Raw genomic sequence first — 50,736 nt, 5'->3', positions numbered from 1 at the left:
CCGGCGCGGAGCGGCCGGGGGGCCCGGGCGCCGCGCCGCGGGGGGGGGGGGGGGGGGGGGTGGGGGCGGCCGGGTGGGGGGGTTGGGGGGCGCTGCGCCCCCCCCGGCCGGAGGAAGCCGCCTTCCTCGACGTCTTCCAGGAGGTGTTCGCCCTCCTCGCCGCCGGTCTCCCGGCACCTCCCGCGTAAGTCCTCACACCGGCCGCCCGGCCTCCCGACGCGGCCGCCCCGCTGTCCGTCCCGCGCCCACGAGGGCGCGGGCACCCACCGGTGCCCGCCCCGCGCGCGTGACCGTTCGACCATCGTCCGAAAGAGATCCCGTGACCTCACCCCCGGCGCCCGCCGACGCGCCTTCCACCTCCATGACCCAACGGCAGATACTCCAGGCCATGTCGGGCCTGATGGCCGGCATGTTCGTCGCCATCCTGGCCGGCACCGTCGTCTCCAACGCCCTGCCGACGATCATCGCCGACCTGGGCGCCAGCCAGTCCTCCTACACCTGGGTCGTCACCGCCGAACTGCTGGCCATGACGGCGACGGTGCCCCTGTGGGGCAAACTGTCCGACCTGTTCAACAAGAAGCTGCTGCTCCAGCTCTCCCTGCTGATGTTCGTGGTCGGCTCGCTGCTGGCGGGCTTCTCCCACGACACGACGCTGCTGATCTTCAGCCGGGTCGTGCAGGGCATCGGCGCGGGCGGTCTGACCGCGCTCGCGCAGGTCGTCATGGCCGCCGTCATCCCGCCCCGGGAACTGGGCAGGTACTCCGGCATCTTCGGCGCCGTGTTCGCCGTCGGCACCGTGGCCGGACCGCTGATCGGCGGTGTGCTGGTGGACACCGACTGGCTGGGCTGGCGCTGGTGCTTCTTCATCGGCGTGCCGTTCGCGCTGCTGGCCATCCTCCTGCTGCAGCGCACGCTGAAGCTGCCCACCGTCAAGCGCCAGGTGAAGATCGACTGGCTCGGCGCCTTCCTGATCGTCGCCGGCGTCTGCGCGCTGCTCATCTGGGTCTCGCTGGCCGGCAACCAGTTCGACTGGGCGTCGTGGCAGACCGCCGCACTGGTGACCGGCGGCGTGCTGCTGCTGGCCCTGGCGGTCCTCGTCGAGGCCCGTACCGACGAGCCGGTCATCCCGCTCGACATCTTCAGGAACCGCACGGTCACCCTGACCACGGTGGCCAGCCTCCTGGTCGGTGTCGCCATGTTCGGCGGTACCGTCTTCCTCTCGCAGTACTTCCAGGTCTCCCTGGGCAAGTCGCCGACCGTCGCCGGTCTGATGAGCCTGCCGATGATCCTGGGCCTGCTGGTGTCGTCCACCGTCGCCGGACAGCTGATCAGCCGGACCGGCAAGTGGAAGAGCTACCTGGTGGCGGGCGCGGTCATCATGACCGCCGGCCTCGCGCTGCTCTCCCTGATCGACGCGGACACGCACTTCGGACTGCTCAGCCTGTACATGGCCGTCCTCGGCGTCGGCGTCGGCATGCTGATGCAGAACCTGGTGCTCGCCGCGCAGAACGACGTCCCCGCGGCCGAACTGGGCGCCGCGACCTCGGTGCTGTCCTTCTTCCGCAGCATGGGCGGCACGATCGGCACCAGCGTCCTCGGCGCGATCCTCGCCAACCGGGTCGCCGACGAGATGGCCAAGGGGATGGAGAAGGCGGGCGCCGCCACAGGGGCCGAGGGCGGCTCGGGCGGCGGGCACAGCGTCCCGGACATGAGCACGCTGCCCGCCCCGATGCGGGAGATCGTGGAGCACGCCTACGGTGTCGCCACCGCCGACCTGTTCCTCGTCGCCACGCCCTTCGCGCTGCTCGCCCTGGTCGCCGTCGTGTTCCTGAAGGAGAAGCCGCTGAAGACCACCAGCGGCCTGGAACGCCTCGCCGAGGAGTCCGCCACCGCGGACACCACGCCCGACGAGGACCGGACGACGCCCGTCGCCTGAGCCACGACCCGGCCGACGGGACCCGCCGGACCGGAAGGGGCCGCCCGACGACGGGCGGCCCCTTCCGGCGTCCACGGGAGCGCGTCCGGCCGGGTGATCACCCGTCGGGCGCGGGCCTCGGTCCACCTGGGTGATCACCGGTGGCGGGGCTCGACCCCCGCTCATAGCTTCGGCTCATGAACAAACGACATGTCACCCTCCTCGCCTGTAGCGCCGTCGCCGTGGCCGCGGGGCTGGGTGCCGCCCCGGCGGCCCACCAGCCGACCGTGCACCGCGTACAGCCCGGGCAGTCGATCCAGAAGGCCGTGGACGCCGCGAAACCGGGGGACACCGTCCTCCTCTCGCCCGGCACCTACCGGCAGAGCGTCGACGTCAAGGTGGCGGACCTGACCCTGCGCGGCAACGGCGCCGGCCGCACCGTACTGGTGCCCGCCGCGGACGCTGCCGAGAGCGAGAACGCCTGCGCCAAGGCCGGCAACGGCATCTGTGTCACCGGCACCGACAAGAGCCCGCTCCAGGGCGTCACCGTACGGTCGCTGACGGTACGGGGATTCACCGAGAACGGGCTGTGGGCCACCGGCACCGACGGGCTGAGGGTCGAGCAGGTGACGGCGGAGAAGAACGGCCAGTGGGGCATCGCCGAGGAACGCTCCGTGCACAGCGTGCTCAGCCACAACCTCGTCCGGGACAACGGCGACGCCGGGCTGTTCGTGGCCAACACCGTCGACACCGAGGAAGGCGCCCGGGACGCGGAGAGAACCGTGATCCGTTACAACCGGATGGACGGCAACCGGGTCGGCGTCACCGTGCGCCGGCTGCGGAACCTGACCGTCGACCACAACGAGGCCACCGGCAACTGCGCCGCCGTCTTCGTGGTGGGCGACGAGACCGAGCCGCGCGCCGGCGACCTGCGCGTGACGCGCAACTACGTCCACACCAACAACAAGTACTGCCCCAAGACGCCCCGGCTGCCCTTCCTGCAGGGGTCGGGCATCGTCCTCACCGGCACCGAGGAGGCCCTGGTCGCCTACAACCGGGTCGAGGACAACAAGGGCACCTCCCCGCTGTCCGGCGGCATCGTGCTCTTCAAGAGCCTCGTCGGCGTCCCCAGCGAACGCAACGACATCCGCGACAACCTGCTGACCGGCAACAGCCCGGCCGACCTGGCAGACCGGGACACCGCCGAGAACAACACCTTCAGCCGCAACACCTGCACGCTCTCCGAGCCCGCGGGCATGTGCTGACCGGCCCGCCCCACCACCTGCACGACAGCGGAAGCGAGGCAACGCATGACCACCGTTGATCCGGCTCCCCCACCGCCCATGCGGCTGCGGGAGCTCGTTTTCGGGGCGGCGTGCGCCGCCGCCGTACGCGCGGCCGTCCGCCTGGGCGTGGCGGACGCGCTGGACGACACCCCCATGACCGTCGACGACCTGGCGACGGCGGTGAAGACCCAGCCGCACACCCTGCGGAGGCTGCTGCGCGCCCTGTCCTGCCAGGGCGTCTTCGCCGAGAACCCCGACGGCACCTTCGAGCACACCGAGATGTCCCGGCTGCTGCGCGAGGACGACCCGCACAGCCTGCGGTACATCGCCCTGTGGTGCACCGAACCGTGGACCTGGAACGTCTGGCCGCTGCTCGACGAGGCGGTCCGCTCGGGCGGCAACGTCTTCGAGGACGTGTACGGCCAGGAGTTCTTCACCCACCTCAACGAGTCGGCCCCCGAGTCCGCCCACGTGTTCAACCGGGCCATGACGACGTCCAGCGAGCAGTCCGCGCGCGACGTGGCCCGGCTGCTCGACCTGGACGACGCCTCCTCCGTCGCGGACATCGGAGGCGGCCAGGGACACGTCCTGGCCGCCCTCCTGGAGAAGCACCCCCACCTCCACGGCACCCTGCTCGACCTGCCGGGCGTCGTCGAGAACGCCGACCCGCGGCTGCGCGAGGGCGGCTCGCTCGCCGACCGGGCCGAGGTCGTGGCCCGGGACTGCCGCGAGGGCATCCCCGTCCGGGCGGACGTGTACATCATCAAGAACGTCCTGGAGTGGGACGACGACAGCACCCGCCGGGTGCTCGCGGGCGTCCGCGCGGCGGCACGGCCCAAAGCCCGCGTCGTCGTCATCGAGAACCTCGTCGACGACACCCCGTCGATGCGGTTCACCACCGCCATGGACCTGCTGCTGCTCCTCAACGTCGGTGGCGCCAAGCACACCCGGCAGAGCATGGTCGACCGGCTGACCGGCGCGGGACTCGTCATCGACGGCGTCAGCCCGGTCAACGCCTACCTCCACGCCTTCGAGTGCACCGTCCCCGGCTGACCGGGGACACACCGACGACCCCGAGGCCGCCGGCTCCGCGACTGACGCGGGACCGGCGGCCTCGGGATCGTCTGGCCGCCCGCTCAGGAGCCGGCACTCCGCTCCCAGCGGTAGAAGCACCGCGCCATGGCGTCCTTGGGACTGCGCCACGTGGCCGGGTCGTACGGGCTGACGTACGCCTCCAGCCGCTCGCTGATGCCGCGGAACTCGGGGTGTCCGGCGACCTTCGCGATCGCGGGCGCAGGGTCCTGCTCGGACTCGACGAGGTGCAGGTACAGGTCGTCCCCGAACTGGAAGAGGCTGCGCCGGCTGACCCCGATCAGATGGGGGAGTTCACCCCGGTCGGAGGCGGCGAACACGTCGGCGATGTCCGGTGCCGAGCCGGGCTTCATCCGGGCGACGATGAGGGCGTGGTGCATCGGTTTTCCTTTCCTGGACCGGTGCTCAGCGCGAGGACGCGACGGACGCGCCCTCGCTGTCGCGGGCGACCTGCTCGATCCGGTCCCGGATGAGGGCCAGCTGCGTACGGGAGTTGCGGTTGATGTTGTCCGTCATCCAGTCGTCGTCGACCGGGGCGTCGGGCTTCATCGCGAAGTCCTGGATCCAGCGCATCTGCACACCGCTCGGCAGTTCCGCGTACTCCCACACGATGTCCATGTGGGCGAACGGACCCGTCTCGACACGGCGGGCACGGACCGTGCGCTTCTCGCGGTCCGGGGTGCGTTCCGACACCCAGCTCCACACCTTGCCGTTCTCGTCCGGGTGCATGGTGAGCCGGAACCTCGTCGTGGCGCCCTCACGGGCGAGGACCTCCACGGACGCGTACTCGCTGAACAGCCGCGGCCAGTTCTCCAGGTCGTTGGTCATCTCCCACACGAGGTCGAAGGGAGCGTCGATGGTGATGCTGTTCTCGGTGTGTCCGGCCACTTTCAGGCTCCAGCCGTGAGGGTGCTGTTGACGAGGTTCAGGAACTCCCGCGGCGTCCGGCAGCGCTCCGAGTCGGGGGGGAGCGACGCGCCGTACCGGTTCTCCAGCTCGCCGACGATGCCGAGCAGGCCGAGCGAGTCGAGGCCGAAGACGTCGAAGGGGGACTCCGCGGAGTCCTTCAGTTCCTCGGGATCGACGGTGATGCCGGCCGCCTGCTTCATCAGCGCGGCCAGCTCGTCGAAGGTCACTTCGGTGGTGATCATGGGTGACTGCTCCTTCCCCGCCCGTTCCTACCGGGCGGAATCGTCACCGCGGCGCACGACCAGCGCCGCGTTGGAGCCCATCAGTCCCCTGCTGAGGACGAGGGCGGTACGCAGCTCGGCGGGGCGAGCGCGCGACATCACCAGGTCGAGGTCGTGGCAGATGTCGAACACGTTGGGTGTCGGGGGCACCTGGCCGTGTTCCAGGGCGAGCACCGCGGCCACCGTGTCCAGCACGGGCGCCGCGCAGTGGGCGCGGCCGAAGCCCGTCTTGGGCGCCGTGACCGGGACGCGGGTGCCGTGCGCGCCGAGCGCGTCGGCGATCGCCAGCGCCTCGGCGCGGTCCGCCGCGGGAACACCCATGGCGTCGGCGAACACGACGTCGATCTCCTCCGGCGCGCAGCCCGCCTCGTCGAGGGCGCCGCGGATCGCGCGGGCCAGGCCCTCCCGGGACTCCGCCCAGCGGGAGGCCCCGGTGAACGTGGCGGCGTGACCGGCCACGACGGCCCGTACGGGCACCCCGCGGTCACGGGCGCGCTGCTCGTCCTCGACGACGAGCAGCGCGCCGCCCTCGGCGGGTACGAAGCCGCACGCCTTCTCGGTGAACGGGCGGTAGGCGCGGGCGGGGTCGTCGAGGGTGCTGAGCTCGGGGTAGCCGAGCTGGCACACCATCGAGTACGGGGCCAGCGGCGCCTCCGTGGCCCCCACGACCATGACGTCGGTGCCGCGGCCCACGGCCCGGCTCGCGTGCGCGAGGCAGTCCAGACCGCCCGCCTCGTCGCTCGCCACCACCCCGCAGGGCCCCTTGAGGCCGCCGCGGATGGAGATCTGGCCGGTGCTCGCGGCGTAGAACCAGGCGATGGACTGGTAGGGGCCGACGAACTTGGGGCCCTTGCCCCACAGTTTCTGCAGCTCGCGCTGGCCGAACTCGCCGCCGCCCGAGCCGGCGGCGGTGACCACGCCGACCGAGAACGGATCGGCGGGTTCGCCGCCGAGTCCGGCGTCGTCGAGGGCGAGGGCGGCGGCGGCCATCGCGAAGTGGCTGAACCGGTCGGTCTGCACCAGGAACCGGTCCTCGATGATGGCCGAGGGGTCGAAGGCCCGGACCTCGCCCGCCACCCGCAGCGGCAGATGGTCACAGCCCTCGCGGCTGATCAGGTCCAGCACGCTGAGACCTTCGCGGACGGACTTCCAGTAGGCGTCGGTCCGCAGTCCGTTGGGCGCGACCACACCGATGCCGGTGACGGCCGCGCGCCCGGGGCGCCGATTGCTCATCGTGTCCTCCCACCCGTCCCGGACAGCAGCACCGCGGACTGGAAACCGCCGAATCCGCTGCCGACGGAGAGCACGTGGTTCAGCTTCCGCGGGCGGGCGGTGCGCGGCACGTAGTCCAGGTCGCACTCGGGGTCGGGGGTCTCGTAGTTCGCCGTGGGCGGTACCACCTGGTGCTTCAGCGCGAGGACGCAGGCGACCACCTCGATCGCGCCGATCGCGCCCAGCGAGTGCCCCACCATCGACTTGATGGAGCTCATGGGCGTCTTGTAAGCGTGCGCGCCCAGGGACCGCTTCACGGCGGCCGTCTCGTGCCGGTCGTTCTGCCGGGTGCCGGAGCCGTGCGCGTTGACGTAGTCGATCAGTGTGGGGTCGATGCGGGCCTGGTCGAGCGTGGTGTCGATCGCCCGGGCCATCTCCAGCCCCTCACTGGTCAGACCGGTCATGTGGTAGGCGTTGCCGTAGGTGGCGTAGCCGCTGATCTCGCAGAGGATCTCCGCGCCGCGGGCCCGCGCGTGCTCGTACTCCTCCAGGACGAGCACGGCCGCGCCCTCACCCATCACGAAGCCGTCGCGGTGGGCGTCGAAGGGCCGGGAGGCGTGCTCGGGGTCGTCGTTGTTGGGCGACGTCGCCTTGATGGCGTCGAAGCAGGCCATCGTGATCGGTGAGATCGGCGAGTCCGACGCCCCGGCGACGCAGACGTCGGCCCGGCCCTCGGCGATGGTGTGGAAGGCGTAGCCGACCGCGTCGAGCCCGGAGGTGCAGCCGGTGGAGACGGTCTGCACCGGACCCCGGGCGTCGAACCGCTCGGCGACGACCGAGGCGAGGGTGCTCGGCGAGAACGCCAGGTGCAGCTTCGGCTCGGCCTGCCGGTGGTCCACGTCCCAGCGCCGGCCGCCCTCGCTGACGAGCACGTAGTCGTGTTCCAGCCGGGTGGTGCCGCCGACCGCGCTGCCCAGCGAGACCGCGGTGCGCCACGGGTCCATGGTCCCGGTGTCGAGTCCGGAGTCGCGCACGGCCTCGGCGGCGGCGACCACGGCGAACTGGATGTACCGGTCCGCGTGCCGGCACAGGTCCGCGTCCAGGCCGTGCTCGTACGGGTCGAAGTCGCACTCGGCGGCTATGCGCGAGCGCAGGCCCGCCGGATCGAACAGGGAGATGCCGCGGGTCGCGGTGCGGCCGGCTGTCAGAAGATCCCAGAACGCCGTCGCTCCGATGCCGCCGGGAGCGACCACACCTGTACCGGTGACGGCCACCCGGCGGGTCATTTTATGGCCTCGCTCGGCTCGGCCGTCCGGCCGTGCTCGGGACCGCCGACCTTCAACTGGGGCCCGGAGACGGCGTTTTCGGTCTCCTCGGTGTCGACGTGACCGAGGCTCGGATGCGGGGCGAGCGGGCCCAGGTGGAACACCATGCGCGCCTCCTGGTCGCCGACGTTGCGGAAGCGGTGCCGCATGTCGATCGGGATCATCAGTCCCTGCTCGGCGCGGAGCGCGAACGGCTCGCCGTCCAGGTCCACTTCGAGCGCGCCGCTGACCACGTACACGAACTCCTCGGAGTACGGGTGGTAGTGCTCGCCGATGCGCTCGCCGGGCTTGATGATCGCCAGACCCATGAAGCCGCTGGTGGAGCCCACGGTGGCCGGGGTGAGCAGGGTCCTGAGGTCACCTCCGCGCCGTCGGTTGGGTTCCGTCTCGCTCAGGTCCACGATGCGTGGATGCTGTTGGGACATGGTTGTTACCTCCGGGTGTGCCGGTGACGTCCGGGCGGGCACGGCCGCGGACGTCACCGCGGTCGGCCGTCAGGAATCCGCGGAGCTGCGGTCGGTGACGGGCATCATGTCGGCGTGCGCCAGGAGCCGGTTGAGGTTGCGCTCCGAGTCCAGGGAGCCCTCGACGCCGATCGCGGCGCCGTCCAGGAGACGCTCCAGCTCGGCCGCCCCGCCCGGTGCCTTGACGCCGAGGGCGGCGGCGGGGTCGAGATCGAGCTCGCCGGTGACGTCGATCATGCGGACCACGACGTCGTCGCGCTGGAAGACGGTGCTCGCGTACACCGGGCTGTCCGGGTCGCCCGCCGCGGCCTCGTCCTGGCGGGCGAGGAACCGGGCCAGCTCCAGGCCGTGGTCCGCCACGGCCGGGTAGTACAGCATGTGCCGCCGCAGGCCGGCGGGTTCCGGTCGGTCGGTCACCACGTGCTGCATGGCCGGGAGCGCCGCCCGGGTGAAGAACACCCGCGCGGAGTCGGAGTCGGACAGATCCCGGTCCTGCTCCAGATAGGGGTTGATGGCCTCCTCCACCGCCTGGACCTCGGGCTGGCTGGCCACGTGACACAGGGTGGCCAGCAGGTCGCCCTCCACCTCCACCGCCCGCACGACGCGGTTGCCGTGCATGAAGAGGGAGGTGCGGTGCAGCCGCGTGGTGCCGTTGATGCGAGTCTCGGGCGCGTCGTAATTGGCCAGGATGTCCACGACCTTGGACTCGGAGCCCGGCTTCACGGTGAAGGTGAGGGCGTGGCGGGTGATCCCGGCGCCCACGCGTGCCGCCTTCTGCAGGCCCGCCCTCGCGGCTTCCGGAGTGAGCGGCTGCTCCGGGTGGGTCTCGCGCAGGACGCTGTAGCGCATCGACCGGGTGTCCCGGACACAGCTGTGCATCGGCCGGACGATCTGGATGTGCTCCTCGCTGTTCACCCACGCGAGGAACGGCAGGGCGCTCTCCCACTCGCTGGTGATGAGCCACTGCGAGGGGTTCTCGATCGACTGGCACAGCTGGTCACTGATGTGGCCGGGAACGGACGCGACCTTGTTGCGCATGTGCTCGTACGCCTCGAGGAACTGTTCCTGGGCTCCTTCGTACAGGTCCAGGAGCAGGATCACCCGCAACCTCGAGCCGTCGAACGCCGACTGCGAAATGCGTGCCGACATGGTCATCCGGCGCACCTCTCCTCTTCTTCGGAAGGTCGGGCAACGACCGCCGTGTCCGAAGGTCCGGGGTCGCCATGAGTCGATCGTTGACGTGACTTTCCGGTGTGCGCGAGCGACACGGGGCAGGCGGGTGAACCACGTGCCATCCGGGTGCCGCCGGGACGCGGACCGGCCCGCACCGGGCATGAAAGGTGCGTCCTGTTCCACAGCCCGTCGAGGGCGATGCTGGAGGCGTTTCAATGAATCGATCGGATACGGCCGGCCGGGCGGATCACCGCACGCCGGTCCTCATCGTGGGCGGCTCCCTGGTGGGGCTGTCCATGTCCCTGTTCCTGGGGCGTCTCGGCGTGCCGCACACGCTCGTCGAACGCCACGCGGGCACGTCGATCCACCCGCGCGGGCGGGGGAACAACGTACGCACCATGGAGCTGTTCCGGACGGCCGGGCTCGAGCAGCGCATCGGCCGGGCCGCGTCGGTCCTGGCGGAGAACCACGGCATCTGGCAGACCCCGAGCCTGGCGGGCGACGAGGGCGAGTGGCTGCTCCAGGAGATCGACCCCGGCGGCGGGCTCGCCCGCTTCAGCCCCAGCGGATGGTGCCTGTGCAGCCAGAACGACCTGGAACCGGTGCTCCTCGAGGGCGCCCGCGAACTCGGCGGGGACCTGCGCTTCGGGATGGAGATGATGTCCTTCGACCAGGACGCCGAGGGCGTGACGGTACTGGTCAAGAGCCGGGAGACCGGCGAGCACACCAGGATCCGGGCGGACTACCTCGTCGCCGCCGACGGTCCGCGCAGTCCCGTCCGCGAGGCGCTGGGCATCGGACAGAACGGCCCCGGCGACCTGTTCCACAACGTGAGCCTCACGTTCACCTCCCGCGGTCTCGCCGGAGTCGTCGGGGACCGGCGGTTCATCGTCTGCTACCTGACCAACCCGGAGGCCGACGGCGCCCTGCTGCCGGTCGACAACCGGGAGCACTGGGTGTTCCACGCCCCCTGGCACCCCGAGCACGGCGAAACCCTCGAGGAGTTCACCGACGAGCGGTGCGTCGCCCACATCCGCAAGGCCGTCGGCGTGCCGGACCTCGACGTGGAGATCACCGGCCGGGCCGCCTGGCACGCCGCCGAGCGGGTCGCCGAACGGTACGCGGACGGCCGGGTGTTCCTGGCCGGCGACTCGGCCCACGAGATGTCGCCCACCGGGGCGTTCGGCTCCAACACCGGCATCCAGGACGCCCACAACCTCGCCTGGAAGCTGGCCGCCGTGCTCGGCGGCTGGGCCGCGCCCGGCCTGCTGGAGTCCTACGACGCCGAACGCCGGCCCGTCGCGGAGGCGACCAGCGCCCGTGCCTCCTCCCGCTCGAGCGAGCACAGCCACCCCGGGTACACGCCGGCCCCCGGCGCCCCCGCCCCCGGCGGCCCTGGAGCCGGTGGTCCCGGAGCCGGAGCCGGAGCCGGTCGTCCCGGCGGTCCCGGCGGCCCTGGAGTCGGTGGTCCCGGTGGCCCCGGCGGTCCCGGGATGAAGCCGGGCGGCATCCTCAACGTGGCGCTCTGCTACCGCTATCCGCGCGGCGCGGTGCTGGGCGCCGACCCGGCGACGCCGGTCATCCCCGACGGGGTGATGCTGACCGGCGAGCCCGGCAGCCGCGCCCCGCACGTGTGGCTGGACCGCTCCGGCACCCGGATCTCCACGCTCGACCTGTACGAGCGGTCGTGCGTGCTGCTGAGTTCCGCGAACGGCACCTGTGACTGGCACACCGCGGCGGCGAAGGTCGCGCGGGACCTGTCCGTACCGCTCGACGCGTACCGGGTGGGCGAAGGACCCGACGCGGAACTGACTCCCGAGGACGGTGCCGACTGGGCCCGGGCGCACGGGATCACCGCGGACGGCGCGGTACTGGTCCGCCCCGACGGCTTCGTCGCCTGGCGCTCCGAGGGGCCCGTACCGGACCCGGCGGCGGTGTTGCGGGAGGCCGTCACCACCGTTCTGGCACGGAGCTGACGGGAGAGCGGCGGCCGGCGGGCGTCACGCTCCGCCGACGCCGCCCTGCCGTCCCCGTTCCGCCTTGGACTGGTGCTGTTCGAACCGCTGGAGCGCGGGCCCGTCGGCGTTCCACGGCCAGGGCGTGACCGTGCCCTGCAGCGTCTCGAACACGGGGTGCGCGTCGACGGCGCGTCCGGCCGCGCACAACGCGTACGCCAGCACGTTCAGATCGGCCTGCGCCGCCGCGTGCTGGAAGAAGCCCGGCTTCGCCCACAGCGCGGCCGCCTGCTCCAGCGCGGCGGCGATCTGCCCGCCCTCCCACAGCTGGCCGGCCGTCATGGCCCGCACCCCGCCCTGTGCCAGCAACCCCTGGTACTGCCGCACGGCGGCGGTCAACTCGACCGCCGCACACGGCGCGTTGGCCGGGATGCGGGTGCGCACCACGTCGACGAAGTCGAGGACGGCCGCGCTGGACCCCCCTTCCTCCGGCGACAGGTAGGCGAGCATCTGCAGATACGCCTCACGGTGCCAGCGGTCGCGTCCGGTGGCCTCCCGCCAGATGGCGTTGACGTCGTTCTGGCCGTAGCGCTCGATCCGCGACACACCGAGCAGGACCACCCACGGCAGCGGGTCCTCCGGTCTTCGCTCGGCGGCCTGGTGGCACCGGGAGACCAGCTGTCCGGCGTCCTCCAGACGTCCGTCCCGCAGACCGCGCGCCAGCTCGGTCCAGGAGTGGAACAGCAGGGCGTCCGCGCTCTGCGGCTCCTTGCCCAGCCACGCCGCCGCGATCTCCGCGTCGGCCGTCGCCTCGGCCAGTACGGACACCCGGTGACCGCGGCGGTCCCAGTCGTCCCCCGCCTCCTTCAGCAAGGAGGACACGAGGGTCACGTCCGCGGCCTTGCCGCCTCCGTTCCGCTTGCTCAACCGCCCCAGTACGCGCGCCAGCTCGGCGTCGTCGAGGGCGGGCACGATACGGGGGCGTCTGCTGGTGCGACTGCTGAAGAGGGCCATGCCGGAAGACTAGGAACTTCACGGGCCCCGGCAACCCGGACGGGATGATCGTTACCGATCTGCCCCTTACCGCCGGTACCGCGGGCAGACCGGGGCGGGGCCGGGCATCTCGCCGGTCCCGCCCCGCCGCGTCCGTTCCGTTTGCCGGCTTCCCGGGTCAGACCGCCGGGGCCGGGTACGTCGGGTACTCCACACCGGAAACGTACTGGACGACCCGGACGACCTGGCAGGAATAGCCGAACTCGTTGTCGTACCAGAGGTAGAGGATCGCGTTGTCGCCCTCGACCTTCAGCGCGCCGGCGTCGACGATCGAGGCGTGGCGCGAGCCGATGAAGTCGCTGGAGACCGCGTCGGGGGCGCTGGTGAAGTCGATCTGGCGCTTGAGCGGCGAGGTCAGCGACACGTTGCGCAGGTGCTCCAGGACCTCCTGACGGTCGGTCGCGCGGCCCAGCTGGAGGTTGAGGATCGCGATCGAGACGTCCGGCACGGGGACCCGGATCGAGCTGCCGGTGATGGTCGCCTCGAGGTCGGGCAGCGCCTTGGCGACGGCCGAGGCGGCACCCGTCTCGGTGATCACCATGTTCAGCGGCGCGGACCGGCCGCGACGCTCGGACTTGTGGTAATTGTCCAGCAGGTTCTGGTCGTTGGTGAACGAGTGCACCGTCTCCACGTGCCCGCGCAGCACCCCGTACTCGTCCGCCATCGCCTTCAGCGGCGGCACGATCGCGTTGGTGGTGCAGGAAGCGCAGGACAGGATCCGCTCGTCCGGCTTGAGGGTGTCGTGGTTGACGCCGTGCACGATGTTGGGCACGTCGCCCTTGCCGGGCGCGGTGAGCACCACCTTGTCGATGCCGGGGCGCAGGTGCTGCGAAAGCCCTTCGCGGTCGCGCCACTTGCCGGTGTTGTCGATGAGGATGGCGTCCTTGACGCCGTACGCCGTGTAGTCGATCTCCGTCGGGTCGTCGGCGTAGATCACCTTGACGGTGTTGCCGTTGGCGGTGATCGTGCTGTTCGCCTCGTCGACGGTGATGGTGCCCTGGAACTGGCCGTGCACGGAGTCGCGGCGCAGCAGCGAGGCCCGCTTGACGATGTCCTGCTCGCCGCCCCGGCGGACCACGATCGCGCGCAGGCGCAGCCCGTTGCCGGATCCCGCCTTCTCGATGAGCAGCCGGGCCAGGAGGCGGCCGATGCGGCCGAAGCCGTAGAGGACGACGTCGCGCGGCTCACGGCGCTCGATCTTGTCGGCGCCGGTCGCGCCGGCGACGGCCTCGGCGGTGAACTCCTCGACGGACAGGCCCCGGTCGTCGGCGCGGTGGGCCTCGGCGAGCAGGCCGATGTCGATCTGCGAGGGGCCGAGGTCGAGGGTGGTGAGCGCCTGGAGGAAGGGAAGCGTCTCGGTGACCGAGAGCTCCTCCCCGGCGATCTGCCGGGCGAAGCGGTGGGTCTTGAGGATGCTGACCACCGACTTGTTCACCAAGGAGCGGCTGTGCAGCAGGACGGTCACGTCCCGCTCCCGGTGCAGCTTCCCGATGATCGGGATCATCGACTCCGCGATCTCCTCGCGGTGCTTCCAATGGGTGAACGAGTCTTCGTTGACAGTCACAGGTCCATCTTTCGAGCTAGAGGGTGCTCATATGATAGCCATGCGGATCATCGGGGCCGGAGGGGGTGCCGGAAGGAGGTGAGCGGACCGGTGCCCGCAGGGTTGCGCGACATGCGAACGGGTACGCGTGCAGCACCGTGCCGGGGCCGGATCTGTCCCGGGCGGGCCGTACGACCGCCGCTACCAGGGAATCTGTCATGGAAACACCCGCGCACGAGAACAACGCCCCCACGCCCGCGCAGCGGGCCCTGGACGCCCTGTCGGAGAACACCGAGGACACGATGGCACTGGACGCCCTCGCCAACAGCGACGTACTGATCCCGGTGCCGGACGACGCGGGCGAGGAGGAGGCCGCCGACCCCGGCGCGGTCGCCCTTCCGGTGCTGGAACAGCCGGGCGGCACCCAGGTGGTGCCCGTGTTCACGTCCGAACTGGAGATGGCCGGACTGCTGCCGTTCGTCTCCCGCTACCGGCTCGTCCCGCTCGGCGCGCTCGCCGCCCAGTGGCCGGCCGAGGACCTGTCCCTCACCATCGACGGCAGCTCCGAGCACCGTCTGACGCTCACCTCGGAAGGGGTGCGCACGCTGCTGGCCCGCCCGTAGGTCCGGTCCGGGCCCTACGCGCCCAGGGCGCGGGCGAGCGCGGCGCGCTGTACCGGCAGCACCTCGGCGTGCAGCTCACGCCCTTCCGGTGTGAGCTGCACGTACACCCCGCGCCGGTCCTCCAGGCACATGCTGCGCTCCACCAGGCCGTCCTTCTCCAGGCGGGCGATGAGGCGGGACAGCGCGCTCTGGCTGAGGTGGACCCGGCCCACCAGGTTCTGCACCCGGCACTGCTCGCCGTCGGGGGGCGTGGTGGTCGCGAGCAGATCGAGCACCTCGAAGTCGGAGGCGCCCAGACCGTACGGATGCAGCGCGCGGTCGATCTCGCCCAGGGTGCGCGCGTGCACCGCGAGGATGTCGCGCCACCGTTCCTCGAGCTTCGCGTCGGCCGTCTCCGCTGCCATACCCGAACGGTAACACTTGTCCGACATTCAATGAATGCGCAACAAACGTGCGATGGCAGCCCTTTACGGCAGACCGGGCGGGCGCGTCCCGGAACGGACCGGCGAGGCCGCGGTCCGGCCCTCGTGCAGAGGCCGTCGGCGCCCCGCCCCGAGCGGGACCCGGAACCGTGCTTCCGCCGGGCCGGGACCCCGTACGGAACCTACGTCGAGTCCCGCTTCACCAACTCCGTCGGCAGGATCACCGCCGCCGGGTCCTCGCCGCCGATCTGTGCCAGCAGCACCCGCACCATCTCCGTGCTGATGCGGTCCCACGGCTGGCGGATCGTGGTGAGCCGCGGACTCGCGGCGACGGCCGCGGGGGAGTCGTCGAAGCCGCCGACCGCGACGTCCTCGGGCACCCGGCGCCCCGCCCGGTGCAGCGCGGTGAGCACGCCCTGCGCCATCAGGTCGGAGGCGACGAACACCGCGTCCACGTCCGGGGCCCGCGCCAGCAGCCGCTCGGCGCCCGCCTCACCGCTGGCCCGGCTGTAGTCGCCGGAGACGACGAGCCGTTCGTCGGCCTCGACGCCCGCCTCGGCGAGCACCTCCCGGTACCCGGCCAGGCGCTCCACACCACCGGGGGTGTCGAGCGGACCGGTCACCACCCCGATCCGGCGCCGGCCCAGCGCCAGCAGGTGCCGCACCATGTCGCGGGCGCCGTCCCGGTCGTCGGCGGCCACGTAACTCACCTTCGAGCCCAGCCCGATCGGCTTGCCGCACGCGACCAGCGGCACCCCCGCCGCCCGCAGCTCCTCCGCCACCGGGTCGCCGGAGTGGCTGGACACCAGCAGCACCCCGTCGACGTGCCCGGCGGTGATGTACCGGGTGATGCGCCGCCGTTCGTCGTCCGTGCCGGCCAGCATCAGCAGCAACGGGACGTCGTGCGCGGCCAGCGCCTGTGTGCACCCGCGCAGCAGGACGTTGAAGTTGGGGTCCTCGAAGAACCGCTCCTGGGGCTCGGTGAGCAGGAAGCCCACCGAGTCGGAGCGGCCGGTGATCAGCGAGCGGGCGTGCCGGTTGACGACGTAGCCCGTCTTGCGGATGGCGGCGTCGACCGCCTGGGCCGCGGCGGGGCTGACGTAGTGGCCGCCGTTGAGCACCCGCGAGACGGTGCCGCGCGAGACACCGGCCTCGCGCGCCACGTCGTGGATCGTCGGCGGCTTGCGCCTGCCCCCCGTGTTGCTCATGGTCATGACTTTACGGCCCCGGAGAGCAGATCCAGACTCCAGAACCGCTGGACGACCAGGAACAGCGCGACCAGCGGGAACACGGCGAGGAACGCGCCCGTGATCACCAGGGTGTACAGCGCCGGGGTGTTGGCGCCCTGTTCGAGCAGGGTGTGCAGGCCGAGGGTGATCGGGAACTTTTCGTCGTCGCTGAGCATGATGTACGGCAGCAGGAAGTTGTTCCAGACCGCCACGAACTGGAACAGGAAGACCGTCACCAGGCCGGGCAGCATCATCGGCAGCGCGACCCGGGTGAAGATCCGCCACTCGCCCGCGCCGTCCATCCGCCCGGCCTCCACCACATCGGCCGGCACCGCGGCCGCGGCGTAGATCCGCGCGAGGTAGACGCCGTACGGGGAGAGGATCTGCGGCAGCAGCACGGACAGGTAGGAGTCCGTGAGGTCCACCTGCGCCAGTAGTAGGTACTGCGGGACGGCGAGGATCACCGGCGGCATCAGCACGCCCGCGAGCAGCACGTTGAACAGCGTCTCGCGGCCCCGGAAGCGGTAGACCGCCAGCGCGTAGCCGCTGACCGCCGACACGCACGTCGACAGCAGCGCGCCCGCTCCGGCGTACAGGGCGGAGTTGCCCATCCACTGCCAGTAGACGCCGTCGCGGTAGGCACTGAGGTCGGAGAGGTTGTCGGCGAGGCCGGTGCCGGGCCAGAACGTAAAGGTGGAGAAGAGTTCCGAGCCGGACTTGGTGGACGCGATGACCACCCAGGCGACCGGCAGCAGGCAGTACAGCGCGCCGAGCAGCAGCGTCACGGTCGGGACCAGTGCGGCCCGGCGGGGGCGCGCCGGGCCGCGGGCGGTGCCGGCCGCGGGCTCGGCCTCGGGCAGGGCGAGGGAGCTCATCGTGCGGCCTCCTGCTTCTCGCGCCGGTTCGTCGCCCGCAGGAAGCCGAAGGACAGCACCAGGGTGGCGAGCGCGATGAGGGTCGCCTGGGCGGCGGCCGCGTGGATGTCGCCGGTGCCGAAGGCGTCCTGGTACACCTTCATCAGCGGACTCCAGGTGGTGGAGACGGAATTGGTGAGGGGTTTGAGGACGGTCGGTTCGCTGAACACCTGGAGCGTCGCGATGACCGAGAAGAAGAAGGTCAGCACCAGCGAGGGCGCCACCATCGGGATCTTGATCCGCAGCGCGATCTGCAGCGGGGTGGCGCCGTCCAGCTTCGCCGCCTCGTACACCTCGGCGGGGACGGCCCGCAGCGCGGTGTAGATGACGATCATGTTGAAGCCGGTGCCGCCCCAGACCGCGATGTTCGACAGCGCCAGGTACAGCGGCCCGCCGTCCAGCAGGTCCGGCTGCGGCAGACCGAGCCGGTCGAGCACGAAGTAGAACGGGCTCACGTCCGGCAGGTACAGGAAGCCCCACAGCAGGGCCGCCACCACACCGGGGACGGCGTACGGCAGGAAGATCGCGAGCCGGGTGAAGGGGGCGAGCCGCACCTTCTCGGAGTCGAGCATCAGCGCGAACAGCAGCGCCAGGCCCAGCATGACCGGCACCACGATGCAGCCGTAACCGAGCACGCGCAGCGCGCCGTCCAGCAGCTCGCTGTCGGACAGGGCGCCGGTGTAGTTCTCCAGACCGGCCCAGACCTCGTCGCGGGCACCGGCCCCGAGGCCGAGGCCGGACACCTGCACCTTGCGGAAGCTGAGCCAGACGGCGTACCCGATGGGCAGCGCGAAGAACAGGAGGAACAGGAGGGTCGCGGGGATCAGGAAGAAGTAGGGGGCGCTTCGCGCTCGTTTGAGGGCAGTGGTGGGGGACGGGTGGCCGTACGGGGCCCCCTCGGCCCCGTACGGCGTCCGGCGGGCCGGGGACTTCACTCCGCGACTCCGAAGCCCTGCTTCTTCAGGTCGGCGACCGTGTCCTGCTGCATGGTGGCCAGGGCGGCGGTGAAGTCCGACTTGTTCTTCGCGGCGGCGCCGAAGGCGTCCTTGAACGTCGTGTAGGCGACGTTGACGTTCGGTCCCCAGGCGGACGGCGCGGTGGTCTTCGCGATCGCGGCGGCCTTCTCGTAGAAGTCGGGCTGGTTGGCGAAGTACTCCGGCGGGTTGGTGAAGGCGCCGCTGAGCTGGGCCGAGGTGGAGGCCGGGTAGATGCCGCCCTCCTTCGCCAGCGCGTTCAGCGCGTCGCCGTCGGTGTTCAGCCAGGCGGCGAACTTGGCGGCGGCCTCCTTGTGCTCCGAGTCGGTGGTGACACCGGTGGAGGAGCCGCCCCAGCTCCCGGTGCGGTTCTCGCCCTCGCTCCACTGGGGGAGCGGGGCCATGGCCCACTTGCCCTTGGTGTCGGGCGCGGCCGTGGTCAGCGTGCCCGGCGCCCACACCGCGCTCACCCACGCGATCTGCTTGCCGGTGTTGAGCGCCTTGTTCCAGGCCGGGGTGTACATCGGCTGGTTGTCGACGGCGCCCTCCTTCACCAGGCCGCCCCAGAACTCGGCGACCTTCTTCGTCGCCGCGTCGTCGATGCCGACCTTCCACTTGTCGCCGGAGGTGGTCCACCACCGGGCGCCGGCCTGCTGGGCGAGGCCCGCGAACAGGCCGGAGTCGTTGGCGGAGAAGGTGGTCAGGTCCTTGTCGGGGGCCTTCTTCTTCAGCTCGCGCGCGGTCTCGGCGAACTCCTCCCAGGTGGCCGGGACGGAGAGCCCGTACTCCTTGAACAGGTCGGCGCGGTAGTAGAACATCATCGGCCCGATGTCCTGCGGGACCGCGTAGACGGCGTCCGTGCCGAGGGTGGTCTGCTGCCAGACGCCCTCGGCGAACTCGCTCTTCGCGTCGCCCACGGTGTCCGCTATGTCGGCGAGAGCGTCATTGCTGACCAGTGTGGGCAGTGCCTGGTACTCCGCCTGCACCAGGTCGGGCGCCTTGCCGGCCTTGTGCGCGGTGAGGATCTTGGTGACCAGCGTGTCGCCGGACGCCTGCTTCTTCACCGTGACGGTGATCCGCTCCTTCTTGCCGGGCCCCTTGTTCCACAGGTCGACGACCTTGTCCATGCCGGGGGTCCAGGTCCAGTACGTCAGTGAGACCGGGCCCGACTCCGCCCCGCCGTCGTCGGACGACGAGCCGCAGGCGGCGAGTGCGGTGGCGCCGAGCGTGACGGCGACGGCGGAACTCACGAGGCGACGGCGCTTCGTGTACGGCATGGAACTCTCCCCTGACCTGGGCCCTCGCCTGCTGCGAAGACCAGCCGTGCTTCTGTGAGCGTTCACAGTAGAGAAACATCCCGGACACTTGTCAATGCTTGTTGCTGTGCGGTTATGTTGGCTCCGCGCCGCCGAAAATGTGTGTGCACGTTCCCAGTAGATCGACACATCGGGAGAGAATCCATGCCGGAGACCACCCCCAGGGGCCTCACCGGGCTCGCCTTCGGTGGGGACTACAACCCCGAGCAGTGGCCGGAAAGTGTCTGGGACGAGGACGTCCGGCTGATGCGGGAGGCCGGCGTCACCATGGTGAGCGCCGGGATCTTCTCCTGGGCCCTGCTGGAACCCGCGCCCGGCGCGTACGACTTCGGCTGGCTCGACCGCATCCTCGACCTGCTCCACGCGGGCGGCATCCGCGTCGACCTCGGCACGCCCACGGTGGCGCCGCCCGCCTGGTTCTACCGCGCCCACCCCGACGCGCTGCCCGTCACCGAGGACGGCGTACGCCTGGAGTTCGGCTCCCGCGGCGCCATCTGCCACAGCAACGCCGACTACCGGGCCGCCGCCGCGAACATCACCACGAAACTCGCCGAGCGTTACGGCGACCATCCCGCGCTCGCGATGTGGCACGTCCACAACGAGTACGGCGTCCCCGTCTCCGCCTGCTACTGCGACTCCTGCGCCGCCCACTTCCGCCGCTGGCTGGAGCGGGAGTACGGCACCGTCGACGCCGTCAACGAGGCCTGGGGGACCGCCTTCTGGGGCCAGCACTACGCCGCCTTCGACGAGATCAACCCGCCGCGCCGGACCCCGACGGTCGGCAACCCGGCCCAGGCGCTGGACTACCGGCGGTTCGCCGACGCCACCATGCGCGAGAACTTCACCGCCGAGCGGGACATCCTGCACCGCCTCTCACCCGGCGTCCCGGTCACCACCAACTTCATGACCGCCCTCAGCCAGTGCGACTCCGTCGACTACTGGGCCTGGGGCCGCGAGGTGGACCTCGTCACCAACGACCACTACCTGATCACCGACGGCCGCCGCACCCACGTCAACCTCGCCATGGCCGCCGACCTCACCCGCTCCGTCGCCGGCGGCGCCCCCTGGCTGCTGCTCGAACACTCCACCTCGGGCGTCAACTGGCAGCCCCGCAACCCCGCCAAGGCCCCCGGCCAGATGGCCCGCAACTCCCTCGCCCACGTGGCCCGCGGCTCCGAGGGCGCGATGTTCTTCCAGTGGCGCCAGTCCCGGCGCGGCGCCGAGAAGTTCCACTCCGCGATGCTGCCGCACGGCGGCACCGAGACCCGCGTCTTCCGCGAGGTGACCGGACTCGGCGCGGCGATCGACTCGTTGGCCCCGGTCCGGGGCACCCGCACCGAGGCCGACGCCGCCATGCTGTGGGACTGGCACTCCTGGTGGGCGCAGAACCTCGACTGGCGCCCCAGCCAGGACCACGACGCCCGCGAACGCGCCGACGCCTGGTACGAGGCCCTCTACGACCACCACCTCACCGTCGACTTCGCCCACCCCGAGGCCGACCTGTCGAGGTACCCCCTGGTCGTCGTACCGGCCCTGTACCTGATGACGGAGGCGGCCGGGAACAACCTCAGGGAGTACGTCGAGAACGGCGGCACCCTCGTGGTGTCGTACTTCTCCGGCATCGTCGACGAGCACGACGCCGTGCACGAGGGCCCCTACCCGGGCGCCCTGCGCGACGTCCTCGGCCTGACCGTCGAGGAGTTCTCCCCCCTGCTCCGGGGTGAACGGGTCCGCCTGACCGGCCCCGACGGCGCGGAACTCGACGCCGACGTGTGGACGGAGTTCGTGGTGCCGCGTGGCGCCGAGACGGTGTGGACGTACGCCGACGGCCTGACCGGGGGACGCCCGGCCGTCACCCGGCACCGCCTCGGCGAGGGCACCGCCTGGTACGTCTCCACCCGGCTCGGCGCCGAGGGCCTCGCCGTCCTGCTCGGCCGGGCCGCCGAGGACGCCCGGATCGCCCCGCGCGCCGACCTGCCCTGCGACGTCGAAGTGGTGCGCCGCGCGGGCGAGTCGGGCACCTTCCTGTTCGCGATCAACCACACCGCCACCGACGCCAAGGTGCCGTTGGACACCCCCGGCACCGAGCTGCTGACCGGTGAACGCGCCGCGGGCCGCCTCGCGGTCCCGGCGGGAGCCGTCCGGGTCGTCCGGCTCGACGGCTGAGCCACGACTCCCCTCCGCCCGCGTGAGCACACAGGCCGCGGGCGGAGGGGGCCCCGCCCCCGCCCTCCGGGCGCGGGGCGCCCCTCCCCACGTCGAAGGGACGACGAACGCCCATGTTCCATCCCGGACGCACACTCCGCGCCCTGCTGCCGCCGCTCGTGGCCGGGCTCGCCCTCACCGCCCTGCCCGCCCAGAGCGCGACGGCCGCGAGCACCCTCACCAACGGCGGCTTCGAGAACGACGGTTCCGGCACCGCCACCCCGGCCGGCTGGTCCGAGCACGGCGACACGGCCGCCTCGTACACGGAGTCCGGCGGCCGCGACGGCGGCCACCGCCTCTCCCACTGGTCGTCCTCCGCGTACAAGGTGGAGACGTACCAGCGCCTGTCCGGCCTGGCGGGCGGCGACTACAGGCTCACCGCCTGGGTCCGCTCCGGCGGCGGCCAGAACGCCGCGTACCTCGCCCTGAAGAACTGCGGCGGCGCCGAACAGCGCACCGACCTGCCGGTCTCCGACACCGGATGGATACGGATCGTCGTGCCGGTCCACGTGACCGGCGGCCGGTGCACGGTCGGCGTCACCAGCGACGCGAACGCCGGCGACTGGATCAACGTCGACGACCTGACCCTCACCCGGGGCACCTCGGGCCTGCCGGTCAAGGGCGCCGACATCTCCTCCCTGCCCAAGAGCGAGGCCAGGGGCGGGGTCTACCGGACCGCGTCCGGCACCGCCGGCGACCCGGTCGCCATCCTGAGGTCCGCCGGCATGAACTACGCCCGCCTGAAGGTCTGGGTGGACCCGGCCGACGGCTACAACGACAAGGCGCACGTCCTCGCCCTGGCCAAGCGGATCAAGGCGCAGGGCATGAAGCTGCTCGTCGACTTCCACTACTCGGACTCCTGGGCCGACCCGGGCAAGCAGAACAAGCCCGCCGCCTGGGCCGGACACGGCTACGAGCAGCTGAAGAAGGACGTCCACGACCACACCTACGACGTCCTCGACGCCCTCAAGAGGCAGGGCACCACCGCCGACATGGTCCAGGTCGGCAACGAGATCAACGGCGGCACGCTGTGGGACGAGGGCTCCACCGACAACTGGCCCCAGCTCGCCGGACTGCTCAACTCCGGCTACGACGCCGTCAAGGCGGTCAGCCCGTCCACGGTCACCGCGCTGCACCTCGCCGAGGGCGGTGACCTCGACGGCACCCGCTGGTGGTTCGACAACGCGGTCTCCCACGGCGTGAGGTTCGACGCCATCGGCCTGTCGTACTACGGCTACTGGCACGGCACGCTGCACGACTTCCAGACGACCCTGGACGACGCGGCCGGCCGCTACGGCAAGCCCGTCTTCGTCGCCGAGACGGCCTACCCCTTCCGCCTCGACAGCGAGGACGGCCTCGAGAACATCATCGACCTCGACACCGAACTCGTCCCCGGCTACCCGGCGTCCCCCACCGGGCAGACCCGCTGGATGAACGACGTGGCGAGCATCGTGGAGGCCGTCCCGAACGGCCGCGGCCTCGGCGTCTTCTACTGGGAGGCCACCTGGACCGCCCGCGCCGGCAACGGCTGGGACCCCGCCGACCCGTCCTCCGGCAACGGCTGGGAGAACCAGGCGCTGTTCGGCTACGACGACCGCGTCCTGCCCGCGACGGCCTGGTTCCGCCACCGCTGAGCCCGCCGGCCCCGCCCGCGGACCGGGACGGGGCCGAACGGCCTTTCACGGCAAGCCCGTTGGGTCCCGGACAAGGTGCCCCCGGACCGGGACACGGGGCCCCCGCGCGCGGCAGAGTGGAAGGGCTCCGGAGCGCGAGGCCCGGCGCGGAGGTGCACGAGATGCCGATGACTCCCGTCGACGGGACACGACTGCGCGTCCTGACGCTGCTGAGGGAACAGGACGCGGCGGCCGACGGCCTGACCGCGGAGGCCGTCGCCGCACGGCTCGGCCTGCCCCGCCCGGCCGCCCTCACCCACCTGCGGCTGCTCACGGCCCTCGGCCTGCTGCGCACCGACGGCTCCGGCGCCCGCGCACGCCACCGGCGCGACGAGGCGCGGATCGCCGAGGTGGCGCGGCTGTTCGAGGAGGGCTGGTAGCGCCCACGGCCGCGACGTGCCCCGCCGCGTTCCGGGACGTTACGCTGATCCGGAGCGAGTGGGAGACGTACGACGGTGACAGCCCCGGAGACCGAGGGCCCTCGGGCCCGCCCCGCCTTCCGCGACCGGGCCCGCGTCGTCACCGCCGTCGCGCTCGGCGGGGGAGCGGGGGCGGCGGCCCGGTACGCGGCCTCCCTGTGGTGGCCGACACCGGCGCACGGGTTCCCCTGGACGACCCTCTGGGTCAACGTCACCGGCTGCGCCGTCATCGGCGTGTTCATGGTGATCATCACGGAGGTCCGCGCCGCCCACCCCCTGCTCCGCCCGTTCTTCGGCACCGGCGTCCTCGGCGGCTTCACCACCTTCTCCACGTACGCCGTCGACGTCCGGAACCTGCTCGAGGCCGGCAGGACGGGCGCCGGACTCGTCCACCTCGCGGTGACCCCGCTCGCGGCGCTCGCCGCCGTGTGGGCGGCCGCCTCGGCGACCCGCCGTCTTCTGATCGGGAGGCAGCCATGACCCGGCTGACCGGCACCGTCCTCCGCCTGACCGTGTACGTCGGCGAGAACGACACCTGGCACCACCGGCCCCTCTCCTCGGAGATCGTCCACCGGGCCCGCGCGGCCGGACTCGCGGGGGCCAGTGTCTTCCGCGGCGTCGAGGGCTTCGGCGCCTCCTGCGTCGTCCACACCTCCCGGCTGCTGTCCCTCAGCGAGGACCTGCCGGTGGCGGTCGTCGTGGTCGACACCGAGGAGCGCGTACGGGCCTTCCTGCCGGAGCTCGACGGGCTGGTCGGCGAGGGCCTGGTCCTCCTCGACCGCTGCGAGGCCGTCGGGCACATACGTGGCGAGGGACCGCGGTGAACTGGCTGTACGTGGTGCTGGGCGCCATGGCCGGCGCCCCGCTGCGCTACCTCACCGACCGCGCGGTGCAGTCCCGGCACGACTCGGTGTTCCCCTGGGGGACCTTCACGGTCAACGTCGCCGGCAGTCTGGTCCTGGGCCTGCTCACCGGCGCGGTGGCCGCGGGCGCGGCCGGCTCCCGCCTCCAGCTGCTCCTCGGTACGGGCCTGTGCGGCGCCCTGACCACCTACTCCACCTTCTCCTACGAGACCCTCCGCCTGGCCGGGACCGGCGCCCGCGGCTACGCCGCCGTGAACGTGGTGGCGAGCGTGACGGCCGGCCTGGGCGCGGCCGTCGCGGGCGCGGCCCTGGCCGGAGCGGTCTGGGGTTAGCCCTTGCCGCGCAGCGGCTCCCCGACCCGCCTGAGGTGGCGCAATGCCTCACGGTGCGAGGCGAGCAGCCCCGTCCGGCAGTACGGGATGCCCAGCTCGGCGCAGTACCGCTCGGTGATGACCTGGGCCCGGCCGAGGGCCGGCGTCGGCATGCTGGGGAAGAGGTGGTGCTCGATCTGGTAGTTCAGCCCGCCCATGAACGCGTCGATGAACACCCCGCCGTCGACGTTGCGGGAGGTGAGGACCTGGCGGCGCAGGAAGTCCAGCTCGGTGCCCTCCTCGATCATCGGCATGCCCTTGTGGTTGGGGGCGAACACGGAGCCCAGGTAGATCCCGAACAGACCCTGGTGCACGGCGATGAACGCGAGCGCCTTGCCGGGGGAGAGGACCAGGAACAGCCCGCCGAAGTACACGGCGAAATGGGCGACGAGCAGGGTGCCCTCCAGCACCGGCCGCTTCATCGACGGACTGCGCAGCGCCTTGAAACTGCTGAAACTCAGATTGAGGCCCTCAAGGGTCAGCAGCGGGAAGAAAAGGGCCGCCTGGCGCTTTCCGATGAATCGCGCCGGCCCCTTCGCCTGTTTCGCCTGACGCCGCGACCACACGATGATGTCGGGGGCGACATCCGGGTCCTTCTTCTCGTGATTGGGGTTCGCGTGGTGGCGCGTGTGCTTGTTCATCCACCAGCCGTAGCTCATGCCCAGCAGCACGTCGGCCACCAGCAGCCCGCCGATCTCGCTGGGGCGCCGGCGGGAGAACACCTGGCGGTGGGCCAGATCGTGCGCGGCCAGTCCGAGCTGCCCGAACACCACGGCCAGAGCGGCGGCGACGATCAACTGGCTCCAGCTGTCACCCAGGACGAGAAAAGCGGCGACACCACCGGCTAGCGCCATTCCCACGAGGCCGAAACGCACCGTGTAATAGAGGGGGCGGCGCCGCAGCAGACCCGCTTCGGTTATGCGCCGTGACAATTCGGAAAAGTCGCTTCCCTTTTCGCGTGCGGGTGCGGGCGGGACAGCGGTGATGACCGTCGGATTGACCATGCGCTCGAGTATGGGAAAGATCTCCGCGGGGCGGAATGGCGTTGGCCCCCGGAGGGGAGTGACGGGGACCCCCGACGGGGGGTGTGGCTGGCCCCACCCTCCCGGCACGGGCCCTCCGCTTGACAGTGCCCGCGCCGCCCCCGCACCATCGCCCCGTGAACCTGTCAGACAGCCAGACAGGTGGTACGGGTCCGCGGCGCGTCAGCGCGATGGAAGCGGTCCTCGCCCACCTCCGCGGCGCCATCGAGCGCGGCGAGTACGCGATCGGCGACAAACTGCCCTCCGAGGCGGAGCTGTGCCGCGCCCTCGAGGTCTCCCGGCCCGTGCTGCGCGAGGCGCTGCGGGCCCTGCAGACCATGGGCCTGACCGTGTCCAGGACCGGCAGGGGCACCTTCGTCGTCGCCGACGCCGTGGAGGACCCCACCTTCGGCGACTACGGGGCCGGCGACCTCCTCGAGGTGCGCCGGCACGTCGAGATCCCGGTCGCCGGATACGCCGCCCGGCGCCGCACCCCGGAGGACCTGGACCGGCTGACCCGTCTGCTGGACCGGATGGAGCGGGAGACCGACACCACGGCGTGGGTCGCCATGGACACCCTCTTCCACCTCACCGTGGCCGAGGCCGCCCAGAACCCGGTGTTCCGCCGGGTCATCGAGGAGATCCGGGACGCGCTGGCCCGCCAGTCCGCCTTCCTCAACGAGCTCGGCGGCCGCCGCGAACAGTCCGAGCGCGAGCACCGGGCGATCGTCGAGGCACTCACCGACGGTTCCGAGCGCGACGCGGTCGACGCCATGACCCACCACCTCGACCGCGTCGAGAAGACCCTCACCGCCATCGTGCGCTCCGCGCGCACACCGGCCCCCGACTCCCCCCAGGCAGTGTGATGTACAGCAGTCTCCCCGCGGACGCCCCCCTGATCCGCGAGCCCCTCCACGTCCCCGTCGCCCACCTGATACGCGGCGGGGTCGTCGAAGGCGTCCACCACGGCTCCGTCGTCGTCCTCGGCCCCGACGGCGAGGTCGGCTTCCGGCTCGGCGACATCGAGGCCGCCTGTTACCCGCGCTCCGCGCTCAAGCCCGTCCAGGCGGTGGCGATGGTCCGCGCGGGCCTCCCGCTCGAGGGCGAACTGCTGTCGCTCGCCGCGGCCAGCCACTCCGGCGAGGAACGCCACCTCGCCGGCGTCCGGCGCGTCCTCGAGCTCGCCGGGCTGACGGAGGACGACCTCCGCAACGTCCCCGACCTGCCGTTCGACCCGGTCGTCCGGGACACCTGGGTGCGCGAGGGCCGCCCGCCGTCCCGGCTCGCCCAGAACTGCTCCGGCAAGCACGCCGCCATGCTGTACACGGCCAGGCTGAACGGCTGGTCCCTCGACGACTACCTCGACCCCGCCCACCCCCTCCAGCAGGCGATCGCCGAGATCGTCGAGGACCTCACGGGCCAGCGCGTCGCCGCGGTCACCGTCGACGGCTGCGGTGCGCCGTTGTTCGCGGTCTCCCTGCACGGCCTCGCCCGCGCCGCCGCGCGGATCACCACCGCCGCGCCCGGCACCCCGGAGGCGCGCGTCGCGGACGCGATGAGGGAGCACGCGGAGATGGCCTCCGGGTCCGGCCGGGACGTGGCCGCGCTGATGCGGGCGGTTCCCGGGCTGCTCGCCAAGGACGGATTCGAGGGCGTGCAGGTCGCCGCGCTGCCGGACGGGCGCGCCGTCGCCGTGAAGATCGCCGACGGGGCGGGGCGGGCGCGGGTTCCCGTGACCGCGGCGGGGCTCGCCCGCGCGGGTGTGGATCCGTCGTCGCTCGCTGAGTTCGGGGGAGAGGCGCTGCTCGGGGGCGGGCGGCCGGTGGGGGAGGTGCGGCCGGTTCCCGCGCTGGATCCGGTGACGGCACCGGCCGTGGCGTGACGCGCGCGGTTCCCCGTCGTCCCTCGCGGTCCCGCTCCGCACCGCGGGCCGGGAGGGCCGGTCGCGCCGTTCCCCGCATTTTCCCGGGGGTGCCTCGATCACCGTCGGCCCGTCGGTACCGGACCCCACCGGAGGCGTAGGTACAGGGACACCGCCGCGGCGCCCAGGAGGGCGGCGCCGGCGATGGTCCAGGGGCCGGGGTGGGCCGGGGCGCCGTCCCTCCGGGCCGTCGGGACGAGGGCGGACTCCGGCTCCGGACCGCGCAGCGGGGCGGGCCGCAGGGCGTCCAGGGAGCCCACCGGGTTCACCCGCCCGACTGCCGCGAAGCCCCAGTCCAGCAGCGTGCGGGCCTCCTCGTACACCGCGTGGCCGCCGCCCGACCGGGGGTTCATGACCGTCACCACGAGGGTGTGGCCGTCCCGGCGCGCGGCCGCCACGAGGGTGTTGCCGGCGTTGCTGGTGTAGCCGTTCTTGACGCCGATCAGCCCTTCGTAGGGTTCGACGCCGTCCGCGCCGGTGAGCAGCCGGTTGGTGTTCACGATGCCGTACGAGCCGCCGTCGCGGGCCGGGAACAGCGCCTCGTGCCGGGCGCAGTAGCGCGCGAACTCGTCGTTGCGCAGTCCGGCGCGGCCGAACACCGCCAGGTCGTACGCCGACGACACCTGGCCGGGCGCGTCGTAGCCGTCGGGCGACGTGACCCGGGTGTCACGGGCGCCCAGGGCGCGGGCCTTGGCCTGCATCCGCTCGGCGGTGGCCCGCCAGCCGCCGCTGAGCGCGGCCAGGACCCGCACGGCGTCGTTGCCGGAGCTGAGGAAGACCCCGTTCCACAGGTCGGAGACCCGGTACGTACGGTCCTCCGTCACCCCGACGAGGCTGCTGCCGGGGCCGATGCCCGCCAGCTCCTTCGCGCTGACCCGGTGCCGGATGCCGGCCGGCAGGGTCGGCAGCACGGTGAGCGCGAACAGCGTCTTGAGCGTGCTGGCCGGTGGCAGCCGGCGGTGCGCGTCGTGCGCGGCCAGGACGTCGCCGGTGCGGGCGTCGGCCACCAGCCACGACAGGGCGGACGGATCCGGGACCTCGGGTGCTCCCGGGCGCGGGCGGACGTGTGTGCCGGGCCGGTACAGCAGTGACGCGGCCGCGGCCGTCGCCCGCGGCCCGGGATCCACGCCGGCGATCGCCGCGGCGGGCCCCGTCGCCGGCAGGCTCGCCGTGCAGAGCACACAGATCGACACGGCACCCCGCGAAGTAAATCCGATAGTCATACCGCAAACGTAGGAATGGACTCCCCGGAACACCGTGCTGCCCCGGCCGGGGACCGCCCGCGAGCACTCGGATGCCACACGCCGGCGCGGTGTCAGCCGCCCGGCAGGGTCGGCTGGACGCGCCGCAGGAACGTCGCGTTGTCGGGGGTCTCGCGCATCCGGCCCAGCAGCGTCTCCAGATCAGCCAGCCCGTCCCGCGACCGCAGCGCGCGCCGCAGTCCCTGTACGGCGGTCAACTCGGCCGGATCGAGCAGCAGTTCCTCGCGGCGGGTGCCCGATCGAGTGATGTCGACGGCGGGGAACAGCCGCCGCGCGGCGGCCTCGCGGCTCAGCCGCAGCTCCATGTTGCCGGTGCTCTTGAGCTCCTCGAAATAGAACTCGTCGGCCCGGGAGCCGGTCTCCACCAGGGCCGAGGCGAGGATCGTGAGCGAGCCGCCCTCCTCGGCCTGCCGGGCGGCGCCGAAGAACCGCTTGGGCCCGAGCAGCGCGGCGGCGTCGACGCCGCCGCTGAGGGTGCGGCCGCCGGACGCGGCCGCGTTGTTGTACGCCCGGCACAGCCGGGTCAGCGAGTCGAGCAGCACGACGACGTCCTCGCCCGCCTCGACGAGCCGCTTGGCCCGCTCGACGACCAGCTCGGCGAGCGCGATGTGCTCCTTGGCGGGCCGGTCGAAGGTCGAGGCGTACACCTCGCCGCGCACCGAGCGGCGCATGTCGGTGACCTCCTCGGGGCGTTCGTCGAGCAGCACCACCATCAGCCGGCACTCGGGGTGGTTGCCGGCGACGGCCGCCGCGAGCTGCTGGAGGAGGACGGTCTTGCCGGTCTTGGGCGGCGCCACGAGCAGCCCGCGCTGCCCCTTGCCGACCGGCGCGAGCAGATCGACGACCCGCCCGGCGAGACCGGACGCCGGGTGCTCCAGGCGCAGCCGCCGGTGCGGGTGAAGCGGCGTCAGGTCGCGGAAGTGCCGCCGGGCGTGCGGCGCGTCGGGCGTGCGGCCCTCGACGCGGGTGACCTCGGTCAGGGCGCGCCGGTCGCCGCACACCCCTTCGACGAGGTCGCCCTTGCGCAGGCCGTGGCGGCGCAGCAACGCGGGGGAGACGGGCGGGTCGGAGGGGGAGGGCAGGCAGTTCGCTGCGCGCAGATGCCCCTTCCCGGCCGCGTCGACGTCGAGGACACCGGCGACGAGCCGGGGCTGCTGCCGTACGGGAGGGCGGTCGAGTGCGGTGGTGGTCATGGGGGGTGGTCCTTTCGCGGACGACGGACGGGAACGTGCGGTGGGAAGGAGAAGACCGTGCGGGAGGGCGGACACGCGCCTCCGGACGGCGGAGAGCAGCACCCGGTCACGGTGGGAGGAGACCCTGCCGACGAGGTGGTGCGGGAAAACCGTGCGCCGGTCGGTCACGACGGGCGGTTGCGGCGAACCGAAGAGAATGCGTGGAAGGAAACGGCACCGGAGCCGAAGAAAGGCGTTCCACGGATGCCTCCGCCAGCGTACCACCCGGTGCCGGTGACGGCTACGGGAGCGCGGTCCCGTACGGACGAAGGGCCCGCCGGTGACGACCGACGGGCCCGTGTGCCGGAGTCCTGCCCCGGGTGGTTTCAGGCGGGGTCCTCCTGGGCCCGCACCTCGTCCGCGATCCGCTCGAACCGCGCCCCCGTCGCCGCCACGAGCGCCTGCGCACCCGACAACGGGCGGACCGTCACGGTCAGTTCGTCGATGCGTCCGTCGTCGTCGACGTGGATGAAGTCGCACCCCTCGATCCCGCGGTCACCCACCCGCGCGGTGAACACGAGCATGTGGTCACGGCCGGCCGCGACGGCCTGCGCGCCTTCGCCGCCGAGCCGCCCCGGCGGCCCACCGCCATCCGCGACGAACCCCTGATCAAGATCCAGGCCATGGACGGCACGGACCCCGCGGCGACGGCCGCGCTGCTGGAGGAACGGATGGCGTGGGCGCGCGGCAAACTCGCCCGCTACGCCCGCGTGCGCGAACGCCTGCTGGACGGCCGCTTTGAGGAGGGGAACCCGCGCTGGTGCGAGCGGGTGCTGACCGTGGTGTGCGGCCGTGCTCCCCTAGGCTGACGGGATGTTCGGTCCCGAAGGCCCCCGGCTGCGCGAACTCGCCGTCCAGGCGCTGTCGTCCGTGGAACGCGGCTACGACCTCCTCGCGCCGAAGTTCGACCACACCCCCTTCCGCACGCCCGATTCGGTGCTCGACGCCACCGCCTCGGCACTGCGGCGGACGGGACCCTTCGACGCCGGCCTCGACCTGTGCTGCGGCACCGGCGCGGGCGTCGACGTGCTGCGGCAGGTGTGCCGGGGGCGCGTCACCGGCGTGGACTTCAGCACCGGCATGCTGACCGTCGCGCGGGAGCGCGTCCGGCCGCCGGGGCCGGCGACCGGCTGGGTGCGGGCGGACGCGCGGGCACTGCCGTTCGGCCCGGTCTTCGACCTCGTGGTCAGCTTCGGCGCGTTCGGCCACTTCCTGCCCCGTGAACTGCCGGGACTGTTCACCCAGGTCCGCTCGGTGCTGCGGCCGGGCGGACGCTTCGTCTTCCCCGTGGTCGCGCCGCCCCGGCCGGGCTCCCTCACCTACGGGATGCTGCTGGGGTTCGACGCCGTGATGCGGGTGCGCAACGCCGTCCGGCGCCCGCCGTTCGTCATGTACTACCGCACCTTCCGCCTCGGCGACACGCGGCGCGAACTGACCCGCGCGGGATTCCGGGTGGAGCTCCAGGCGCTGCCCGAGTTCGGACGGCGCCGGGACGGCAGCCCGAAGGTCCGGCTGGTCGTCGCCGCGCGGGCGGACGCCTGACGGCCGGAGGACGGCCGCGGCCGCCCTCCGGCCGGTGGCCTACTCGGTGCGCAGCGCCGTGGCGGTACGGGCCCCGGCGGCCCAGCCGGCCGGCGCAAGCGCACCCAGGACGGCGATGAGGAGGCCGCCGAGTGCGAGCAGCGGCAGTTCGGCCCCGTGGTGGACGGCGATGACGGAATCGGGGAGGCGGAGCCCCACGCTGTCACCCATCGCGGGGAGGACTTGGCCGTGCAGGGCCACGCCGAGCGGCACGCCCGCGGCGCCTGCGACCAGTCCGGTCACCACGACCGAGGTGAGGACCATCGTGACGGTCTGACGAGGCGTCATGCCGAGCGCCTTGTGGACACCGAGCTCCCGGACGCGCTCGCGGGTGTCGAGCAGTACGCCGTTGAGCACGCCGAGCGCGGCGACGGCGACGAGCATCGACGTGAGGATCACGGACAGCGCGTTGAGCGTGACGACCATGTCGCCGCCGGAGTCGAGCCCGCCGGCCCGGGCGGTGGCCCCCAGCGGTGCCAGGTCCTTGTTCAGCGCGTCCACGTAGGCGGAGACGTCGGTGCCGGGCGCGACCGCGATGTGATGGCTCGTCTCCGTCAGGTCGGGACGCGTGGCGGTGAGGGTCGAGACGTCGGTGAAGACCTGCATGCCGTCCTTGCGGGGGTCGAGGACCTCACCGACGATCAGGACCGTGACCGGCTCGGCCAGGCCGTCCAGGGTGACGCTGTCGCCGACGCGGGTGCCGGTGGCGGCCAGGAAGGGAGTGGGGACCACGGCCTCGCCGGGCCCGTCGAACCAGCGGCCCGAGACCATCGTGTAGCCGCCCCAGGAGGCGTCGCCGGTGAAGGCGGTCACGTCGATGGTGCCGGTCGGGCCGGACACGGTCGCCCGTACCGTCGAGGCGCTGTAGTGCTTCCCGGTTCCGGCGGCGGCCCCGACGGCCGCGGCGACCGCGGCCGGATCGGCCCTGGGCCGCTTCTCCCGGTCGGGGAGCCGGGGGCCGAAGTCGGGCAGGGGCGCGGGCACGGTGACATCGGCGACGTCGTGGGCCCTGGCCTTCATCACCTGGCCGAGCGAGGCGCTCATTCCCACGGTGAACGTGACGGCGACGGTGCCGAACAGGATTGCCGTGCCCATGGCCAGCGCGCGAGCGGGCCGCGCGAAGGGCCTGGCCAGCCCCAGGGCCACCGGCCGCGGCAACGGCAGTCGGCCGGCCAGCCGGGCCGCCCACCGGCCGCGCCCCGCCGAAGCGGTGCGGCCGACGGCGAGCGCGTCGACCGTGCGCAGCCGGCCGGCCCGCCGGGCGCTCGCCCACGCGGTCACCGCCACCAGGCCGAGCACCCCGGCGGTCACCGCCAGGTCGACCCAGGGGGTGACGGCGGTGGACGAGGTGCCGTAGACCTCGTCGGTATCGGCCAGCACGGGGACGGCGAGCAGATGGCCGGCGAGGACACCGAGGGCCGTACCGACGGCGGCCGGGACCAGCGCCTGGCCCACGTAGGCCCGCACGACCTGGGCCGGGGTGAAACCGACGGCCTTGAGGATGCCGATGCGGCGGGTTCCCGTGCCCACGGCCGACGCGACGACGTTGCCCACGATGAGCACCGACATGACCAGGCCCAGGGCGCCGAACGCCATGAGGAACGGGACGTAGAGGGCGGTTTCGCGCTCGGCGGCCTTCCGCACGGTGAGCCACGACTGTTCGCCGACGGCCGCTTCCGGCGGCAGGGACCGCGTCACCGCCCTGCCGCCCGCCGCGATCCGGGCGGCGGTGCCCGCGTCGGTGAAGCGGTAGAGCATCTGGTAGCCGCCGCTGCCGGGCGCGGTGAGCGCCGGCATCTGGGACGGAACCACCCAGGCGTCGGCGGTCCGCGTGACCGAGCGGGCCACACCGACCACCGTCAGCGTCGGACCGCCGGGCAGACCGGGAAAGGTGATCTCCCTGCCCATGGCCGGGACGAGCGAGGAGTCGGCGGACAGCACGATCTCGCCGGAGCGCGTGGGCCACCGCCCGTCGAGCAGCGCCACCTCGTCCACGTCCCGGCCGGGGCCGCCCCGGCCGACCACGGTCATCGGCCACTCGGGACCCGCCCCGTCCGACCGCGGGGTGACCGTCGCCGTACGGAACGGGCCGGCCGCGGCGCTCACCCCTTCGGCGTCCTTGGTCTCCGCCAGCCGCCCGGCACCCACCCGGTCCGCGTCGAACCGCACGGACAGGTGCGCGCCGCGCTGCCTGGCGAAGGCGTCGTCGAAGGGAGCGCCGGACACCACGAGCAGCGATCCGCCGAGGACGGAGGCGGCCACCGCCATCATCGTGGCGAGCCCGATCACCAGTGTGTGCACCCGGCGCCGCCCCACCCCCGAGCGCACCACCGTGCCGAGCGCGCTCATCGGACGGCCTCCGTGCCGACGGCCCGTGCCGACGGGACGTCCTCGACGACGCGGCCGTCGGCGATCCGCACCGTGCGGTCGGTGCAGGACCGGGCCAGAGCCAGGTCGTGGGTGACCACGACGATGGTCTGGCCCTCGGCGTTGACAGCGCTGAGCAGCCTGCTGACGTCCTCCCCGGCGGCCGTGTCCAGGGCCCCGGTCGGCTCGTCGGCCAGGAGCAGCGCAGGCCGGTTCACCAACGCCCGCGCCACCGCGACGCGTTGCCGCTCGCCGCCCGACAGCCGCCCCGGGTAGGCGCGGGCATGCCGGTCGACGCCCAGCAGTTCCAGCAGCTCCGCCGCCCGGCGGTCCGCCTCGCCACGTCCCGCACCCGCCAGGCGCGCGGGCAGGGCGACGTTCTCGGAGACGGTCAGATCGTCGAGCAGGTGGAAGAACTGGAAGACCATGCCGATCCTCGACCGCCGGAAGAGCGCCGATCCGGCTTCACCGAGCCGGTCCACCCGCACCCCGTCCACGGTGACGGTTCCCGCGTCGGGCCGGTCCAGGCCCGCGATCAGATTCAGCAGTGTGGACTTGCCACTGCCGGAAGGGCCGAGGACCGCGACGGCCTCGCCGGGCCGCACGGTCAGCGACGCCTCGCGCAGAGCGGGCGGGCCGTCGTCGTACCGGCGGCTCACCTCGCACACTTCGATCACCGGCAGGGTCATGAACAGCTCCTCGCGTACGGTCACTTGACTGCGTGAACGCTAGGAGCGCGCCCGGCCCGTCCGCGTCGCCCGCCCGGACCCTTTGCGGTACCGCGCCGGGACGAACCCTCCGGACGTCATCCCTGCGATGTAGGCGGAGGAGGTATCCGCCCCGGTGGAAATGACCACCGGGACGGACTCCGTGGCTCCGCGCGACGGCGACAATGATCCGGTGAGGGACGTACCTACGATGCCGGAGCGGCTGCGGGAAGCCGTCCGCCGGACGGTCCGCGACGCCGGGCTGTCGAGCGGCCCACCGCTGCGGCCCACCCGCCGCGCCCGGCAGTTCGACGCGCTGGTGGCACTGGCACTCGGCATCGCCACCGTCTACTACGGCATCGACAACGTCGGCAACGTCGTGGTGCGGGAGCTCGCACCCGGTGTGGTGCGCCTCGAGCCGCGTCCGTCCGGCCTCGGCGGCCTGGTCCTCATGGTGTCCCTCGCGGCCGTCGCCTCGGGTGCCCTCGCGCTGCGCCGCCGCTACCCGCTCGCCGTGCTGTGCGTCGTGACGGCCGCGACCCTGGCGACACCGCAGAACGTCCTGCGGCTGACCTTCTACGCGTTCGTCATCGCCGTCTACAGTGCCGCGGTTCACAGCCCGTACCGGGTGGCGACCCTGGTGGGGCTGCCGGTGTCGGTCGCGCTGGTCGGCACCTCGGGGAACTCGGTGACACCGATCGTCCCCAACGAGTACATCGTCCTGCTGATCCTGGTTCCCATGGCCGTGGCCGCCGTCGGACTGCGCACCTGGAAACTCCGCACCGACGAGGGCCGTGCCCGGCTGCTGGCCCTGGAACGCGAACAGGCCGAGGCGCTGCGCCGGGCCGTCGAGCACGAGCGGGCCCGGATCGCGCGCGAACTGCACGACGTCGTCACGCACAACGTCAGCGTGATGATCATCCAGGCGGGCGCGGCCCGCAAGATCATGGAGACCTCTCCCGGACAGGCCGGAGAGGCGCTGCTCGCCGTCGAGGCGGGCGGACGGGCGGCCATGACCGAACTGCGCCACGTCATGGGACTGCTCACCATGGCCGACGAGGGGGAGGGGACGGACGCGGGTGCGGACCCGTCCGGTACGGCTGCGGTGCCGGCCCCGCAGCCCGGTCTGGACCAGCTGGAGACGCTGATCACACGGGTCCGGGACGCCGGACTGCCCGTCGACCTGACCGTGACCGGCCCGCCCCGTCCTCTCCCGCCCGGCCTCGAACTCGCCGCCTACCGCGTGGTCCAGGAGGCCCTGACCAACACCGTGAAGCACGCGTCGGGCGCCACCGCCGCCGTGACCGTCGCATACGGTCCGGAACGACTCCGGGTGGAAGTCACCGACACCGGTGGACGCCCGGGCGCCCCGGCCGGAAGCGGCCGGGGCCTGATCGGACTGCGCGAGCGCCTCGCCGTCTACGGAGGCACCCTGAACACCGGCCGCCGGCTGACCGGCGGCTACCGTGTGGAAGCCCTGATCCCCTTGGAGGCACCGTGACCGAGCCACTGCGTGTGCTCCTCGCCGACGACCAGACCCTGGTCCGTACCGGGTTCCGGCTGATCCTCGGTGCCGACGGCATCGACGTCGTCGCCGAGGCGACCAACGGGGCCCAAGCGGTCGAGGAGGTCCGGCGCACACGTCCCGACGTGGTCCTGATGGACGTACGGATGCCCGAGATGGACGGCCTGGAGGCCACCCGCCGCATCCTGGCGGGCGCCCCGGGCGAACCGCGCGTCATCATCCTGACCACCTTCGACCTCGACCGCTACGTCTACGCGGCACTGACCGCCGGGGCCAGCGGCTTCCTCCTCAAGGACGTCACCCCCGAGCAACTGACCGCGGCCGTCCGCACGGTCCGCACCGGCGACGCCCTCCTCGCGCCGGCCATCACCCGTCGTCTCGTGCAGCGTTTTGCCGGAGGCGAACATCGATACGGTGCCGGAGGCGAACATCGATACGGTGCCGGAGGCGAACATCCATACAGTGCCGGAGGCGAGCCCCCGTACAGCGCCGAAGGCGAACACCGGCACAACGCCCAGCAGGGCGGCGGCACCGCCGCCCTCCACCGCGACCTCGCCCCGCTCACCCCACGCGAACTGGAGGTCCTCGGCCTGCTGGCCCGGGGACTGAGCAACGCCGAACTCGCCGGCCGCCTCCATCTGGCCGAGGCGACCGTCAAGACGCACGTCGCCCGCATCCTCGCCAAGCTCGGACTCCGTGACCGTGTCCAGGCCGTCATCGTCGCCTACGAGACGGGACTGGTCAGTGCCGGCGCGCACGAGGCCGCCCGGTCGGCCCCGGTGCCGGTCACAGGGCGGCCGGCACCGTGAACTCGTAGACCAGGGCGTCCTCCTGGGCGTCCATGACGAGTTCGGTGATCTCCAGCGGACGGGCGTACTGGTCGTGCACCCGCCGGGTGACCCGGACCGACGGCGTCCCCGCGACCGGCGCGATCGTGTCGCGGTGATGCAGGGTCAGGCCCGCCCGGCGCATCCAGTCGTAGGCCCGCCGCAGTTCCGCCGCGCCGGTGCCGTCGGCCCGGTCGCGGTAGCGGCCCAGTTCCTCGACCTCCGCGAGCGCCACGGCGGAAAACGATGTCACCGCCGTCCGCAGGTCCCGTCCGTCGGCCGACGCGGACCAGTAGCGGTGCACCAGCGTGGGCCGGGCCGGGGCCACTTCGAGCACCTCGGCGTGGCCGGGCGGCGGGGCCTCCCAGGTGACGGTGGCCCTGGACACCGTGCCCCGGCCGGCGCACCGCGCGCCGAGCGGGAAGCCGGACGAGGCCGGCGTCTCCACCGGCAGGCCGGGCAGCGCGGCGTGGCTGCCCCGCCGGTCGGTGGCGACCAGTCCGTCCCGGCGCAGCACCTCCAGCGCCTGTCGTACGGTCTCCCTGCTGACCTCGAAGTGCTCGGCCAACTGCCTTTCGCCGGGGAGGCGTTCACCGGGCGGAATCGTTCCGTCCCGCAGTTCGCCGAGCAACTCCGTCGCGATCCTCCGGTAGAGCGGCTCCCCTTCGGTGAGCGGGTGGTCGTGCGGGGTGGTGCGGGCCATGCCGCGCCTCCTGTTGATGACGGTCCGTAGCCGTGCGGGCTCGTTGCGCCACCACATCTAGCATTGGTCTACACCACAAGGGAAGAGCGGTCCGGCGGTTCGGCCGGAACCGTACGGTCCCCTCAGATGTGCGACCGCATCCAGCGCAGCTTGGCCGCCTCCTGGAAGGGGCCGCCGCCCTCGTGGTCGTTGAAGTCGTACACCTCGATCGCCTTGTCGTCGTGCGCCCAGGCGTTGAAGGCCCCGAACACCGTCGAGGGCGGGCAGGTCTGGTCCTCCAGGGCCGCCGAGAACAGGGCGGGCGCGCTGCCGCGGGCGGCGAAGTGCACACCGTCGAAGTAGGACAGCGTGCGCAGGACGTCCTCGAAGCGGCCGCGGTGCGTCTTGAGGTAGGAACCGATCTCCCGGTACGGCTGCCGGTCGGTGAGCGTCGTCGCGCGCGGGAAGTCACAGAGGAACGGCACGTCCGGCGCGACACCGGCCAGGTCCGGGACCAGCCCGCCCACCGCGATGGCGATGCCCCCGCCCTGGCTGGCGCCCACGGCGACCGTGCGGCTCGCGTCGGTCAGCGGGTGCGACCGCGCCGCCTCCACCGCCCGTACGGCGTCCGTGAACACCCGCCGGTAGTAGTAGTTCTCGGGGGCGTCGATGCCGCGCGTCATGAAACCGGGGTACGCCGGAGCGCCGCCCACCGGGTCCGCCGTACCGCCGCCGGCGCCCCAGGCGCTGCCCTGGCCCCGGGTGTCCATCACGAAGTGGGCCCGGCCCGTGGACGCCCACAGCAGGTGCTCGTGCGGCAGCCCGCGGCCACCGCCGTAGCCGATGAACTCCACCACCAGCGGCAGCGGGGCGCCGGCGTCGGCGGGCAGCGTCAGCCAGCCCTTGACGGGGTGGCCTCCGAACCCGGCGAACGTCACGTCGAAGACCCGCACCGTGGACAGGCCCGTGTCCACCGGCTCGAAACGGGCGTCCAGATCGTGCTCGCGCGCCTCCTCGAGCGTCTTGGACCAGAACGCGTCGAAATCCTCGGGCGCGGTGGACGCGCTGCGGTACTCGCGCAGTTCGTCGAGGGGGAGGTCGAACAGGGCCATCAGGGACCGCCTTCGTGAAGAGACAGTGCGAAGCGATGACACCGTACGTGGATCACCGGCGCCGTCGCCAGAGGCTTCGGGGAAAGTCCCAGGTGGTGGGCATGGAAAGCGGTTGCCCTCAGAGGGGTGGGAAGGGGCGGCCGTCGGCTCGGACGCCGCGGTGCGTCCACTCCGGGCCGGTACGGGCCCGTACCCGCTCCGCCGGCCCGTGGAGCACCGTCGCCCCGCGCACCGCCCGGCGCCGATGCCGTGCTGCCCCACCGGGGCGGCGTCGACCGGGGGCGGCACATCGCGCCCACGGGAGTCGAACCACACGCGCACCACGTCGCCGGGACGCGCGTCCGCCGGGACGCGGACGACGGTGGTGCGCGGCCGACGGCGGTGCGCGGTCCCTCACCCGGCTCCGTCCAGCGCACGCCCGCGCGGAACACGTGCCGACCGCCGGACCGGGCCGCGGACCGCACCGCGCGGACCGCTCCACGACCTCGGCGCGCACGCGGTGGCGGTCGGCGCCGTCCACTCCTCGACGACGTCCGAGCGCCGGCACGGCACCCGCGTTCGCATCTCGGACCTCCCCGCCGTCACCGCGGCCGGGGGACACGGACGGAGCCGTACGCGACGGCGGCCCCCGGCGTCCCTCCGCGGCACGCGGCATCCACGGAACAGCTCCGGCCGGATGCCTGGCCGGGGCCGTGCGAGACGGCGGTTGCCCTGACGGGGGCGTCCCGGTCAGCCGAAGCGCTCGATACGGATCCGCTCCACGGGCTGGCCGGCCGCCACGAGCAGCCTGGAGGCGTGCTCGGCAAAGGAATTGGAGCCGCACACATAGGCCTCCCACCCACCGGGAGGCTGTTCGGCCAGGAACGGCGCCACATGTGCGGCCGTCATACGTCCCACGGGCACACCTTCCGGGGCGCTGCGTGTGAACACCCGAGTCGTCTCCGCGCCGAACTCCCGCGCGTAGATCAGCTCCTCGGGGCTGCGGGCCGACACCACCAGGCGCAGCGGCAGTTCCATGCCCCGGGACCGGTGGTGCCGCACCATCGACATCAGCGGGACCACTCCGGAGCCGGCGCCCACCAGCAGCGCGGGCCGGTCGCCCGGCCAGGCGAAGAAGCCGCTGAGCGGGCCGCGCACCTCGACCCGGTCACCGGGACGGGCCACCGTGTGGAACCAGCCCGAGACCTCGCCGCCCTCGACATGGTCCAGGGTCAGCTCGATGTGCCCGGAGTCGTCCGGTGCCGACGCGATCGAGTAGTGGCGCTGGGCCACATAGCCGTCCTCGGCGGTCAGCCGCAGCAGCAGATGCTGACCGGGTACGTGCCCCGGCCAGCCGGGCACGGCGAACCGGAAGGTCGTCGCCCGCGGGGTCTCGTGGCGGATCCCGGTCAGGGTCGCCGTCCGCCATACGGACGCGGTCTGCTCGCTCACGCCGATCCGCCCGGGCACCGCGAACCGCGTCGGCGGAGCGAAGCGCCCCGGCGCGGCCGGTGCCGTCCGTGTCATCTGTGTCGTCCGCTCAGTCACCGGAGTACCGCTGCTCCTCCCAGGGATTGCCGCGCGCGTGGTAGCCGTTGCCCTCCCAGAAGCCCGGCTCGTCGTGGTCGAGGAGCCGCAGCCCCGCGATCCACTTGGCGCTCTTCCAGAAGTACAGGTGCGGCACGATCAGCCGTGCCGGGCCGCCGTGCTCGGGAGGCAGCGGCCGACCGTCGTACTCCCAGGCGATCCAGGCCCGGCCGCCGGTCACATCCGCGAGCGGCAGGCTGGTGGTGTAACCGGTGTGCGCGTACGCGACCACATGTGTGGCCGACTCATGGGGCCGGACCACATGGAGGAACGCGTCCAGCGAGACGCCGCCGAACCGCACCCCGAACTTCGACCAGCTCGTCACACAGTGGATGGCTCCCTCGTACGCCGAGGTCGGCAGCGCGTGCGCCTGCTCCCAGTCCCAGGTGCGGGGCTCCGCCACCAGCCCGTCGATCCGGAAGGTCCAGTCGGCGGGCGCGAGGTCGGGTGTGACCTCGGCGGACAGGACGGGCCATTCGTCGCCCGCGTCGTACTGACCCGGCGGCAGTCCGGGGTTGTGCACGCGAGGGCGGCCGGTGAAGCCTCGGGTGATGTTCACGTGATCGGCGATTCCGTTACGACTGGTGCTCAAGTGTTTCCGTGTTCAACCGTACGCGGTGTCCGCGACCGATGCGGTGCCAGGCCGGTCACGGCCCCGCAGAACCGGTCCGCCCGGAACCGGTCCGCGTGGTGCGGCGCTCCGGCTGCCCGGCGCACGGTGGCCGGCCGACCGGTGGGCCCGCGGCCGCCGCTCGTCTCCGGTTGCCCGAGCAGCGTGTACGACATCCGGCTGCCCGAGCAGCATGTGTACGGCGCCGGCGCCGACCCGGGACGCGTACGTCCGGCCGACGCGCGGGCACGGCGGGCGAAGACCGTCCTCCCGCCCCGGCCGGTCCCCATGCCCCCGGCCGCCTCCACCCGTGCCCACCTCTCTCCGCGTTCCCGAAGCACCGTACAGCGGCAGTGATCGTCGAGTACCATGACCGCTGGCTGCGGACCGCCCCAGCCTGAGACCGCCGAGGAGGTGAGACCCATTACCGCTGTGTCAGGTCGGGTGCTCTCACCTCGAAGCGACGCGGACCACCGGCAGTAGGTGACCGCGAGAGCGCCCTTCGGCTCCCGAAAGGTCCAGGCTCTTGCCGCACACGCCGTCCCCGTCACCCTCTCCCTCCGCCGTCCCGCCGTCCCCGTCCCGTGACGCCGTCGTGGCCGCGCTCCGCGCCGCCGGCTGCGTCTTCGCCGAGGACGAGGCCGAGTTGATCCTCGCCGCCGCGCCCACCCCCCAGGACATCGCCCCGATGGTCGAACGCAGGGCGACCGGAACGCCCCTCGAACTCGTCGTCGGCTGGGCCGAGTTCCACGGCCGGCGCATCACCGTGGAACCCGGTGTCTTCGTGCCCCGCCGCCGCACCGAGTTCCTCGTCGAACAGGCACTCGCCCAGGCGCCGGACGCCTCCGTCGTCGTGGACCTGTGCTGCGGCTCCGGTGCCGTCGGCGCGGCCCTGGCCGCCGGACTCGGCGCGGTCGAGCTGCACGCCGCCGACATCGACCCGGCCGCCGTGCGCTGTGCCCGCCGCAATGTCGCCGGGTTCGGCGGACAGGTCCACACCGGCGACCTGTTCGCGGCGCTCCCCGGCGACCTGCGGGGCCGCGTCGGCATCCTCGCGGCCAATGTGCCGTACGTGCCCAGTGACGAGATCGGCCTGCTGCCCCCGGAGGCCCGTGATCATGAGCCGCCGGCCGCGCTCGACGGCGGCGCGGACGGCCTCGACGTGCTGCGCAGGGTCGCCGCCGGTGCGCCCGAATGGCTCGCGCCGGGCGGCTGCCTCCTGGTGGAGACCAGCAGCCGGCAGGCCCCCGCCGCCGTCGGCGCCTTCACCGCCGCCGGCCTGCGGACCCGCCTGGCCGCCTGCGACGAGCGGTACGCCCATGTCGTGATCGGTGTGAGGCCGTAGGACCAGGACCGGTCAGGGGGCCGGGGTCGTCCCAGGGGACCGGGGCGGTCTGTCTCAGGGGGCCGGGGTCGTCGCGCGGGCGATGAGCAGGGCCACGTCGTCGGCGTTGTCGGGTTCGTGCAGGGTGCGCAGGAGCAGGTCGCAGACCTCCTCCAGGGAGTCGCCGGGGTGGTCCAGCAGGGCCAGCAGCCGGTCCAGGCGCTCGTCCAGCGGATGCCGGCGCGTCTCGACGAGACCGTCGGTGTAGAGCACCAGCCGGTCGCCCGGTTCCAGCTCGACGGTGGTCGTGGAGAAGGTGACCCCGCCCACTCCCAGCGGCACTCCGGTGGGCAGGTCGAGCAGTTCGGGGGCGTGGCCCACCCGCACCCGGGCCGGCGGCAGATGCCCGGCGTTGGCGATCGCGCACCGCCGTTCGCGGGGATCGTGGACGGCGTAGACACAGGTCGCGATCGCCTGGTCCAGACCGCCGGTGATCCGGTCCAGGTGCTCCAGGAGGACGGCCGGATCGAGGCCGAGGGAGGCGAGGGTGTGGGTCGCCGTGCGCAGCCGGCCCATGGTGGCCGCCGCGGGGATGCCGCTGCCCATCACGTCCCCCACGACGAGGGCCGTCCTGCCGTCCTCCAGCGGGATCACGTCGAACCAGTCGCCGCCGACCTCGCTGGTGGCGCCCGCCGGCTGGTAGCGGGAGGCGACCTCGAGGCCCCCCGTCACGGGCGGATGGCTCGGCAGCAGGCTGCGCTGCAGGGTGAGGGCGGTGTCGCGGGCGTTCTGGTACCAGCGGGCGTTGTCGATCTGCACGGCCGCGCGGGAGGCCAGCTCCCGCGCGAGCAGTAGGTCGTCCGCGTCGAACGGCCGGGGGCTGCGGGTACGGATGAGGTCGAGGGCGCCCAGCACCTCCCCGCGCGCGATCAGCGGCACGGCCAGGTACGAGTGGACACCCGCCCGCGCCAGCTGCGCGGCCGACTCCGGGGAGCGGGCGATCCGCGCCAGGTCCTCGTCCTTCACCTGCGGCACCACCACCGGCAGCCCGGTGCGCACGCACTCGGTGATCAGCCGGTCCGGCGCGTACCGGGTCACGTGGCCCGGCGGGTCGGCCGCCGCCAGCACCTCGTCCGCGTCCACCGCGCGTACCGCCAGCGCCCGGATCACCGCGGGCTCGGCGGGGCCGAGGGTGCTGCGGTGGCCCCGCACCACCGCGTCCAGCAGGTCCACCGCCGCCGCGTCGGCCAGCTCCGGCACGGCCACGTCGGCGAGCTCACCGGCCGTGCGGTCCAGCTCCAGGGCGGTGCCGATCCGGGCGGTGGCGTCGGCGATCACGGCGAGCCGGCGCCGCGCGGTCTCGGCCTCCGCGTTCGCCCGGTACTGCTCGGTGATGTCCACCACCGACACGGCCACCCCCAGCACCGTGCCGAGCGCGTTCTCCAGGCGGTACAGCGAGACCGCCCAGGTGTGGTCCTCGTCCGGATCGGCCGGGGTCCGGCCGGTCGTGGTCCGGTCGATGACGGGCCGGCCGGTCTCCAGGACCCGGCGCGCGGAGGTCTCGAACACCTCGGTGTCCACCAGCGGCAGCAGTTCCCGGACCGTGCGGCCCAGGTGCTCCTCGGCCGGCATGCCGTTGATCTTCTCCAGCGCCGGGTTCACCGAGACGTAGCGCAGGTCGCCGTCCAGCACGGCCAGCCCTATGGGGGACTGGGCGACGATCCGGGTGGACAGGGCCACGTCCCGCTCCAGCCGGCGCACGGTCGACCGGTCCACCGCCAGGCCGAGGGCGTACACGTTCCCCCGGTCGTCCAGCAGCCGCATGTTGCGGAACTCCACCAACCGGGTGTCGCCGTCCTTGCGCCGGATCGGGAAGGCCCCGGCCCAGCTCCGCCCGGTGCGCATGACGTCGGCGAAGAGCTTCACCACGAGGTCCAGATGTTCCTCGTGCACCATGATCCGGGCGGCGTACTGGCCCAGGGCCTCCCGAGCGTCGTACCCGAACAGCTCCTCGGCCTGGGGGCTCCACAGCACGATCCGCCCCTCGGCGTCCAGGACCACCGAGGCCACCCGCAGCACGTCGAGCAGCCCGCTGGGACGTACCGGCCCACGCACCGGTCCGTCGCCGTCGGCCGGGGATGACCCCGCTGTACTCATCGCACGCCCCGCCTTCACCTGATCGCCACGGCACGTCTTCACCGTGCCGACACCCCTTGTTCTACCGCGCGCGGGACCGATTCTCCGCCGCTCCTGCCGTCCGGTTCCAGCTTCCCCCACCATCGGGGCGGGCGCCCCGCGAAGCCGGCGCCGCGGCGGCGCGCGGGTAGTGCTCTTCGGCGGGTGGTGCTTTGCTGAGTGGGGGGCGGGGACGGCACGGCCACGAGAGGAGCGATCACGATGGGCAGTGAGCGACCGCACCCGGAGTCCGTCTCGGTCGAGATCAGCGGATGCAGCAAGGACGACGCCCGGATCGTGTTCGACACGCTGTGCGCGTGCTTCACGTCCGACCGGTGCTCCGACGACGTGCCGGAGGAGTTCTCCGAGACCCGCCCGACGGTCTGGCTCGGCACCTTCGACGTCGCCGACGCGCACGAGGGCACCCGGCCCGGGGCCCGGCTGGCCGCGTCGGTCGACGCCGACGTGCACGGCGGCTACTGGGCGGTCGACCGGTTCCGTACCACCCTGGGCTCCCTGTTCACGGTGCACGAGCTGAGCACGGTCCCCGGCGATCAGGAGGAGGAGTTGCACGTGCGCCTCGAAAGCCGGTGACGTTCCCGGCCCCGTGTGCCCTCCGTCTCTTATGCAACTAGTTGCATAAGGCGGTGCGCGTGCCTTACAACTACAGGCACGACACCGCGCACGGAGGGCCCCATGAGCCGTTACCCCCACCTGCTGACCCCCCTCGACCTGGGCTTCACCACCCTGCCCAACCGGGTCCTCATGGGCTCCATGCACGTGGGCCTGGAGGAGGCCGAGGGCGGCTTCGCCCGCATGGCCGAGTTCTACGCCGCCCGCGCCCGCGGCGGGGTCGGCCTCATCGTCACCGGCGGCATCGCCCCCAACGACGAGGGACGCCCCTACGAGGGCGGCGCGAAGCTCACCACCGAGGCCGAGGCGGACCGGCACCGGACCGTCACCGACGCCGTGCACCGCGAGGGCGGGCGCATCGCGATGCAGATCCTGCACTTCGGCCGGTACGCCTACCACCGGAACCTGGTCGCCCCCAGCCCCCTCCAGGCGCCGATCAGCCCCTCCCTGCCCCGCGAGCTGACCGACGCCGAGGTCGAGCGCACCGTCGACGACTACGCCCGCGCCGCCCGCCTCGCCCGGCGGGCCGGCTACGACGGCGTCGAGATCATGGGCTCCGAGGGCTATCTGATCAACGAGTTCACCGCCGCGCGGACCAACCACCGCACCGACCGCTGGGGCGGCTCCTACGAGAACCGCATGCGCTTCCCCGTCGAGATCGTCCGCCGGGTGCGCGAGGCGGTCGGCGAGGACTTCATCGTCGTCTACCGGCTCTCCATGCTCGACCTGGTGCCCGACGGCTCCACCCTGGACGAGGTGATCACCCTCGCCAAGGCCGTGGAGGCCGCCGGCGCCACGATCATCAACACCGGCATCGGCTGGCACGAGGCCCGCGTCCCCACCATCGCCACCTCCGTGCCGCGCGGCGCCTACACCTGGGTCACCAAGCGCCTCATGGGCGAGGTGTCGGTGCCACTGGTCACCACCAACCGCATCAACACCCCCGAGCTCGCCGAGCGACTGCTCGCCGAGGGCTGCGCGGACATGGTGTCGATGGCCCGCCCGATGCTCGCCGACCCCGACTTCGTCGCCAAGGCCGCCGCCGGCCGCCCCGAGGCGATCAACACCTGCATCGGCTGCAACCAGGCCTGCCTCGACCACACCTTCAGCGGGCAGATCACCTCCTGCCTGGTCAACCCGCGCGCCTGCCACGAGACCGAGCTGGTGCTCTCCCCGACCCGCCGCCGCAAGCGCGTCGCCGTCGTCGGCGCCGGCCCGGCCGGCCTCGCCTGCGCGGTGAGCGCCGCCGAACGCGGCCACCACGTCACCCTGTTCGACGCCGCGAGCGAGATCGGCGGCCAGCTCAACGTGGCCCGCAAGGTCCCCGGCAAGCAGGAGTTCGACGAGACCCTGCGCTACTTCCGCACCCGCCTCGCCGAACTGGCCGTCGACGTACGCCTGGACACGCGCGTCACCGCCGACGACGTGGCCGGGTACGACGAGACCGTCGTCGCCACCGGCGTCACCCCGCGCGTCCCCGACATCCCCGGCGTCGACCACAGAAGCGTCCTCGGCTACCTCGACGTCCTGCGCGACGGCGCCCCCGTCGGCGACCGGGTCGCGGTCCTCGGCGCGGGCGGCATCGGCTTCGACGTCGCCGAGTTCCTCACCGACGGCGGCGACAAGGCGCACGAGGACCCCGAAACGTACTTCCGCCGGTGGGGCGTCGACCCCGACTACCGCGCCCCCGGCGGCCTCACCGCACCCGAACGGCCCGCCCCGCCGCGCACCGTCCACCTGCTGCAGCGCAAGACGTCCAAGGTCGGCGCCGGCCTCGGCAAAACCACCGGCTGGATCCACCGCACCGAACTCAAGCACCGCGGCGTCACCATGGTCCCGGGCGTGCGCTACGACCGGATCGACGACGCCGGACTGCACGTCACCGTCGACGGCGAGAGCACCGTCCTGGAGGTCGACACCGTCGTCCTGTGCACCGGCCAGGAGCCGCGCCGCGACCTGTACGAGGAACTGGTCGCCGCCGGACGACCCGCCCACCTGATCGGCGGCGCCGACGTGGCCGCCGAACTGGACGCCAAGCGCGCCATCAAGCAGGGCACCGAGCTGGCGGCGGCGCTGTAGGCCCTGCCGCCGGTGTCCCGCCCGCCCGGCGGCGTCCGGGCCGGGCGCGGCCCGTCCCTAGGATGAGCCCATGTCACTCCCGCACGCGATCCTCACCGCCCTGCTCGAGAAGCCGTCGTCGGGGCTGGAGCTGACCCGCCGCTTCGACCGGTCGATCGGCTACTTCTGGTCCGCGACGCACCAGCAGATCTACCGCGAGCTGGGGAAACTGGAGGCCGAGGGCCTGATCCGGGCCCTCCCCTCCGAGCAGCCGGCCCGGGGGCAGAAGAAGGCGTACGAGGTCCTGCCGGCGGGACGCGCGGAACTGGCCCGCTGGACCTCCGCGTCCCAGGACCCCAAGCCGCACCGTGACGCGATGCTGCTGCGGCTGAGGGCGGCGGCCGTGGTGGGCACCGCGGGCCTGGCGGCCGACCTGCGGCGCCACCGGGAGCTGCACGAGCTCCAGTTGGCGGAGTACCGGGAGATCGAGCGGCGCGACTTCCCGCCCGGCAAGGACGGACCGGAGGACCGGCTGCGCCACCTGGTGCTGCGGGCCGGCATCGACCTGGAGACCTTCTGGACCCGGTGGCTCGACCACGCGCTGGCGGAGTTCGCCCGGCTGCCGGACGCCGACGGGCCCGGGGGCCCGGTCGCGCGGGAGACGTGACACCGCGCAGGGCCGGCGCCGGCCGCCCGCCCGGAGCGCGTCGGACGTGATGGCGGCCGGTGCCGGGACTAGAAGTGGCGCGGGGTGCTGCGGCGGCGCAGGTACCAGGCCGTGGCGGTGATCCCCGTGCCGACGAGGGTGCTGCCCGCCACCAGCGTGACCGTGCCGTAGTCCGTCGACCCGCCGCCGATGCCGCCCATCACCCCGCGGGACGGCGAGGCCGTGGGCGACACCGACGGGCTGGGAGCCGTGGAGACGACGACGGACTGCGTGCCCGCGGTGGTGCCGTTCGAGCACACCACGATCACCGTGTACGTGCCCGGACCGACGTCGGACCAGGCGGCGGACTGTCCCGAACCGCTTCCCGACAGCGCCACCTGACGGCCCTGCGAGAAGCTCGTCTGGCCGCTGCCGAGCAGTGAGGCGGTGCCCCAGTGGCCGTTGACCTGGGTGCACGCACTGGTGCTCACCGAGACCGTCGAGCCGGTGGTGCTGACGGAGATCCCGGCCGCGGCGGCCGGCCCGGCCGGGCCCAGCACGAGTGCGGCGGCAGCCGCGACCGGGCCGGAGCGGAGCAGTGGCTTCGAGTTGAGCATGTCGGCTGCTTTCCGGCGGCACGGCCGGCGGTACATCCCTTGCGCCGCCGAGGTCGGGGAGCGCCCGTGCTGCCACGAGGCAAGCCAACGGGCCGCCGGAGCGGCGCGCACTCCGGCGGCATCCGGGCAGGTGACGGCTTCCTCCGGGCGGCCGACCCCGGGGCCGGGTCAGCGCCCGGCGCCCGTCGTCACCGTGCGTTCGGCCGAGAAGCCGCCCCAGGTCCCGTCCGGCAGCATCGCCCTGATCCGCACCCGGTGGGCGACCCCGGCCTCCCGGCCGGCGTAGAAGCGGTACGTCGCCCGGTCGCGCGGTGCGTCGGCGCCGTAGACGAGCGAGGTGGCGACCCGGCCGTCCAGGCGCACCTCGTACTCGGTGATCACCCCGTCGGCGCGCGGTGGCACCCAGTGCAGGACGATGTGGTACGCGCCGTCGGACCGCTCGCTCGTGGCCCGGAAACCGGTGGGGGCGCCGGCCGGGCCGTCCGCGCTGCCCGCGGTGGTGAGGCGGACGGGGGCGCCGGCCGGGGAGAGGTTGTCGGCCGCGTCCCGGGCCCGGACCGTGAAGGAGTAGCGGGTGCCCGGCCGCAGCCCCGTCACCACGGTGGCCGTCTGGTTCCCGCCCACACTGTGGATCTTCTTCCCGCCCTGATAGATGTGGTACGACACCACACCCCGGTCGTCCTCCGAGGCGGACCACGACAACTGGGCCGCCCGGCTGCCGGCGGTCCGGCCGCGAAGCTCCGCCGGACGGGTGGGAGCGGTGTCGTCGGCCGTGGCCGCTCCGGGGGTCGTCGCCCGGACCTCCCGGCTGCGCGGCCCGAGCCGCCCGTCCGCGTCCCGGGCCCGCACCGTGAACACATACGTGGTCGCGGGCCGGAGCCTGGTGACATCCACCATGTGCTCGGAACCGGGCACTTCTTTCACCTTCGTGGTGCCCCGGTACACCTCGTAGTGGCTCACCCCGGCGTCGGCGGCGGCGACCGCGTTCCACATGACGTGCACGCTGGTGGCACTGCCCGCCTCGGCCGTGACACCGGTCGGTGCTCCGGGGGCCCGTCCACCGTCGTCGTCGTGCGCTCCTCCCCATCGGCAGGAGGTGAGCAGCAGGAGGACCCCGCCGAGTGCGAGAAGGCGACGCGGGGACACGGCTGGGGGAACGCCACGCATGACTCTGCCTCCCGGAGCGGCACGGGAAAACGCCCGGATAATGGTCCGTACCAATAGGAGCAGGATGACGCGGTCACATCAAGAGGATGGGGGTGAGGAAGTGTTCGCGCGCGTTACGTATGCTGAAGTCCGAACGGGTCGAACCGCCCTTCCGCAGAAGGGAGTTCGGGCCCGTGGCGCGGACCGCTGTCGTCGCAGATCCCGCGCCGGCGCGAGTGGCCGGACGGCCCGGGTCGACCGGACCCGGGCCCCGGCCTCTTGTCGCGGTCACTGGTGCGATCGTGCGCCGTCCGGCCCTGTCGGGACCGCCGCGCCGCCATATCGGGGCGAAATGGTGCAAAGCTCACGTGGGTGTGCGCCCGTGACCCCGACGAGAGGCCCTCCTTGATCGTGTCCCGTGTCCAGTCGCTCACCCTGGCCATGGCCGGCGTCGCCCTGCTGGCCCCTCCGGCTCCCCCCACCCCCGCGCCCCAGTCCCGTACCGA

At 72.8% G+C, this 50,736-nt stretch carries 47 protein-coding genes and 2 pseudogenes (1 of these 49 cut by a window edge); 22 read left to right on the top strand and 27 right to left on the bottom strand.

Annotated elements, in window-relative coordinates:
* Positions 1-361 precede the first annotated feature (361 nt).
* From ACH5AO_RS06195 to ACH5AO_RS06185, 3 genes are all read left to right on the top strand, one after another.
* A complete protein-coding gene (locus ACH5AO_RS06195) occupies positions 362-1,936 on the top strand; it encodes an MDR family MFS transporter (protein WP_398922865.1) in 1,575 nt (524 codons plus the stop codon).
* A gap of 176 nt (positions 1,937-2,112) precedes the next feature.
* On the top strand, positions 2,113-3,180 hold the full coding sequence (locus ACH5AO_RS06190; protein WP_398922303.1) for a nitrous oxide reductase family maturation protein NosD: 1,068 nt from the start codon (positions 2,113-2,115) through the stop codon (positions 3,178-3,180).
* A 45-nt stretch (positions 3,181-3,225) separates the two neighbouring features.
* Positions 3,226-4,254: a methyltransferase gene (locus ACH5AO_RS06185; RefSeq protein WP_398922301.1), complete on the top strand. Its 1,029-nt coding sequence runs from the start codon at positions 3,226-3,228 to the stop codon at positions 4,252-4,254.
* 83 nt (positions 4,255-4,337) lie between these two features.
* On the opposite strand, the gene ACH5AO_RS06180 is transcribed toward ACH5AO_RS06185, so the two are convergent.
* The 7 genes from ACH5AO_RS06180 to ACH5AO_RS06150 all read right to left on the bottom strand — a co-directional run bounded on the left by ACH5AO_RS06180 (position 4,338) and on the right by ACH5AO_RS06150 (position 9,639).
* Positions 4,338-4,673, bottom strand: coding sequence for a TcmI family type II polyketide cyclase (locus ACH5AO_RS06180; protein ID WP_398922299.1), 336 nt, complete (start codon positions 4,671-4,673; stop codon positions 4,338-4,340).
* Positions 4,674-4,698: 25 nt separating this feature from the next.
* Entirely contained in the window at positions 4,699-5,181 is a 483-nt protein-coding gene (locus ACH5AO_RS06175; RefSeq protein ID WP_398922297.1) for an SRPBCC family protein, read from the bottom strand.
* A 2-nt stretch (positions 5,182-5,183) separates the two neighbouring features.
* On the bottom strand, positions 5,184-5,444 hold the full coding sequence (locus ACH5AO_RS06170) for an acyl carrier protein (RefSeq protein ID WP_073934959.1): 261 nt from the start codon (positions 5,442-5,444) through the stop codon (positions 5,184-5,186).
* A 27-nt stretch (positions 5,445-5,471) separates the two neighbouring features.
* Positions 5,472-6,716, bottom strand: a complete 1,245-nt coding sequence (locus tag ACH5AO_RS06165; protein ID WP_398922295.1) for a ketosynthase chain-length factor — start codon at positions 6,714-6,716, stop codon at positions 5,472-5,474.
* Positions 6,713-7,981: a beta-ketoacyl-[acyl-carrier-protein] synthase family protein gene (locus tag ACH5AO_RS06160; RefSeq protein ID WP_398922293.1), complete on the bottom strand. Its 1,269-nt coding sequence runs from the start codon at positions 7,979-7,981 to the stop codon at positions 6,713-6,715. Before ACH5AO_RS06160 ends, ACH5AO_RS06165 begins: the two co-directional genes overlap by 4 nt.
* Positions 7,978-8,445, bottom strand: coding sequence for a cupin domain-containing protein (locus ACH5AO_RS06155; RefSeq protein ID WP_398922291.1), 468 nt, complete (start codon positions 8,443-8,445; stop codon positions 7,978-7,980). The genes ACH5AO_RS06160 and ACH5AO_RS06155 overlap by 4 nt, the downstream gene beginning before the upstream one ends.
* A gap of 69 nt (positions 8,446-8,514) precedes the next feature.
* On the bottom strand, positions 8,515-9,639 hold the full coding sequence (locus tag ACH5AO_RS06150) for a SchA/CurD-like domain-containing protein (protein WP_398922288.1): 1,125 nt from the start codon (positions 9,637-9,639) through the stop codon (positions 8,515-8,517).
* 233 nt (positions 9,640-9,872) lie between these two features.
* Between ACH5AO_RS06150 and ACH5AO_RS06145 the strand changes: the two genes are divergently transcribed.
* Positions 9,873-11,633 carry an FAD-dependent oxidoreductase gene (locus ACH5AO_RS06145; protein ID WP_398922286.1) on the top strand — a complete coding sequence of 587 codons (1,761 nt, stop codon included), beginning with the start codon at positions 9,873-9,875 and terminating at the stop codon, positions 11,631-11,633.
* A gap of 24 nt (positions 11,634-11,657) precedes the next feature.
* Here the strand turns inward: ACH5AO_RS06145 and ACH5AO_RS06140 are convergent, their stop codons facing one another.
* Together ACH5AO_RS06140 and ACH5AO_RS06135 are read right to left on the bottom strand one after the other, a co-directional pair.
* Complete coding sequence (locus ACH5AO_RS06140; RefSeq protein WP_398922283.1) at positions 11,658-12,626, bottom strand: hypothetical protein; 969 nt, start codon at positions 12,624-12,626, stop codon at positions 11,658-11,660.
* Positions 12,627-12,783: 157 nt separating this feature from the next.
* Positions 12,784-14,229, bottom strand: coding sequence for a glyceraldehyde-3-phosphate dehydrogenase (locus tag ACH5AO_RS06135; RefSeq protein WP_398922281.1), 1,446 nt, complete (start codon positions 14,227-14,229; stop codon positions 12,784-12,786).
* Positions 14,230-14,426: 197 nt separating this feature from the next.
* Between ACH5AO_RS06135 and ACH5AO_RS06130 the strand changes: the two genes are divergently transcribed.
* Entirely contained in the window at positions 14,427-14,831 is a 405-nt protein-coding gene (locus ACH5AO_RS06130) for an SseB family protein (protein WP_398922279.1), read from the top strand.
* Positions 14,832-14,845: 14 nt separating this feature from the next.
* Here ACH5AO_RS06130 and ACH5AO_RS06125 read toward each other — a convergent pair whose 3' ends face one another.
* The 5 genes from ACH5AO_RS06125 to ACH5AO_RS06105 form a co-directional block, all read right to left on the bottom strand.
* Positions 14,846-15,235, bottom strand: coding sequence for a MarR family winged helix-turn-helix transcriptional regulator (locus ACH5AO_RS06125; RefSeq protein WP_398922277.1), 390 nt, complete (start codon positions 15,233-15,235; stop codon positions 14,846-14,848).
* Positions 15,236-15,435: 200 nt separating this feature from the next.
* A complete protein-coding gene (locus ACH5AO_RS06120) occupies positions 15,436-16,467 on the bottom strand; it encodes a LacI family DNA-binding transcriptional regulator (protein ID WP_391794580.1) in 1,032 nt (343 codons plus the stop codon).
* On the bottom strand, positions 16,464-17,357 hold the full coding sequence (locus ACH5AO_RS06115) for a carbohydrate ABC transporter permease (protein ID WP_398922275.1): 894 nt from the start codon (positions 17,355-17,357) through the stop codon (positions 16,464-16,466). Before ACH5AO_RS06115 ends, ACH5AO_RS06120 begins: the two co-directional genes overlap by 4 nt.
* Positions 17,354-18,331: a carbohydrate ABC transporter permease gene (locus ACH5AO_RS06110; RefSeq protein WP_398922272.1), complete on the bottom strand. Its 978-nt coding sequence runs from the start codon at positions 18,329-18,331 to the stop codon at positions 17,354-17,356. The genes ACH5AO_RS06115 and ACH5AO_RS06110 overlap by 4 nt, the downstream gene beginning before the upstream one ends.
* A complete protein-coding gene (locus ACH5AO_RS06105) occupies positions 18,328-19,647 on the bottom strand; it encodes an ABC transporter substrate-binding protein (protein ID WP_398922270.1) in 1,320 nt (439 codons plus the stop codon). The genes ACH5AO_RS06110 and ACH5AO_RS06105 overlap by 4 nt, the downstream gene beginning before the upstream one ends.
* 183 nt (positions 19,648-19,830) lie before the next feature.
* Here ACH5AO_RS06105 and ACH5AO_RS06100 point away from each other — a divergent pair, with 183 nt between their 5' ends.
* The 6 genes from ACH5AO_RS06100 (at position 19,831) to crcB (ACH5AO_RS06075) (ending at position 25,178) form a co-directional block, all read left to right on the top strand.
* Positions 19,831-21,852, top strand: a complete 2,022-nt coding sequence (locus ACH5AO_RS06100) for a beta-galactosidase (RefSeq protein WP_398922268.1) — start codon at positions 19,831-19,833, stop codon at positions 21,850-21,852.
* A 113-nt stretch (positions 21,853-21,965) separates the two neighbouring features.
* Complete coding sequence (locus tag ACH5AO_RS06095; RefSeq protein ID WP_398922266.1) at positions 21,966-23,525, top strand: arabinogalactan endo-beta-1,4-galactanase; 1,560 nt, start codon at positions 21,966-21,968, stop codon at positions 23,523-23,525.
* Between the two features lie 161 nt (positions 23,526-23,686).
* The gene (locus ACH5AO_RS06090; protein ID WP_398922264.1) at positions 23,687-23,944 is read left to right on the top strand and encodes a helix-turn-helix domain-containing protein; all 258 of its coding nucleotides are present in this window, start codon (positions 23,687-23,689) and stop codon (positions 23,942-23,944) included.
* A 75-nt stretch (positions 23,945-24,019) separates the two neighbouring features.
* Positions 24,020-24,463, top strand: coding sequence for a fluoride efflux transporter CrcB (gene crcB, locus ACH5AO_RS06085; protein WP_398922262.1), 444 nt, complete (start codon positions 24,020-24,022; stop codon positions 24,461-24,463).
* Positions 24,460-24,807, top strand: a complete 348-nt coding sequence (locus ACH5AO_RS06080) for a DUF190 domain-containing protein (RefSeq protein ID WP_398922260.1) — start codon at positions 24,460-24,462, stop codon at positions 24,805-24,807. The genes crcB (ACH5AO_RS06085) and ACH5AO_RS06080 overlap by 4 nt, the downstream gene beginning before the upstream one ends.
* Complete coding sequence (crcB, locus tag ACH5AO_RS06075; protein WP_398922258.1) at positions 24,804-25,178, top strand: fluoride efflux transporter CrcB; 375 nt, start codon at positions 24,804-24,806, stop codon at positions 25,176-25,178. Before ACH5AO_RS06080 ends, crcB (ACH5AO_RS06075) begins: the two co-directional genes overlap by 4 nt.
* On the opposite strand, the gene ACH5AO_RS06070 is transcribed toward crcB (ACH5AO_RS06075), so the two are convergent.
* A complete protein-coding gene (locus ACH5AO_RS06070; protein WP_398922256.1) occupies positions 25,175-26,221 on the bottom strand; it encodes a fatty acid desaturase family protein in 1,047 nt (348 codons plus the stop codon). The two genes, crcB (ACH5AO_RS06075) and ACH5AO_RS06070, sit on opposite strands and share 4 nt — an antisense overlap.
* Before the next feature lie 209 nt (positions 26,222-26,430).
* On the opposite strand from ACH5AO_RS06070, the gene ACH5AO_RS06065 reads away from it, so the two are divergent.
* The gene (locus tag ACH5AO_RS06065; RefSeq protein ID WP_398922863.1) at positions 26,431-27,105 is read left to right on the top strand and encodes a FadR/GntR family transcriptional regulator; all 675 of its coding nucleotides are present in this window, start codon (positions 26,431-26,433) and stop codon (positions 27,103-27,105) included.
* The gene (locus tag ACH5AO_RS06060) at positions 27,105-28,121 is read left to right on the top strand and encodes an asparaginase (protein ID WP_398922254.1); all 1,017 of its coding nucleotides are present in this window, start codon (positions 27,105-27,107) and stop codon (positions 28,119-28,121) included. The genes ACH5AO_RS06065 and ACH5AO_RS06060 overlap by 1 nt, the downstream gene beginning before the upstream one ends.
* Positions 28,122-28,219: 98 nt before the next feature.
* On the opposite strand, the gene ACH5AO_RS06055 is transcribed toward ACH5AO_RS06060, so the two are convergent.
* The 3 genes and pseudogenes from ACH5AO_RS06055 to ACH5AO_RS06045 all read right to left on the bottom strand — a co-directional run.
* A complete protein-coding gene (locus ACH5AO_RS06055; protein ID WP_398922252.1) occupies positions 28,220-29,383 on the bottom strand; it encodes a D-alanyl-D-alanine carboxypeptidase family protein in 1,164 nt (387 codons plus the stop codon).
* Between the two features lie 92 nt (positions 29,384-29,475).
* On the bottom strand, positions 29,476-30,615 hold the full coding sequence (gene rho / locus ACH5AO_RS06050) for a transcription termination factor Rho (protein WP_398922250.1): 1,140 nt from the start codon (positions 30,613-30,615) through the stop codon (positions 29,476-29,478).
* A gap of 365 nt (positions 30,616-30,980) precedes the next feature.
* Positions 30,981-31,196, bottom strand: a pseudogene (locus ACH5AO_RS06045) (nuclear transport factor 2 family protein); the annotation flags it as partial.
* Here ACH5AO_RS06045 and ACH5AO_RS06040 point away from each other — a divergent pair.
* Positions 31,188-31,463, top strand: a pseudogene (locus tag ACH5AO_RS06040) (PadR family transcriptional regulator); the annotation flags it as partial. The pseudogenes ACH5AO_RS06045 and ACH5AO_RS06040 sit on opposite strands and share 9 nt — an antisense overlap.
* Before the next feature lie 4 nt (positions 31,464-31,467).
* On the top strand, positions 31,468-32,196 hold the full coding sequence (locus ACH5AO_RS06035; RefSeq protein WP_398922248.1) for a class I SAM-dependent methyltransferase: 729 nt from the start codon (positions 31,468-31,470) through the stop codon (positions 32,194-32,196).
* A gap of 39 nt (positions 32,197-32,235) precedes the next feature.
* Here ACH5AO_RS06035 and ACH5AO_RS06030 read toward each other — a convergent pair whose 3' ends face one another.
* Entirely contained in the window at positions 32,236-34,584 is a 2,349-nt protein-coding gene (locus ACH5AO_RS06030; protein WP_398922246.1) for an ABC transporter permease, read from the bottom strand.
* Positions 34,581-35,291 carry an ABC transporter ATP-binding protein gene (locus tag ACH5AO_RS06025; RefSeq protein WP_398922861.1) on the bottom strand — a complete coding sequence of 237 codons (711 nt, stop codon included), beginning with the start codon at positions 35,289-35,291 and terminating at the stop codon, positions 34,581-34,583. Before ACH5AO_RS06025 ends, ACH5AO_RS06030 begins: the two co-directional genes overlap by 4 nt.
* Positions 35,292-35,520: 229 nt before the next feature.
* On the opposite strand from ACH5AO_RS06025, the gene ACH5AO_RS06020 reads away from it, so the two are divergent.
* Positions 35,521-36,810, top strand: coding sequence for a sensor histidine kinase (locus tag ACH5AO_RS06020; RefSeq protein WP_398922858.1), 1,290 nt, complete (start codon positions 35,521-35,523; stop codon positions 36,808-36,810).
* On the top strand, positions 36,807-37,643 hold the full coding sequence (locus ACH5AO_RS06015) for a response regulator (RefSeq protein ID WP_398922244.1): 837 nt from the start codon (positions 36,807-36,809) through the stop codon (positions 37,641-37,643). The genes ACH5AO_RS06020 and ACH5AO_RS06015 overlap by 4 nt, the downstream gene beginning before the upstream one ends.
* Here ACH5AO_RS06015 and ACH5AO_RS06010 read toward each other — a convergent pair.
* The 4 genes from ACH5AO_RS06010 to ACH5AO_RS05995 all read right to left on the bottom strand — a co-directional run bounded on the left by ACH5AO_RS06010 (position 37,621) and on the right by ACH5AO_RS05995 (position 41,580).
* Complete coding sequence (locus tag ACH5AO_RS06010) at positions 37,621-38,364, bottom strand: GntR family transcriptional regulator (RefSeq protein WP_398922242.1); 744 nt, start codon at positions 38,362-38,364, stop codon at positions 37,621-37,623. The two genes, ACH5AO_RS06015 and ACH5AO_RS06010, sit on opposite strands and share 23 nt — an antisense overlap.
* Positions 38,365-38,486: 122 nt before the next feature.
* Positions 38,487-39,455 carry an acetylxylan esterase gene (locus tag ACH5AO_RS06005; protein WP_398922240.1) on the bottom strand — a complete coding sequence of 323 codons (969 nt, stop codon included), beginning with the start codon at positions 39,453-39,455 and terminating at the stop codon, positions 38,487-38,489.
* Positions 39,456-40,184: 729 nt separating this feature from the next.
* The gene (locus tag ACH5AO_RS06000; RefSeq protein ID WP_398922237.1) at positions 40,185-40,961 is read right to left on the bottom strand and encodes a ferredoxin reductase; all 777 of its coding nucleotides are present in this window, start codon (positions 40,959-40,961) and stop codon (positions 40,185-40,187) included.
* 13 nt (positions 40,962-40,974) lie between these two features.
* The gene (locus ACH5AO_RS05995; RefSeq protein ID WP_398922236.1) at positions 40,975-41,580 is read right to left on the bottom strand and encodes a sulfite oxidase-like oxidoreductase; all 606 of its coding nucleotides are present in this window, start codon (positions 41,578-41,580) and stop codon (positions 40,975-40,977) included.
* 577 nt (positions 41,581-42,157) lie between these two features.
* Here ACH5AO_RS05995 and ACH5AO_RS05990 point away from each other — a divergent pair.
* On the top strand, positions 42,158-42,976 hold the full coding sequence (locus tag ACH5AO_RS05990) for a putative protein N(5)-glutamine methyltransferase (protein WP_398922234.1): 819 nt from the start codon (positions 42,158-42,160) through the stop codon (positions 42,974-42,976).
* A gap of 54 nt (positions 42,977-43,030) precedes the next feature.
* On the opposite strand, the gene ACH5AO_RS05985 is transcribed toward ACH5AO_RS05990, so the two are convergent.
* Complete coding sequence (locus ACH5AO_RS05985) at positions 43,031-45,112, bottom strand: SpoIIE family protein phosphatase (protein WP_398922232.1); 2,082 nt, start codon at positions 45,110-45,112, stop codon at positions 43,031-43,033.
* Positions 45,113-45,352: 240 nt separating this feature from the next.
* Here ACH5AO_RS05985 and ACH5AO_RS05980 point away from each other — a divergent pair, with 240 nt between their 5' ends.
* The 3 genes from ACH5AO_RS05980 to ACH5AO_RS05970 all read left to right on the top strand — a co-directional run bounded on the left by ACH5AO_RS05980 (position 45,353) and on the right by ACH5AO_RS05970 (position 48,488).
* Positions 45,353-45,724 (top strand): hypothetical protein, encoded by a 372-nt coding sequence (locus ACH5AO_RS05980; protein ID WP_398922230.1) that lies wholly within the window; start codon positions 45,353-45,355, stop codon positions 45,722-45,724.
* Between the two features lie 102 nt (positions 45,725-45,826).
* Complete coding sequence (locus tag ACH5AO_RS05975; RefSeq protein ID WP_398922228.1) at positions 45,827-47,842, top strand: FAD-dependent oxidoreductase; 2,016 nt, start codon at positions 45,827-45,829, stop codon at positions 47,840-47,842.
* A gap of 70 nt (positions 47,843-47,912) precedes the next feature.
* Positions 47,913-48,488 (top strand): PadR family transcriptional regulator, encoded by a 576-nt coding sequence (locus ACH5AO_RS05970; protein ID WP_398922226.1) that lies wholly within the window; start codon positions 47,913-47,915, stop codon positions 48,486-48,488.
* Between the two features lie 68 nt (positions 48,489-48,556).
* Here the strand turns inward: ACH5AO_RS05970 and ACH5AO_RS05965 are convergent, their stop codons facing one another.
* Entirely contained in the window at positions 48,557-49,084 is a 528-nt protein-coding gene (locus tag ACH5AO_RS05965) for a hypothetical protein (protein ID WP_398922224.1), read from the bottom strand.
* A gap of 168 nt (positions 49,085-49,252) precedes the next feature.
* Complete coding sequence (locus ACH5AO_RS05960; protein WP_398922222.1) at positions 49,253-50,251, bottom strand: fibronectin type III domain-containing protein; 999 nt, start codon at positions 50,249-50,251, stop codon at positions 49,253-49,255.
* Positions 50,252-50,641: 390 nt separating this feature from the next.
* On the opposite strand from ACH5AO_RS05960, the gene ACH5AO_RS05955 reads away from it, so the two are divergent.
* Positions 50,642-50,736, top strand: the 5' end (the start) of a protein-coding gene (locus tag ACH5AO_RS05955) for a glycoside hydrolase family 75 protein (protein ID WP_398922855.1). 796 nt of this gene lie beyond the right edge of the window; 95 of the gene's 891 nt are visible here — the first part of the coding sequence; the start codon lies at positions 50,642-50,644; the stop codon falls past the right edge of the window.

Origin of the sequence: Streptomyces sp. NPDC018964 (assembly GCF_044390325.1) — a bacterium.
In the GTDB taxonomy this organism is placed as follows: domain Bacteria; phylum Actinomycetota; class Actinomycetes; order Streptomycetales; family Streptomycetaceae; genus Streptomyces.
The sequence above is the reverse complement of the archived record's forward strand: the minus strand, read 5'-3'. Positions and strand labels throughout refer to the sequence as shown.

What these genes read in the sequence shown, in the direction of transcription:
- ACH5AO_RS06195 (WP_398922865.1), top strand. Translation starts at nt 362, where the DNA reads ATGACCCAACGGCAGATACTCCAGGCCATGTCGGGCCTGATGGCCGGC.
- ACH5AO_RS06190 (WP_398922303.1), top strand. Translation starts at nt 2,113, where the DNA reads ATGAACAAACGACATGTCACCCTCCTCGCCTGTAGCGCCGTCGCCGTG.
- ACH5AO_RS06185 (WP_398922301.1), top strand. Translation starts at nt 3,226, where the DNA reads ATGACCACCGTTGATCCGGCTCCCCCACCGCCCATGCGGCTGCGGGAG.
- ACH5AO_RS06180 (WP_398922299.1), bottom strand. Translation starts at nt 4,673, where the DNA reads ATGCACCACGCCCTCATCGTCGCCCGGATGAAGCCCGGCTCGGCACCG.
- ACH5AO_RS06170 (WP_073934959.1), bottom strand. Translation starts at nt 5,444, where the DNA reads ATGATCACCACCGAAGTGACCTTCGACGAGCTGGCCGCGCTGATGAAG.
- ACH5AO_RS06165 (WP_398922295.1), bottom strand. Translation starts at nt 6,716, where the DNA reads ATGAGCAATCGGCGCCCCGGGCGCGCGGCCGTCACCGGCATCGGTGTG.
- ACH5AO_RS06160 (WP_398922293.1), bottom strand. Translation starts at nt 7,981, where the DNA reads ATGACCCGCCGGGTGGCCGTCACCGGTACAGGTGTGGTCGCTCCCGGC.
- ACH5AO_RS06155 (WP_398922291.1), bottom strand. Translation starts at nt 8,445, where the DNA reads ATGTCCCAACAGCATCCACGCATCGTGGACCTGAGCGAGACGGAACCC.
- ACH5AO_RS06150 (WP_398922288.1), bottom strand. Translation starts at nt 9,639, where the DNA reads ATGACCATGTCGGCACGCATTTCGCAGTCGGCGTTCGACGGCTCGAGG.
- ACH5AO_RS06145 (WP_398922286.1), top strand. Translation starts at nt 9,873, where the DNA reads ATGAATCGATCGGATACGGCCGGCCGGGCGGATCACCGCACGCCGGTC.
- ACH5AO_RS06140 (WP_398922283.1), bottom strand. Translation starts at nt 12,626, where the DNA reads ATGGCCCTCTTCAGCAGTCGCACCAGCAGACGCCCCCGTATCGTGCCC.
- ACH5AO_RS06130 (WP_398922279.1), top strand. Translation starts at nt 14,427, where the DNA reads ATGGAAACACCCGCGCACGAGAACAACGCCCCCACGCCCGCGCAGCGG.
- ACH5AO_RS06125 (WP_398922277.1), bottom strand. Translation starts at nt 15,235, where the DNA reads ATGGCAGCGGAGACGGCCGACGCGAAGCTCGAGGAACGGTGGCGCGAC.
- ACH5AO_RS06120 (WP_391794580.1), bottom strand. Translation starts at nt 16,467, where the DNA reads ATGACCATGAGCAACACGGGGGGCAGGCGCAAGCCGCCGACGATCCAC.
- ACH5AO_RS06115 (WP_398922275.1), bottom strand. Translation starts at nt 17,357, where the DNA reads ATGAGCTCCCTCGCCCTGCCCGAGGCCGAGCCCGCGGCCGGCACCGCC.
- ACH5AO_RS06105 (WP_398922270.1), bottom strand. Translation starts at nt 19,647, where the DNA reads ATGCCGTACACGAAGCGCCGTCGCCTCGTGAGTTCCGCCGTCGCCGTC.
- ACH5AO_RS06100 (WP_398922268.1), top strand. Translation starts at nt 19,831, where the DNA reads ATGCCGGAGACCACCCCCAGGGGCCTCACCGGGCTCGCCTTCGGTGGG.
- ACH5AO_RS06095 (WP_398922266.1), top strand. Translation starts at nt 21,966, where the DNA reads ATGTTCCATCCCGGACGCACACTCCGCGCCCTGCTGCCGCCGCTCGTG.
- ACH5AO_RS06090 (WP_398922264.1), top strand. Translation starts at nt 23,687, where the DNA reads ATGCCGATGACTCCCGTCGACGGGACACGACTGCGCGTCCTGACGCTG.
- ACH5AO_RS06080 (WP_398922260.1), top strand. Translation starts at nt 24,460, where the DNA reads ATGACCCGGCTGACCGGCACCGTCCTCCGCCTGACCGTGTACGTCGGC.
- ACH5AO_RS06070 (WP_398922256.1), bottom strand. Translation starts at nt 26,221, where the DNA reads ATGGTCAATCCGACGGTCATCACCGCTGTCCCGCCCGCACCCGCACGC.
- ACH5AO_RS06065 (WP_398922863.1), top strand. Translation starts at nt 26,431, where the DNA reads ATGGAAGCGGTCCTCGCCCACCTCCGCGGCGCCATCGAGCGCGGCGAG.
- ACH5AO_RS06060 (WP_398922254.1), top strand. Translation starts at nt 27,105, where the DNA reads ATGTACAGCAGTCTCCCCGCGGACGCCCCCCTGATCCGCGAGCCCCTC.
- ACH5AO_RS06055 (WP_398922252.1), bottom strand. Translation starts at nt 29,383, where the DNA reads ATGACTATCGGATTTACTTCGCGGGGTGCCGTGTCGATCTGTGTGCTC.
- rho (WP_398922250.1), bottom strand. Translation starts at nt 30,615, where the DNA reads ATGACCACCACCGCACTCGACCGCCCTCCCGTACGGCAGCAGCCCCGG.
- ACH5AO_RS06035 (WP_398922248.1), top strand. Translation starts at nt 31,468, where the DNA reads ATGTTCGGTCCCGAAGGCCCCCGGCTGCGCGAACTCGCCGTCCAGGCG.
- ACH5AO_RS06030 (WP_398922246.1), bottom strand. Translation starts at nt 34,584, where the DNA reads ATGAGCGCGCTCGGCACGGTGGTGCGCTCGGGGGTGGGGCGGCGCCGG.
- ACH5AO_RS06025 (WP_398922861.1), bottom strand. Translation starts at nt 35,291, where the DNA reads ATGACCCTGCCGGTGATCGAAGTGTGCGAGGTGAGCCGCCGGTACGAC.
- ACH5AO_RS06020 (WP_398922858.1), top strand. Translation starts at nt 35,521, where the DNA reads ATGCCGGAGCGGCTGCGGGAAGCCGTCCGCCGGACGGTCCGCGACGCC.
- ACH5AO_RS06010 (WP_398922242.1), bottom strand. Translation starts at nt 38,364, where the DNA reads ATGGCCCGCACCACCCCGCACGACCACCCGCTCACCGAAGGGGAGCCG.
- ACH5AO_RS06005 (WP_398922240.1), bottom strand. Translation starts at nt 39,455, where the DNA reads ATGGCCCTGTTCGACCTCCCCCTCGACGAACTGCGCGAGTACCGCAGC.
- ACH5AO_RS06000 (WP_398922237.1), bottom strand. Translation starts at nt 40,961, where the DNA reads ATGACACGGACGGCACCGGCCGCGCCGGGGCGCTTCGCTCCGCCGACG.
- ACH5AO_RS05985 (WP_398922232.1), bottom strand. Translation starts at nt 45,112, where the DNA reads ATGAGTACAGCGGGGTCATCCCCGGCCGACGGCGACGGACCGGTGCGT.
- ACH5AO_RS05980 (WP_398922230.1), top strand. Translation starts at nt 45,353, where the DNA reads ATGGGCAGTGAGCGACCGCACCCGGAGTCCGTCTCGGTCGAGATCAGC.
- ACH5AO_RS05975 (WP_398922228.1), top strand. Translation starts at nt 45,827, where the DNA reads ATGAGCCGTTACCCCCACCTGCTGACCCCCCTCGACCTGGGCTTCACC.
- ACH5AO_RS05970 (WP_398922226.1), top strand. Translation starts at nt 47,913, where the DNA reads ATGTCACTCCCGCACGCGATCCTCACCGCCCTGCTCGAGAAGCCGTCG.
- ACH5AO_RS05965 (WP_398922224.1), bottom strand. Translation starts at nt 49,084, where the DNA reads ATGCTCAACTCGAAGCCACTGCTCCGCTCCGGCCCGGTCGCGGCTGCC.
- ACH5AO_RS05960 (WP_398922222.1), bottom strand. Translation starts at nt 50,251, where the DNA reads ATGCGTGGCGTTCCCCCAGCCGTGTCCCCGCGTCGCCTTCTCGCACTC.